General features: G+C 76.1%; 51 protein-coding genes, 1 tRNA gene and 1 pseudogene (2 of these 53 cut by a window edge). 12 read left to right on the top strand and 41 right to left on the bottom strand.

The annotated features are described in order from the left end of the window. Both radA and disA read left to right on the top strand, forming a co-directional pair. On the top strand, window positions 1-892 hold the 3' portion of the coding sequence (gene radA / locus ACI8AB_RS02850) for a DNA repair protein RadA (protein ID WP_387987149.1). Its footprint begins 479 nt before the window's first position; 892 of the gene's 1,371 nt are visible here — the last part of the coding sequence; the start codon falls outside the window, past its left edge; its stop codon occupies window positions 890-892. A gap of 87 nt (window positions 893-979) precedes the next feature. Beyond that, window positions 980-2,068: a DNA integrity scanning diadenylate cyclase DisA gene (disA, locus tag ACI8AB_RS02855; RefSeq protein WP_387987151.1), complete on the top strand. Its 1,089-nt coding sequence runs from the start codon at window positions 980-982 to the stop codon at window positions 2,066-2,068. An 87-nt stretch (window positions 2,069-2,155) separates the two neighbouring features. On the opposite strand, the gene ACI8AB_RS02860 is transcribed toward disA, so the two are convergent. Beyond that, window positions 2,156-2,851 carry a MucR family transcriptional regulator gene (locus tag ACI8AB_RS02860; protein ID WP_456948868.1) on the bottom strand — a complete coding sequence of 232 codons (696 nt, stop codon included), beginning with the start codon at window positions 2,849-2,851 and terminating at the stop codon, window positions 2,156-2,158. Between the two features lie 77 nt (window positions 2,852-2,928). Here ACI8AB_RS02860 and ACI8AB_RS02865 point away from each other — a divergent pair, with 77 nt between their 5' ends. Next, window positions 2,929-3,804 (top strand): A/G-specific adenine glycosylase, encoded by an 876-nt coding sequence (locus tag ACI8AB_RS02865; RefSeq protein WP_456948869.1) that lies wholly within the window; start codon window positions 2,929-2,931, stop codon window positions 3,802-3,804. Window positions 3,805-3,933: 129 nt separating this feature from the next. Continuing rightward, on the top strand, window positions 3,934-4,794 hold the full coding sequence (locus ACI8AB_RS02870) for a GNAT family N-acetyltransferase (protein WP_456948870.1): 861 nt from the start codon (window positions 3,934-3,936) through the stop codon (window positions 4,792-4,794). A 167-nt stretch (window positions 4,795-4,961) separates the two neighbouring features. On the opposite strand, the gene ACI8AB_RS02875 is transcribed toward ACI8AB_RS02870, so the two are convergent. The 3 genes from ACI8AB_RS02875 to lysS form a co-directional block, all read right to left on the bottom strand. Then, window positions 4,962-7,502 (bottom strand): ATP-dependent Clp protease ATP-binding subunit, encoded by a 2,541-nt coding sequence (locus ACI8AB_RS02875; protein ID WP_387987164.1) that lies wholly within the window; start codon window positions 7,500-7,502, stop codon window positions 4,962-4,964. Window positions 7,503-7,844: 342 nt separating this feature from the next. Beyond that, on the bottom strand, window positions 7,845-8,198 hold the full coding sequence (locus ACI8AB_RS02880; RefSeq protein ID WP_387987167.1) for a histone-like nucleoid-structuring protein Lsr2: 354 nt from the start codon (window positions 8,196-8,198) through the stop codon (window positions 7,845-7,847). A gap of 160 nt (window positions 8,199-8,358) precedes the next feature. Beyond that, window positions 8,359-9,861, bottom strand: coding sequence for a lysine--tRNA ligase (gene lysS, locus ACI8AB_RS02885; protein ID WP_456948871.1), 1,503 nt, complete (start codon window positions 9,859-9,861; stop codon window positions 8,359-8,361). A gap of 123 nt (window positions 9,862-9,984) precedes the next feature. On the opposite strand from lysS, the gene ACI8AB_RS02890 reads away from it, so the two are divergent. Continuing rightward, entirely contained in the window at window positions 9,985-10,779 is a 795-nt protein-coding gene (locus ACI8AB_RS02890; RefSeq protein ID WP_387987173.1) for a hypothetical protein, read from the top strand. Here ACI8AB_RS02890 and ACI8AB_RS02895 read toward each other — a convergent pair. From ACI8AB_RS02895 to ACI8AB_RS02920, 6 genes are read right to left on the bottom strand one after another with little or no spacing between them, the layout of a single operon-like run. Beyond that, window positions 10,776-11,570, bottom strand: a complete 795-nt coding sequence (locus ACI8AB_RS02895) for a type III pantothenate kinase (RefSeq protein WP_387987176.1) — start codon at window positions 11,568-11,570, stop codon at window positions 10,776-10,778. The two genes, ACI8AB_RS02890 and ACI8AB_RS02895, sit on opposite strands and share 4 nt — an antisense overlap. Before the next feature lie 5 nt (window positions 11,571-11,575). Next, a complete protein-coding gene (nadC, locus tag ACI8AB_RS02900; protein ID WP_456901720.1) occupies window positions 11,576-12,481 on the bottom strand; it encodes a carboxylating nicotinate-nucleotide diphosphorylase in 906 nt (301 codons plus the stop codon). After that, on the bottom strand, window positions 12,478-14,157 hold the full coding sequence (locus ACI8AB_RS02905; protein WP_456948872.1) for an L-aspartate oxidase: 1,680 nt from the start codon (window positions 14,155-14,157) through the stop codon (window positions 12,478-12,480). Before ACI8AB_RS02905 ends, nadC begins: the two co-directional genes overlap by 4 nt. Next, on the bottom strand, window positions 14,154-14,579 hold the full coding sequence (gene panD, locus ACI8AB_RS02910; RefSeq protein ID WP_456948873.1) for an aspartate 1-decarboxylase: 426 nt from the start codon (window positions 14,577-14,579) through the stop codon (window positions 14,154-14,156). Before panD ends, ACI8AB_RS02905 begins: the two co-directional genes overlap by 4 nt. Beyond that, window positions 14,576-15,436 (bottom strand): pantoate--beta-alanine ligase, encoded by an 861-nt coding sequence (gene panC / locus ACI8AB_RS02915; RefSeq protein ID WP_456948874.1) that lies wholly within the window; start codon window positions 15,434-15,436, stop codon window positions 14,576-14,578. The genes panD and panC overlap by 4 nt, the downstream gene beginning before the upstream one ends. A gap of 17 nt (window positions 15,437-15,453) precedes the next feature. After that, the gene (locus ACI8AB_RS02920; RefSeq protein ID WP_456948875.1) at window positions 15,454-16,398 is read right to left on the bottom strand and encodes a Rossmann-like and DUF2520 domain-containing protein; all 945 of its coding nucleotides are present in this window, start codon (window positions 16,396-16,398) and stop codon (window positions 15,454-15,456) included. Between the two features lie 308 nt (window positions 16,399-16,706). Between ACI8AB_RS02920 and ACI8AB_RS02925 the strand changes: the two genes are divergently transcribed. Then, window positions 16,707-17,453, top strand: coding sequence for an SDR family oxidoreductase (locus ACI8AB_RS02925; protein WP_387987193.1), 747 nt, complete (start codon window positions 16,707-16,709; stop codon window positions 17,451-17,453). A 126-nt stretch (window positions 17,454-17,579) separates the two neighbouring features. Here ACI8AB_RS02925 and ACI8AB_RS02930 read toward each other — a convergent pair whose 3' ends face one another. From ACI8AB_RS02930 to ACI8AB_RS02945, 4 genes are all read right to left on the bottom strand, one after another. Continuing rightward, window positions 17,580-18,572, bottom strand: coding sequence for a DUF6779 domain-containing protein (locus ACI8AB_RS02930; RefSeq protein ID WP_456948876.1), 993 nt, complete (start codon window positions 18,570-18,572; stop codon window positions 17,580-17,582). A gap of 84 nt (window positions 18,573-18,656) precedes the next feature. Then, a complete protein-coding gene (locus tag ACI8AB_RS02935) occupies window positions 18,657-19,667 on the bottom strand; it encodes a glycine betaine ABC transporter substrate-binding protein (RefSeq protein WP_456948877.1) in 1,011 nt (336 codons plus the stop codon). A 160-nt stretch (window positions 19,668-19,827) separates the two neighbouring features. Then, window positions 19,828-20,568 (bottom strand): ABC transporter permease, encoded by a 741-nt coding sequence (locus tag ACI8AB_RS02940; protein ID WP_387987201.1) that lies wholly within the window; start codon window positions 20,566-20,568, stop codon window positions 19,828-19,830. A gap of 73 nt (window positions 20,569-20,641) precedes the next feature. Next, window positions 20,642-21,373, bottom strand: a complete 732-nt coding sequence (locus ACI8AB_RS02945; RefSeq protein WP_456948878.1) for an ABC transporter permease — start codon at window positions 21,371-21,373, stop codon at window positions 20,642-20,644. Window positions 21,374-21,376: 3 nt separating this feature from the next. On the opposite strand from ACI8AB_RS02945, the gene ACI8AB_RS02950 reads away from it, so the two are divergent. Then, a complete protein-coding gene (locus tag ACI8AB_RS02950) occupies window positions 21,377-22,561 on the top strand; it encodes an ABC transporter ATP-binding protein (RefSeq protein WP_456948879.1) in 1,185 nt (394 codons plus the stop codon). 17 nt (window positions 22,562-22,578) lie between these two features. Here ACI8AB_RS02950 and ACI8AB_RS02955 read toward each other — a convergent pair whose 3' ends face one another. The 10 genes from ACI8AB_RS02955 to dacB form a co-directional block, all read right to left on the bottom strand. Further along, window positions 22,579-23,106: a DUF3180 domain-containing protein gene (locus tag ACI8AB_RS02955; protein WP_456948880.1), complete on the bottom strand. Its 528-nt coding sequence runs from the start codon at window positions 23,104-23,106 to the stop codon at window positions 22,579-22,581. Window positions 23,107-23,111: 5 nt separating this feature from the next. Continuing rightward, window positions 23,112-23,615, bottom strand: coding sequence for a 2-amino-4-hydroxy-6-hydroxymethyldihydropteridine diphosphokinase (gene folK / locus ACI8AB_RS02960; protein WP_456948881.1), 504 nt, complete (start codon window positions 23,613-23,615; stop codon window positions 23,112-23,114). Beyond that, window positions 23,612-23,992, bottom strand: a complete 381-nt coding sequence (gene folB, locus ACI8AB_RS02965) for a dihydroneopterin aldolase (protein ID WP_456948882.1) — start codon at window positions 23,990-23,992, stop codon at window positions 23,612-23,614. The genes folK and folB overlap by 4 nt, the downstream gene beginning before the upstream one ends. Next, on the bottom strand, window positions 23,985-24,848 hold the full coding sequence (folP, locus tag ACI8AB_RS02970; protein WP_456948883.1) for a dihydropteroate synthase: 864 nt from the start codon (window positions 24,846-24,848) through the stop codon (window positions 23,985-23,987). The genes folB and folP overlap by 8 nt, the downstream gene beginning before the upstream one ends. Then, window positions 24,845-25,462, bottom strand: a complete 618-nt coding sequence (folE, locus tag ACI8AB_RS02975) for a GTP cyclohydrolase I FolE (protein ID WP_456930044.1) — start codon at window positions 25,460-25,462, stop codon at window positions 24,845-24,847. Before folE ends, folP begins: the two co-directional genes overlap by 4 nt. Further along, window positions 25,459-27,486 (bottom strand): ATP-dependent zinc metalloprotease FtsH, encoded by a 2,028-nt coding sequence (ftsH, locus tag ACI8AB_RS02980; protein WP_456948884.1) that lies wholly within the window; start codon window positions 27,484-27,486, stop codon window positions 25,459-25,461. Before ftsH ends, folE begins: the two co-directional genes overlap by 4 nt. Before the next feature lie 322 nt (window positions 27,487-27,808). After that, complete coding sequence (hpt, locus tag ACI8AB_RS02985) at window positions 27,809-28,396, bottom strand: hypoxanthine phosphoribosyltransferase (protein WP_456948885.1); 588 nt, start codon at window positions 28,394-28,396, stop codon at window positions 27,809-27,811. Then, window positions 28,393-29,403 carry a tRNA lysidine(34) synthetase TilS gene (gene tilS / locus ACI8AB_RS02990; protein ID WP_387987230.1) on the bottom strand — a complete coding sequence of 337 codons (1,011 nt, stop codon included), beginning with the start codon at window positions 29,401-29,403 and terminating at the stop codon, window positions 28,393-28,395. Before tilS ends, hpt begins: the two co-directional genes overlap by 4 nt. A 13-nt stretch (window positions 29,404-29,416) precedes the next feature. Next, on the bottom strand, window positions 29,417-30,502 hold the full coding sequence (locus ACI8AB_RS02995) for a zinc-dependent metalloprotease (protein WP_387987233.1): 1,086 nt from the start codon (window positions 30,500-30,502) through the stop codon (window positions 29,417-29,419). A 39-nt stretch (window positions 30,503-30,541) separates the two neighbouring features. Then, complete coding sequence (dacB, locus tag ACI8AB_RS03000; RefSeq protein ID WP_456948886.1) at window positions 30,542-31,960, bottom strand: D-alanyl-D-alanine carboxypeptidase/D-alanyl-D-alanine endopeptidase; 1,419 nt, start codon at window positions 31,958-31,960, stop codon at window positions 30,542-30,544. Window positions 31,961-32,028: 68 nt separating this feature from the next. On the opposite strand from dacB, the gene ACI8AB_RS03005 reads away from it, so the two are divergent. Next, the gene (locus tag ACI8AB_RS03005) at window positions 32,029-32,520 is read left to right on the top strand and encodes an inorganic diphosphatase (RefSeq protein ID WP_387987239.1); all 492 of its coding nucleotides are present in this window, start codon (window positions 32,029-32,031) and stop codon (window positions 32,518-32,520) included. Between the two features lie 121 nt (window positions 32,521-32,641). Here ACI8AB_RS03005 and ACI8AB_RS03010 read toward each other — a convergent pair whose 3' ends face one another. The 9 genes from ACI8AB_RS03010 to tmk all read right to left on the bottom strand — a co-directional run bounded on the left by ACI8AB_RS03010 (window position 32,642) and on the right by tmk (window position 42,860). Next, a complete protein-coding gene (locus ACI8AB_RS03010) occupies window positions 32,642-33,388 on the bottom strand; it encodes an SAM-dependent methyltransferase (RefSeq protein WP_456948887.1) in 747 nt (248 codons plus the stop codon). A gap of 28 nt (window positions 33,389-33,416) precedes the next feature. Then, on the bottom strand, window positions 33,417-34,064 hold the full coding sequence (locus tag ACI8AB_RS03015; protein ID WP_456948888.1) for a flagellar brake protein: 648 nt from the start codon (window positions 34,062-34,064) through the stop codon (window positions 33,417-33,419). Between the two features lie 185 nt (window positions 34,065-34,249). Beyond that, on the bottom strand, window positions 34,250-37,129 hold the full coding sequence (locus tag ACI8AB_RS03020) for a putative bifunctional diguanylate cyclase/phosphodiesterase (RefSeq protein ID WP_456948889.1): 2,880 nt from the start codon (window positions 37,127-37,129) through the stop codon (window positions 34,250-34,252). 125 nt (window positions 37,130-37,254) lie between these two features. Next, entirely contained in the window at window positions 37,255-39,642 is a 2,388-nt protein-coding gene (locus ACI8AB_RS03025) for an ATP-binding cassette domain-containing protein (protein ID WP_456948890.1), read from the bottom strand. 133 nt (window positions 39,643-39,775) lie between these two features. Next, window positions 39,776-40,186 (bottom strand): VOC family protein, encoded by a 411-nt coding sequence (locus ACI8AB_RS03030; RefSeq protein WP_456948891.1) that lies wholly within the window; start codon window positions 40,184-40,186, stop codon window positions 39,776-39,778. 5 nt (window positions 40,187-40,191) lie between these two features. After that, a complete protein-coding gene (locus ACI8AB_RS03035; protein ID WP_456948892.1) occupies window positions 40,192-40,638 on the bottom strand; it encodes a helix-turn-helix transcriptional regulator in 447 nt (148 codons plus the stop codon). 83 nt (window positions 40,639-40,721) lie between these two features. Next, window positions 40,722-40,794, bottom strand: a tRNA-Thr gene (locus ACI8AB_RS03040). Window positions 40,795-40,851: 57 nt separating this feature from the next. Beyond that, complete coding sequence (locus ACI8AB_RS03045) at window positions 40,852-42,024, bottom strand: DNA polymerase III subunit delta' (protein ID WP_456948893.1); 1,173 nt, start codon at window positions 42,022-42,024, stop codon at window positions 40,852-40,854. Further along, window positions 42,021-42,860, bottom strand: a complete 840-nt coding sequence (tmk, locus tag ACI8AB_RS03050; protein ID WP_456948894.1) for a dTMP kinase — start codon at window positions 42,858-42,860, stop codon at window positions 42,021-42,023. The genes ACI8AB_RS03045 and tmk overlap by 4 nt, the downstream gene beginning before the upstream one ends. Between tmk and ACI8AB_RS03055 the strand changes: the two genes are divergently transcribed. Beyond that, entirely contained in the window at window positions 42,768-43,562 is a 795-nt protein-coding gene (locus ACI8AB_RS03055; protein ID WP_456948895.1) for a trans-aconitate 2-methyltransferase, read from the top strand. The genes tmk and ACI8AB_RS03055 overlap by 93 nt on opposite strands. Here ACI8AB_RS03055 and ACI8AB_RS03060 read toward each other — a convergent pair. The 5 genes from ACI8AB_RS03060 to ACI8AB_RS03080 form a co-directional block, all read right to left on the bottom strand. Further along, window positions 43,549-44,316 (bottom strand): class I SAM-dependent methyltransferase, encoded by a 768-nt coding sequence (locus ACI8AB_RS03060; protein WP_456948896.1) that lies wholly within the window; start codon window positions 44,314-44,316, stop codon window positions 43,549-43,551. The genes ACI8AB_RS03055 and ACI8AB_RS03060 overlap by 14 nt on opposite strands. A gap of 2 nt (window positions 44,317-44,318) precedes the next feature. Then, the gene (gene topA / locus ACI8AB_RS03065) at window positions 44,319-47,216 is read right to left on the bottom strand and encodes a type I DNA topoisomerase (protein WP_456948897.1); all 2,898 of its coding nucleotides are present in this window, start codon (window positions 47,214-47,216) and stop codon (window positions 44,319-44,321) included. Window positions 47,217-47,416: 200 nt separating this feature from the next. Then, window positions 47,417-48,985, bottom strand: a complete 1,569-nt coding sequence (locus tag ACI8AB_RS03070; RefSeq protein ID WP_456948898.1) for an alpha/beta hydrolase — start codon at window positions 48,983-48,985, stop codon at window positions 47,417-47,419. Further along, window positions 48,982-49,305 (bottom strand): hypothetical protein, encoded by a 324-nt coding sequence (locus ACI8AB_RS03075; protein ID WP_456948899.1) that lies wholly within the window; start codon window positions 49,303-49,305, stop codon window positions 48,982-48,984. The genes ACI8AB_RS03070 and ACI8AB_RS03075 overlap by 4 nt, the downstream gene beginning before the upstream one ends. Before the next feature lie 166 nt (window positions 49,306-49,471). After that, entirely contained in the window at window positions 49,472-51,727 is a 2,256-nt protein-coding gene (locus ACI8AB_RS03080; protein ID WP_456948900.1) for a sodium-translocating pyrophosphatase, read from the bottom strand. Window positions 51,728-51,961: 234 nt separating this feature from the next. Between ACI8AB_RS03080 and ACI8AB_RS03085 the strand changes: the two genes are divergently transcribed. After that, window positions 51,962-54,643 carry a DEAD/DEAH box helicase gene (locus ACI8AB_RS03085; protein ID WP_456948901.1) on the top strand — a complete coding sequence of 894 codons (2,682 nt, stop codon included), beginning with the start codon at window positions 51,962-51,964 and terminating at the stop codon, window positions 54,641-54,643. 27 nt (window positions 54,644-54,670) lie between these two features. On the opposite strand, the pseudogene ACI8AB_RS03090 reads toward ACI8AB_RS03085, so the two are convergent. From ACI8AB_RS03090 to ACI8AB_RS03100, 3 genes and pseudogenes are all read right to left on the bottom strand, one after another. Further along, window positions 54,671-55,000 (bottom strand): annotated as a pseudogene (locus tag ACI8AB_RS03090) (Rv3654c family TadE-like protein); the annotation flags it as partial. Continuing rightward, window positions 54,997-55,329: a TadE family type IV pilus minor pilin gene (locus tag ACI8AB_RS03095; protein WP_456948902.1), complete on the bottom strand. Its 333-nt coding sequence runs from the start codon at window positions 55,327-55,329 to the stop codon at window positions 54,997-54,999. The gene ACI8AB_RS03095 and the pseudogene ACI8AB_RS03090, both read right to left, overlap by 4 nt. Window positions 55,330-55,373: 44 nt before the next feature. After that, window positions 55,374-55,625, bottom strand: coding sequence for a DUF4244 domain-containing protein (locus ACI8AB_RS03100; RefSeq protein ID WP_456948903.1), 252 nt, complete (start codon window positions 55,623-55,625; stop codon window positions 55,374-55,376). Window positions 55,626-55,844: 219 nt separating this feature from the next. Between ACI8AB_RS03100 and ACI8AB_RS03105 the strand changes: the two genes are divergently transcribed. Both ACI8AB_RS03105 and ACI8AB_RS03110 read left to right on the top strand, forming a co-directional pair. Beyond that, entirely contained in the window at window positions 55,845-57,275 is a 1,431-nt protein-coding gene (locus ACI8AB_RS03105; RefSeq protein WP_456948904.1) for a glycosyltransferase, read from the top strand. Next, window positions 57,272-57,671: the 5' portion of a hypothetical protein gene (locus ACI8AB_RS03110; protein WP_456948905.1), read on the top strand. The gene runs 782 nt beyond the window's last position; 400 of the gene's 1,182 nt are visible here — the first part of the coding sequence; the start codon lies at window positions 57,272-57,274; its stop codon lies beyond the right edge, outside the window. The genes ACI8AB_RS03105 and ACI8AB_RS03110 overlap by 4 nt, the downstream gene beginning before the upstream one ends.

Consider the following 57,671-nt stretch of genomic DNA (forward strand, 5'->3'; position numbering starts at 1 on the left):
CGCCCACGTCGAGCAGGTGGCGCCCTCGCTGCTGGTGCTCGACAGCGTGCAGACGGTCCGCTCCTCCGCCGTCGAGGGCACCGACGGCGGCGCCACCCAGGTCCGCTCGGTGGCCACCGCGCTCACCGCCGTCGCCAAGTCCCGCGGGATGACGACGATCCTCGTCGGCCACGTCACCAAGGACGGCGCGATCGCCGGGCCCCGGGCGCTGGAGCACCTGGTCGACGTCGTCGTGTCCTTCGACGGCGAGCGGCACTCCACGCTGCGCCTGGTGCGCGCCACCAAGAACCGGTTCGGCCCGGCCGACGAGATCGGCTGCTTCGAGATCGGCGACGGCGGGGTGGTCGGGGTGCCCGACCCGTCGCACCTGTTCGTCTCGCGGCGCACCGCATCGGTGCCCGGCAGTTGCGTCACGGTGACCATGGAGGGCAGCCGGCCGCTGCTGGCCGAGGTGCAGGCCCTCGTCGCCACCAACACCGGCGGCGGCTCGCCGCGGCGGGCGGTCAGCGGGCTGGACTCCCAGCGCGTGGCGATGGTCAACGCCGTCGTCGAGCGGCGCGGCGGCGTCCGGCTGGCCGACGCCGACGTGTTCGCCGCCTCCGTCGGCGGCGTGAAGATCGCCGAGCCGGCGGCCGACCTCGCGCTCGCGCTGGCCATCGCCTCGGCGTCGCGGGACACCCCGCTGCCGGAGGGGATGATCGCGCTGGGCGAGGTGGGTCTGTCCGGTGAGATCCGGCGGGTCGGCGGCACCGGACGGCGGCTGGCCGAGGCCGCCCGCCAGGGTTACCGGCTCGCGCTGGTCCCGCCGGACGCCGGCCAGGCCCCCAAGGGCATCCGGCTCATGGAGGTGCCCGACCTGGGAGCGGCGCTCGCCGGGCTCTTCCCCGGGTGAGCCTGCTCACCACCCCCCGCTCACGACCGGCAGGTCGGCGTGCCACGTAGACTCAGGCGCCGTACCACGACGACGTCAGGAGCGCCCGTGCCCCCCGCTGTGGACTCCGAGGTCGCCCTGCGCGAACTGCTCGGCCGCATCGCCCCGGGGACCGCGTTGCGCGACGGCCTGGAGCGCATCCTGGCCGGCCGCACCGGCGCCCTGATCGTGCTCGGCTACGACCGGGTGGTGGAGTCCATCTGCACCGGCGGGTTCGCCCTGGACGTCGCGCTGTCGGCCACCCGGCTGCGCGAGCTGGCCAAGATGGACGGCGCGGTGATCCTGTCCTCCGACGGGCTGCGCATCGTCCGGGCCGGCGTGCACCTGATGCCCGACCCGACCGTGCCCACCGAGGAGTCGGGCACCCGGCACCGCACCGCCGAGCGGGTGGCCGTGCAGACCGGGTTCCCGGTGATCTCGGTCAGCCAGTCGATGCACATCATCAGCGTCTACGTGGCCGGCCGGCGCTACACGCTCGAGCACCCGACGACGATCCTCGCCCGCGCCAACCAGGCCCTCGCGGCGCTGGAGCGGTACAAGCTGCGCCTCGACGAGGTCGCGAGCACCCTCTCGGCGCTGGAGATCGAGGACCTGGTCACCGTCCGCGACGCGATGAGCGTCAGCCAGCGGCTGGAGATGGTCCGGCGGATCGCCGACGAGATCGAGGGCTTCGTCGTCGAGCTGGGCACCGACGGCCGGCTGCTGGCCCTGCAGCTCGACGAGATGCTCGCCGGCGTCGAGGAGGACCGCGCGCTGCTGGTGCGCGACTACCTGCCCGCCGCGGGCACCCGCCGGCCGCGCACCATCGAGGACGTGCTCGCCGAGCTGCGGGCGCTGTCGGCCACCGAGCTGCTGGACCTGTCCGCCGTCTCGCGCTGCTACGGGCTGCCCACCTCGGCCGACGCGCTGGACTCCCCCGTCAGCCCGCGCGGCTACCGGCTGCTGGCCCGGGTGCCGCGGCTGCCCGCGGCGATCATCGACCGGCTGGTCGACCACTTCGGCGGCCTGCAGAAGCTGCTGGCCGCCACCATCGAGGACCTGCTCGCCGTCGAGGGCGTCGGCGAGGCCCGTGCCCGGGGCATCCGCGAGGGCCTGTCCCGGCTGGCCGAGACCTCGATCCTCGACCGCTACAGCTGAGCGGGGCCCACCGGCGACCTGCTGGAACGGCCTCCCCGCGGGGGCCCGCCGCGAGCCTGCGAGCGGTGGGGGCAGGGAGGTCCCTCGTCAGGTGATGGTGAGGACGGCGTCCGGGCTGGTCCCGGTGTCCAGCCGGGCGCGCAGCACGTACTGACCCGGGGCCACCGGCACGCGCTCGGCGGTGCAGGTCGGCTCGCTGGTCAGGCCGGTCCAGACCAGCGGGAACACCACCTGCTCACCGGGCTGCAGCGTGCGGGTGTCGCTGCTGGTCTCGGGCCGGCAGTCGTTGCTGCCCCACAGCCGGGTGCCGGCCGCGTCGAGCAGCACCATCTCCTGCAGCTGCTTGTCCAGCACGCGGGTGCACGGCACCGCGGCGGTGTTGGTGACGACCAGCTCCAGCGTCGGCGAGGACCCGGAGGCGACCGTGCCCGGCGTGCGCACCTCCAGCGCGACCACGTCGTCGCCGCACGGGGCGCCGGCCTCCTGCACCGGGGCGGCAGGCGCCGGGGGCGGGGCGGGCGTCGGGGTGGGCGGCGGGGTGGGGGTCTGCACGCTGGCCAGCGACGGGAGGACCCGGTCGAGGGCGGGCGGCTCCGCGGCGGCCGGCGCCGTCGACGCCGCCTCCGAGGTGCCGGCGGCCGACGCCGAGCCCTCCGGGCCGCCGCCCAGCAGCGCCACCCCGAGCCAGCTCCCGCCGCCGAGGACGGCGACGAGCAGGAGGACCACGAGCAGCCGCCGTCGCCAGTAGACGGCGGCCGGCAGGGGCCCGACCGGGTGCAGCACGAAGGCGACCGTAGTCGGCGGCCGCCGACCGTCCCGACAGGGCACGCCGCGGTCCGGGCGGGGCACACTGGACCCCCGTGAGCAGCACCGCCGGACTCGGGGACGCCCTCGTCGACTGGTACGACACGGCGGCCCGCGACCTGCCGTGGCGCCGGCCAGGCGTGGACCCGTGGGCGGTGCTGGTCAGCGAGGTGATGCTGCAGCAGACGCCGGTGGCGCGGGTCGAGCCGGTGTGGCGCGCCTGGACGGAGCGCTGGCCCACCCCGGCCGCGCTGGCCACCGCGTCGCCGGCCGAGGTGATCCGCGCCTGGGGCAAGCTCGGCTACCCGCGGCGGGCGCTGCGGCTGCGGGAGACCGCCGTCGCCCTCACCGAGCGGCACGGAGGCGCCGTCCCGGCCGACGTGGCGGCCCTGGAGGCGCTGCCGGGCATCGGGACGTACACGGCCCGGGCGGTGGCCTGCTTCGGCCACGGGAGGCCACAGCCGGTCGTGGACACCAACGTGCGGCGGGTGGTGGCCCGGCTGGTCCACGGCCGCGCCGAGGCCGGGACCGCCCGCGCCTCCGACCTGGCCGACGTCGCGGCGCTGGCGCCGGCGGACCGGGAGCGGGCGTGCCGGTTCTCGGTGGCGGCCATGGAGCTCGGCGCGCTGGTCTGCGTGGCCCGCACACCGCGGTGCGGCGTGTGCCCGGTGCGGGACCGGTGCGCCTGGCGGCTGGCCGGCTGCCCGGCCGCCGAGGGGCCGCCGAGGCGGGTGCAGCGGTTCGCGGGGACCGACCGGCAGGTCCGCGGGCGGCTGCTCGACGTCCTGCGCGCCGCCGACGGTCCGGTGCCCGCCCCGGCCCTGGACGCAGCCTGGGACGACGCGGTGCAGCGGTCCCGGTGCCTGGACTCCCTGCTGGCCGACGGGCTGGTCGAGCAGACCGACGACGGCCTCTTCCGACTCCCCCACTGACCGGACCCGCGACGCCTCGCGCCGCCCGGACCCGCTCGCGCGACGACCCCGCGGCACGGTTCACCGTGGCCCGTGCAGCTGCCCGGGGACCTCACCGCCCGACCCCTGACCAGGGATGACGCCCGTGCCGTGTACGAGGTGACGGCCGCGCAGGAGCTGCACGACGTCGGCGTCGTCCTGATCGAGGAGGCCGACGTCGTCGGGGACTGGCAGCGCCCCGGCTCCGACGTACCGGCCGGCACGCTCGGCGTCTTCGAGGGCGGCCGGCTGGTCGCCCACGCCGAGGTCTCGGGTGGGGGACGCGGGGGTGCCGCCGTGCACCCGCGGTACCGCGGACGAGGCATCGGGACGGCGCCGGCCGCCGGGACCCGGCGACTGGCAGGCGAGCGCGGCGCCCCGGTCCTCGGCATGACCGTGCCGCAGGGCTCCCCCGCGGACGTCCTGCTGGAGCGCCTCGGCCACCACGTCCGGTGGACCTCGTGGCTGCTGGAGCTCCCCGGGGACAGGCGGATCGAGACCCAGCCCCTGCCGGACGGGTACTCCCTCCGGACGGCGGACGGCGAGGCGGACCACCGGGCCGCCTGGACGGTGGTCGAGGACGCCTTCCTCGAGTGGTCGCAGCGGGACCGGCGGTCGTTCGACGACTTCGCCGCGACGACCGTGCGCCGGCCCGGGTTCGAGCCGTGGCACCTCCGGGTCGTCGTGGACCCGCGTGGCGACGTGGCCGGCGCCTGCTTCCTGGTCGCCGGTGGCGCGGACGGCTGCGTCGACGAGCTCGCGGTGCGCCGGGACCGGCGCGGACTCGGGCTGGCCCGGGTCCTCCTCGCGGACGCCTTCGCCGACGCCCGCCGGCACGGCGCCACGCGCTGCGAACTGTCCACCGACTCCCGCACCGGCGCCCTCGGCCTGTACGAGCGGGTCGGGATGGTCGTCACCGGCACCTGGGTGCACCGCGCCGTGGACCTCGGCCCGGTCGCCGTCCCCCGCTGACGGGAACACGTCCCCCGGCGACGGCACCCGCCGACGACACCGGCGGTCACCTCGCCGTCCACCGGCGTCCGCACCGGGTGGCCGCCCGGGAGCCACCCTCGGCCCCTGGGATGCGGCAGGGGCCGCCTCCCTCGCGGGAGACGGCCCCTGTCGGTGGAGCTACCTGCTCACTCCTTGCGGAGCGACGGGCCCTGGGTGCCGTCCTCGTCGTCGCCGACGGTCAGCGCCACCGGCGGCGTGTCGGGCAGGTCGATCGGCTTGGTCTCGCCGCGGAAGGTGAACTTCGCGGCGGTGCCCTCGCCCTCGACGTCCACCACGACGATCTGACCGGCGGTCAGCTCCCCGTAGAGGATCTTCTCCGACAGCGCGTCCTCGATCTCGCGCTGGATGGTCCGGCGCAGCGGCCGGGCGCCCAGCACGGGGTCGAACCCGCGGGCCGCCAGGAGCTTCTTGGCCTCCTGGGTGACCTCGAGCGACATGTCCTTGTTGCTCAGCTGGCTCTCCACGCGGGCGAGCATCAGGTCGACGATCTGGATGATCTCGGCCTCGGTCAGCTGGTGGAACACGACGATGTCGTCGATGCGGTTGAGGAACTCAGGCCGGAAGTGCTGCTTGAGCTCGTCGTGGACCTTCGTCTTCATGCGCTCGTAGTTCGACTGGTCGTCGTTCCCGGCCTGGAAGCCGAGGCCGACCGCCTTGGAGATGTCCCGCGTCCCGAGGTTGGTCGTGAGGATCAGGATCGTGTTCTTGAAGTCCACGATCCGGCCCTGACCGTCGGTGAGGCGGCCGTCCTCCAGCACCTGCAGCAGCGTGTTGAAGACGTCGGCGTGGGCCTTCTCGATCTCGTCGAAGAGGACCACCGAGAACGGCTTGCGCCGCACCTTCTCGGTCAGCTGGCCACCCTCGTCGTAACCGACGTAGCCGGGAGGGGCACCGACGAGCCGCGACACGGTGAACCGGTCGTGGAACTCGCCCATGTCGATCTGGATGAGCGCGTCGTCCTCGCCGAACAGGAAGTTGGCGAGCGCCTTGGCGAGCTCGGTCTTACCGACACCCGAGGGGCCGGCGAAGATGAACGAGCCACCGGGGCGACGCGGGTCCTTGAGGCCCGCGCGGGTGCGCCGGATCGCCTGGCTGACGCTCTTGATGGCCTCTTCCTGGCCGATGATCCGCTTGTGGAGCTCGTCCTCCATGCGGAGCAGACGGGTCGTCTCCTCCTCGGTGAGCTTGAAGACGGGGATGCCGGTCCAGTTGGCCAGCACCTCGGCGATCTGCTCGTCGTCGACCTCGGCGACGACGTCCATGTCGCCGGCCTTCCACGCCTTCTCCCGCTCGGCCTTCTCGGCCAGGAGGGTCTTCTCCTTGTCGCGCAGCGACGCGGCCTTCTCGAAGTCCTGCGCGTCGATCGCGGACTCCTTCTCGCGGCGGATGCCGGCGATCCGGTCGTCGAACTCGCGCAGGTCCGGCGGGGCGGTCATCCGCTTGATCCGCATCCGGGCGCCGGCCTCGTCGATCAGGTCGATCGCCTTGTCCGGCAGGAAGCGGTCGGAGATGTACCGGTCGGCCAGCGTGGCGGCGGCGACGAGGGCGCCGTCGGTGATGCTGATCCGGTGGTGCGCCTCGTAGCGGTCGCGCAGGCCCTTGAGGATCTCGATCGTGTGGGTGAGCGTCGGCTCGCCCACCTGGATCGGCTGGAAGCGGCGCTCGAGCGCGGCGTCCTTCTCCAGGTGCTTGCGGTACTCGTCGAGCGTGGTGGCGCCGATGGTCTGCAGCTCACCGCGGGCCAGCATCGGCTTGAGGATGCTGGCGGCGTCGATCGCGCCCTCGGCGGCACCGGCACCGACGAGGGTGTGGATCTCGTCGATGAACAGGATGATGTCGCCGCGGGTGCGGATCTCCTTGAGCACCTTCTTGAGGCGCTCCTCGAAGTCACCGCGGTAGCGCGACCCGGCGACCAGGGCGCCGAGGTCGAGGGTGTAGAGCTGCTTGTCCTTCAGCGTCTCGGGGACCTCGCCCTTGACGATCGCCTGGGCCAGGCCCTCGACGACGGCGGTCTTGCCGACGCCGGGCTCGCCGATGAGGACGGGGTTGTTCTTGGTCCGCCGCGAGAGGACCTGCATGACCCGCTCGATCTCCTTGGCCCGCCCGATGACCGGGTCGAGCTTGGAGTCGCGCGCGGCCTGCGTCAGGTTGCGGCCGAACTGGTCGAGCACCAGCGACGTCGACGGCGTGCCCTCCGAGGGACCGCCGGCCGAGGCCGGCTCCTTGCCCTGGTAGCCGGAGAGCAGCTGGATGACCTGCTGGCGGACGCGGTTGAGGTCGGCGCCCAGCTTCACGAGGACCTGGGCGGCCACGCCCTCGCCCTCGCGGATCAGGCCGAGCAGGATGTGCTCGGTGCCGATGTAGTTGTGGCCGAGCTGCAGCGCCTCGCGCAGGGACAGCTCGAGCACCTTCTTCGCCCGCGGGGTGAAGGGGATGTGCCCGGACGGGGCCTGCTGGCCCTGGCCGATGATCTCCTCGACCTGCTGGCGGACACCCTCGAGCGAGATGCCGAGCGACTCGAGGGCCTTGGCAGCGACGCCCTCACCCTCGTGGATCAGGCCCAGGAGGATGTGCTCGGTGCCGATGTAGTTGTGGTTGAGCATCCTGGCCTCTTCCTGCGCCAGGACGACCACCCGTCGGGCTCGGTCGGTGAACCGTTCGAACATCTGCTGCTTCTCCTCTGACCGGCTGGTCCGGCACGTCCCTCCCCACGAGCGGGGAGGAGCACCCGACGTCCGTCGGCGCGCTGGGGCACCGGTCGTTCCACTGTAGTCACGGACCACGCCGTCCCGTCGGCGGCGACCGGCGGTGCGGTGGGTGGCTCGCCCGGTCCAACCGATGGTGGCGGGCCGGTGTTCCGGCGGGGTTACGCCGACAGCGGACGGCGCGCCACCCGGGGACGCCGACGGCCCGGCCCCCGTGCGGGGACCGGGCCGTCGGTGACGTGCTGGAACGGCCCCTCGCAGGGGCCCACCCCGAGCGGCGCGAGGGGTGGGAGGGGCCCTCCGTCAGTGGGCGGCCTCGTAGGCCTCGACGACGCTGGCCGGGATGCGGCCGCGGTCGCTGACGTTGTGGCCGTTCTTCCGGGCCCAGTCGCGGATCGCGCCGGCCTGCTCGCGGTCCATCCGGCCGCCGCCACCGGTGGCCCGGGACCGGCCGGCACCGGAGGCCCGGCCGCCGCCACGGCCGACCTTGCGGGCGGCCTGCACGTACCGGGAGAAGGCGTTGCGCAGTTCCTCCGCGTTCTTCTCGGACAGGTCGATCTCGTAGTTCGTGCCGTCGAGCGAGAAACTCACCGTCTCGTCCGCGGGGAGGTCCTCGTCGAGGTCGTCACTCAGGATCACCTGGACCTTGCGCGCCATTCCGCTTTCCTCACTCCCTCTCGGCCCCCGTGGCCGGACAATTGCACCACCCGGATCCGGGCGACGCGCACATTCCACCACAGAAGTGAGGGGAGGGAGCAATCCCCGACGGTGGGTCGCCCTTTTCGGGGAGGAATTCGGGCGAGCGGAACGGGACCCGTCAGGAAATGGGGCGGACCAAGGGGAACAGGATCGTCTCGCGGATACCGAGGCCGGTGAGCGTCATCATCAGCCGGTCGATGCCCATGCCGACCCCGCCGCTGGGCGGCATCCCGTACTCGAGGGCCTCGAGGAAGTCCTCGTCGAGCACCATGGCCTCGGGGTCGCCGGCCGCTGCCAGCAGCGCCTGCTGGGTGAACCGCTCGCGCTGGACCACGGGGTCGACCAGCTCGGAGTAGCCGGTGCCGCGCTCGACCCCGCCGATGTAGAGGTCCCACTTCTCCGCCAGCCCCGGCGTCGTGCGGTGCGCGCGGGTCAGCGGCGAGGTGTCCACCGGGTAGTCGACGACGAACGTGGGCGCCTGCAGGGAGTCCTGCACCAGCGCCTCGAAGAGCTCCTCGACGACCTTGCCGGGCAGCCAGGCCGGGTCGACGCCGACGTCGTGCCGCTCGGCGAGGGCCCGCAGGTGCTCCACCGGCGTCTCCGGCGTGACCTCCTCGCCCACGGCGTCGCTGACGAGCGAGTACAGCCGCACCTGCGGCCACTCCCCCGACAGGTCGACCTCGGTGCCGTCGTGGTGGCGGGCGGTGTGGTCGCCGAACAGCGCCGCGCAGCACTCCTGGATCAGCTCGCGGGTGGTGCGGGCGACGTCGGAGTAGTCGGCCCAGGCCTCGTAGAACTCGAGCATCGCGAACTCCGGCGAGTGCGAGCTGTCGGCGCCCTCGTTGCGGAAGTTGCGGTTGATCTCGAAGACCTTCTCGAGCCCGCCCACGATGCAGCGCTTGAGGAACAGCTCCGGCGCGATCCGCAGGTACAGGTCGAGGTCGAAGGCGTTCATGTGCGTGCGGAACGGCCGGGCGGCGGCACCGCCGTGCACGGTCTGCAGCATCGGCGTCTCGACCTCGAGGAAACCGCGGCCGGTGAGACCGGAGCGCAGCGCGGCCATCACCTGCGCGCGCTGCCGGACGGTGCGGCGCGCCTCGTCGCGGACGATGAGGTCCACGTAGCGGCGGCGGACCCGCAGCTCCTCGCTCATCGGCTTGTGCGCCACCGGCAGGGGGCGCAGCGCCTTGGCCGCCATCCGCCAGGAGTCGGCGAACACCGACAGCTCGCCGCGCCGGGACGTCCCGACCTCGCCCTCGACGAAGACGTGGTCGCCGAGGTCGACGTCGGCCTTCCAGGCGTCCAGCGCCTCCTGGCCCACCCGGTCGCGGGAGAGCATGACCTGCAGCTCGGCGTCGCCCTCGCGCAGCGTCGCGAAGCAGAGCTTGCCGGTGTTGCGGCTGAAGATGACCCGGCCGGTGACGCCGACCCGCTCGCCGGTCGTGGTGTCGGGCTCGAGGTCGGGGTGCTTGGCCCGGACGTCGGCCAGCGAGGTGGTGCGCGCCACCGTGACCGGGTACGGGTCGACGCCGGACTCGCGCAGCCGGTCGAGCTTGGCGCGGCGGACCCGGAGCTGTTCGGGGAGCTCGTCGTCCGGGAGGCCCGGGGGTTCGTCGGTCACGTCGTCCGAGCCTACGGCCGTGCGCCGCGACACCCCGCCGGACTCCCTCCACAGGGCCCCGTCGGTCGCTACCGTTCCGAGACCGCGACGGTCCGGCGGCGCGGCGGGACCCCGGAGGCATGGGTGGGCAGCATCGTCGGCTGGATCGTCACCGGCATCGCCACGTGGACCGCGGCGGTGTGGCGCAGGACCGCGGACTTCCACCGCCGCGTGTTCACCCCGGCCGACCGCTTCGCCGTCCGCGACCACCAGCTCGAGCGGCTGGCCGCGCTGCGCGGCGCCTGGGGCATCGCGATCCTCACCGTCGCCCAGCTGCAGTGGGGCGGGTTGGGCAGCGTGACCGACCAGGTCTCGCGCATCGTGCTGTCGGTGATGCGCTCCGCGGCGATCGGCGGCGTCGCGATGCTCGTCCCGATGGCGGTGATCCTGTTCCTCACCCCGCCGCCCCTGCGCCGGCAGCAGGCCGCCAACCTGCGGGTGCCGCTGGGCCGGCTGGGTGGATCGGTGGCCGGCCTCGTGCTGGCCGGCGGGCTCGTCTGGCTGGTCCTCACCCAGGTGCAGCCGAGCGGGCTGATGGCGCTCGTGACCCTCGCCCTCGGCTGGACCGCCCTCGTCGCCGTGTGGGCGACGATCTGGGTGGCCGGCCGGCTGGTCGTCGTCCACTGGTTCTGCGCCGTCGACGGGCACCCGACGCTGCGCGGGCTGACCGAGATCGCGGTGGCGGTCGTCGTCCTCGTCCTGGGCGTCGTCGGCCTCTGGGACCCCGAGGACGCCGGCATGCCGGTCCCGGTGGCCGTCGCGTTCGCCGTCGTCGGGCCGCTGATCAGCGCCGCGCTGGCCACGGTGGAGCTGCGGCGGCTGCGCGCCCGCGGCATCGGCCTGGGCACCGTGCTGCCGGCGAGCCCGGCTCCCGCCTAGCGGCGGCCGCCGGCCTGGGCCCGCTCGAAGGCCAGCCGCAGGCCGTGCACGGTGAGGTCGGGCTCGCGCTCGCCGACGGTGCGGCAGCTGTCGGCCACCAGCGGCGCCAGGCCCCCGGTGGCGACGACGACCGGCGGGTCGCCGAACTGCGCGACCAGCTCGCCGGCGATCCGGCCGACCAGCCCGTCGACCAGGCCGGCGAAGCCGAGGACCAGCCCCGACTGCAGCGCGGCGACGGTGTTCTTGCCGATCGCCTGCGCCGGGACGGTGAGCTCCACCGACCGCAGCTGCGCCGCGCGGGTGGCCAGCGCCTCGAGGCTGACCTCGACACCCGGGGCCAGCGCGCCGCCGAGGAACTGACCCTCCGGGCCGACGGCGTCGACGTTGGTGGAGGTGCCGAAGTCGACCACCACGACGGGGCGGCCGCTGCCGTCGGGCGCCCGGCCGAACAGCTCGTGCGCGGCCAGCGCGGTGACCACGCGGTCGGCGCCGACCTCGCGCGGGTTGTCGACGTGCAGCGGGACGCCGGTGCGCACGCCGGGGCCGATGAGCACCACCGGCACCTCGAGCGAGTCCAGCAGCTGCCGCAGCGCGGGCAGCAGCGCCGGCACGGTGGAGCAGGCGGCGACGCCGGTGACCTCGGTGTCGCGCAGCAGCCCGCGCCACAGCATGCGGATCTCGTCGGAGGTGGCCCGCGCGTGCGTCGTCACGCGCCAGCACCCGACCCGCCGGGCCCCGTCGAAGGTGGCCAGCACGGTCTGGCTGTTGCCGACGTCGACGGTGAGCAGCACGCCGGTCAGCTCCGCAGGTCGAGCGCGAGGTCGAGGATCGGCGAGGAGTGGGTGAGCGCGCCGACCGACAGGAAGTCCACGCCGGTCGCGGCGACCTCGCGGGCGACGGCGAGGGTCAGCCCGCCGGTGGCCTCGAGCTCCGCGCGCCCGCCGACCAGCGCCACCACCTCGCGCAGCTGCGCGGGCGGCATGTTGTCCAGCAGCAGGAAGTCCGCGCCGGCCTCGACCGCCTCGACCGCCTGCGCGGGGGTGTCCGCCTCGACCTGCACCGGCACCCGCGGCGCCCGCTCGCGCACGGCGGCGACGGCGGCCGCGACCGAGCCCGCGGCGGCGACGTGGTTGTCCTTCACCATCGCGACGTCGTAGAGGCCCATGCGCTTGTTCGACCCGCCGCCGCAGCGCACCGCGTACTTCTCCAGCGGGCGCAGCCCCGGGGTGGTCTTGCGGGTGTCGAGGACGACCGCGCCGGTGCCCTCGACGGCGTCCACCCAGGCGCGGGTGGCGGTGGCGATGCCGCTGGCCCGGCTGGCGATGTTCAGCGCGCTGCGCTCGGCGGCCAGCAGCGCCCGCACCGGCCCGCGCACGGTCAGCAGCACGTCCCCGCGGGTCACCCGGTCGCCGTCGGCCGCGCCGGCGGTGAGCGTGGCGCCGGGCGCGAGGCGGGTGAACACGCGGGCGGCGACGGGCAGGCCGGCGACGACGCCGTCGGCGCGGGCGACGAGGTCGGCGGTGCCGTACTGCGCCGGGGGCACGGTGGCGGCGCTGGTGACGTCGAGTGCGACGGCCAGGTCCGGCGCGCCGGGCAGGACCGCCCCGCCGGCGAGGTCCTCGGCCAGCGTGCGCTCGACCAGGTCGTCGACCCAGGCCTCGGCCAGCCCGGTGCCCGCCAGCGACCGCGGGTCGGCGGTCACCACGGTGGCACCACGGGGGTCCCCACGGGCCGGCGGGTCAGGCGCAGCCGGCCGTCGTCGTCGAGGCGGACGTCGAGGTGCACCCGCCAGTCCTCCTCGGTGGCGGGGTGGTCCTCGCGCCAGTGGCAGCCGCGGGTCTCCTCCCGGGCGCCGGCGGCGGCGGTGAGGGCGCTCGCGACGGTGAGCAGGTCGGTGGCCTCCCAGCTCGCCACGCCGGGCGCGGCGCCCGGGCCGCTCGCCAGCCCGGCCGCCAGCCCGGCGAGCACGCCGGTGGCCTCGGCCAGCCCGGCGCCCGAGCGCAGCGCGGCGACCCGGGCGGACATCGTCTCGGTGACCGTGCGCCGCCCGGCCGGGTCCAGCAGGCCCGAGGTGCCGGCGGCGGCCGCGCGGGCCGGCGCGGCCGGGGGCAGCGAGCGGGCCAGCTCCGCGCCGATGCGGGCGGCGAACACCAGCCCCTCGAGGAGCGAGTTCGACGCCAGCCGGTTGGCGCCGTGCACGCCGGTGCAGGCCGCCTCGCCGCAGGCGTAGAGCCCGGGGACGGTGGTCCGGCCGGCCAGGTCGGTGACCAGGCCGCCGGAGGCGTAGTGCGCGGCGGGCGTGACCGGCACCAGGTCGGTGACCGGGTCGACGCCGATGGCGCGGCAGCTGGCCACGATGGTCGGGAACCGCTCGGCGAGGCCGGGGACGTGCCGGGCGTCGAGCCACACGTGGTCGACGCCGTCGCGCAGCTGCACCCGGGTGATGGCCTTGGCGACGACGTCGCGCGGCGCGAGCTCGGCCTGCGGGTGGACGCCGGCCATGAACCGCTCCCCCGCCCCGTCGCGCAGCACCGCGCCCTCGCCGCGCAGCGCCTCGCTGACCAGCGGCTGCTGCCCGCGGGCGCCCGGGCCGCGGTACAGCGACGTCGGGTGGAACTGCACGAACTCCAGGTCGGTGGCCACCGCGCCGGCGCGCAGGCCCAGGGCCACGCCGTCGCCGGTGGACACCGCGGGGTTCGTCGTCGCGGCGTAGACCTGGCCCATCCCGCCGGTGGCGAGGACGACGGCCCGCGCGCGGACCGCGCCCACGCCGTCCTCGGTGCCCTCGCCGAGGACGTGCAGGGTGACGCCCGCGGCCCGGCCGCCGGCGTCGGTGAGCAGGTCGAGCACCATCGCGTGCTCGACCAGGGTGATGCCGGGGTCGGCGTGCACGGCCTCGCACAGGGCGCGCATGACCTCGGCGCCGGTGGCGTCGCCGCCGGCGTGCACGATCCGGTCGGCGGTGTGCCCGCCCTCGCGGGTGAGCAGCAGGCGGCCCGACGGGTCGCGGTCGAAGCCGGCGCCCCAGCCGATGAGCTGGTGCAGCCGGGCCGGGCCCTCGGTCACCAGGGTGCGCACGGCCTCGGGCTCGCACAGCCCGACGCCGGCGACCTCGGTGTCGCGGGCGTGCGCCTCGGGGCTGTCGGCCGGGTCGAGCACCGCGGCGATGCCGCCCTGCGCCCAGCGGGTCGACCCGTCGTCGACGCGGACCTTGGTGACGACGGCGACCGACAGCCCGGCGGCCCGGGCGTGCAGCGCGACGCACAGGCCCGCGACGCCGGAGCCGACGACGCAGACGTCGGCCGACAGCTCCCAGCCGGGCGCGGGGGCGGCCAGCCGGGTGGGCAGGCCGCTGACGGTCGGGGCCGCCAGGGTCACCGGACGGGGACGCCGAGGTCGCTGCGCCGCTGGTCGGCCGCGCCCGGCACCGGGGCCGAGGGGTCCCCGCCCAGCTCGACGACGCGGTTGTCGCCGTCGACGTGCACGACCTTCGGGATGTAGCTCTTGGCCTCGGTCTCGTCCATGAGGCCGTAGCTGATCAGGATCACCAGGTCGCCGGGGTGCACCAGGTGCGCGGCGGCGCCGTTGATGCCGACGACGCCGCTGCCCCGCTCGCCGGGGATGACGTAGGTCTCCAGCCGGGCGCCGTTGGTGACGTCCACGATCGCCACCTGCTCGCCCGGGATGAGGTCGGCGGCGTCGAGCAGGTCCTCGTCGATCGTCACCGAGCCGACGTAGTGCAGGTCGGCCTGCGTCACCGTCGCCCGGTGGATCTTGGACTTGAGCATGGTGCGCATCATCGGGGCTCTCCCAAGGTGACGGGGACGTTGTCGAGGAGTCGGGTGCTGCCGGCGCGGGCGGCCAGCAGGAGGCGGGCGGGGCCGGCCGCGGGGGCCGGGCCCAGGTCGGGGTCGGTGAGCTCGAGGTAGTCGGGCACCAGCTCGGGCGCGCCGGCCAGCACCGCGCGGGCGGCGGCGAGGACGGCCTCGGCACCGCGCGGGCCGGCGTCCGCCCCGGCACGCAGCGCCCGGTTCAACGTCGCGGCCCGGGCGCGCTCTCCCGGCGCCAGGTAGCGGTTGCGGCTGGACAGCGCCGTGCCGTCGGCCTCGCGGACGGTCGGGACGCCGACCACCTCCAGCGGCAGCGCCAGCTCGCGGACCATCGCCCGGACCAGCGTCAGCTGCTGGTAGTCCTTCTCGCCGAAGAGGGCGAGGTCGGGCCGGGTGAGGCCGAACAGCTTGGCGACGACGGTCAGCACGCCGGCGAAGTGGCCGGGCCGGACCGCGCCCTCGAGGACCGACCCGAGCGGGCCGGGGTCGACGGTGACGCCGAGCGAGCCGGGCGGGTAGACCTCGCCGACCGGCGGGTGGAAGACGACGTCGGCGCCCTCGTCGGTGAGCGCCGCGAGGTCGGCGTCCCAGGTGCGCGGGTAGCGGTCGAGGTCCTCGCCGGGGCCGAACTGGGTCGGGTTGACGAACACCGACACGACGACGCTGCCGGCCCGCTCGCGGGCGGCGCGGACGAGCGTGCGGTGCCCCTCGTGCAGGGCGCCCATGGTCGGGACCAGCGCCACCGGGCCGGGCAGGGAGGCGCGCAGGCGGGCGAGGTCGGCGGCCGTCTCGGCGATGGACGGGGCGGTGGGGCGGGGGGACGACACAGCCGTGGTGCTCGTGGTCATCGCGACCCGGCCGGGTCGGCGGCCTCGTAGAGCAGGTCCAGCAGCGGCGCGCCCTCGTGCCGCTTGAGCCGGCCGGCGGACAGCGCCCGCTCGGTGGTCCGCTGCGCCATGGCGACGTAGGCGGCCACCGACTCGGGGGCCCGGTCGGTGAGCGTCGCGAGGTGGTCGGCCACCGTGCCGACGTCGCCGCGGCTGACCGGGCCGGTGAGCCCGCGGTCGCCGCGGCGCAGGCCGTTGTCCAGCGCGGCGGTGAGCAGCGGGGTGAGCACCCGGGCCGGGGCGTCGACGCCGGCCTGGCGCAGCAGGTCGGCGGCCTCGGCGACGAGGGTGACCAGGTGGTTCGCGCCGGTGACCAGCGCCGCGTGGTAGAGCCGCCGGTCGTCCTCGGCGACGAAGAACGGCTCGCCGCCCATCTCCAGCACCAGGGTCTCGGCGACCGGCCGGTGCTCGGGGCGGCTGGTGACGCCGAACGGGGCGCCGGCGAGCCGGTCGGCGTCCTCGGGGGCGCCGGTGAAGGTCATGGCCGGGTGCAGGGCGAGCGGGAGGACGCCGGCCCGCTCCGCGGGGGCGAGGGCGGCCAGGCCGTGCGCGCCGGAGGTGTGGAAGGCCAGCTGGCCGGCCCGCCAGGTCCCGGTCCCGGCGAGGCCCGCGACCAGGCCGGGCAGCGTGTCGTCGGGGACGGCGAGCACCACGAGGTCGGCGGCGGCGACCACCTCGTCGGCGGGCAGCAGCGGGGTGCCGGGCAGCAGCCGGGCGGCGCGCTCGGCGGAGGCGGCGGAGACGCCGGAGGCGGCGACCACGTCGTGGCCGGCGGCGGCGAGCGCGGCCCCGAGGACGGCGCCGACGCGGCCGGCGCCGATGACGCCGACGCGGAGCCGGGCGGGGGCGCTGTCGGCGGGCTCGAGCCCGGCAGCGCGGGGGGTCCTGCGGGCAGCAGGCATCGGGTCACCTCTCGTTCCAGTCCCTGGCGGGTACCGGACTCGGTGGACGGACCGTCGTCGTTGGCGGGCCGGGTGGTGCGGGTGCGGTGCGGGTCGTGCCGGCGGGCCGTCCGCTGCGACCGGGTGTGTCACGCGGGCGACGCGCCGAAGGCGAGTGTGAGTCGGCCCCGGGGCCCCTGCAACGGAACGGCGGTGTGGGGTGGCTCACGCTCTCCCCGCCGGGGCGGGCGGGAGCCCGTCCGGGGGCGGTCCTACGGTTGCGGCGGCACCGGCGCCGACGCGGTCGCCGGCGGACACGAGGGAGTGACGTGGGCACGTTCGAGGGACGCACCGCACTGGTCACCGGCGGCAGCCGCGGCATCGGGCTGGCCATCGCCCGCAGCCTGGTCGACCGGGGGGCGCGCGTGGTGCTCACCGCCCGCAAGGCCGAGGCGCTGGAGGAGGCCGTCGCGTCGCTCGGCGGACCCGACGTCGCCGTCGGCGTGGCCGGCAACGCCGGGGACGCCGCGCACCGCGCCGAGGCCGTGCGCACCGCGGTCGAGCGGTTCGGCAGCCTCGACCACCTGGTCGGCAACGTCGGGATCAACCCGGTCTACGGCCCGATGGTGGACCTCGACCTCGACGCGTTCCGCAAGATCCTCGACACCAACGTCGTCGGCACGCTCGGCCTGGTGCAGGAGGCCTGGCGGGCGTGGATGTCCGAGCACGGCGGCTCGGTCCTCGTCGTCGCCTCGGTGGCCGGGCTCAAGGCCTCGCCGATGATCGGCGGCTACGGCGTCAGCAAGGCTGGGCTGGTCAACCTGGTCACCCAGCTGGCCGTGGAGCTCGGCCCGAAGGTGACGGTCAACGCGGTCGCCCCGGCGGTGGTGAAGACCCGGTTCGCCGGCGCGCTCTACGAGGGGCGCGAGGAGGAGGCCGCCCGCGCCTACCCGGCCGGCCGGCTGGGCGAGCCCGAGGACGTCGGGGAGGCCGCGGCCTACCTGCTCGGCGCCGGCTGGGTCACCGGGCAGACGCTCGTGCTCGACGGCGGCGCGCTCTCCCGCGGCCCGGCGTAGCCGACGGCCCCTCGGCCCCCTCGCAGGCAGGAGGACCCCGTCCTCCTCACCGCTCGCGAGCTCGCGGCGAGCCTCTGGACGGGGCCTGGCGCGAGCCTGCGAGCGGTGGGGGCGAGGGGTCCTTCGTCAGGCGTCGCGGTAGCGGCGGCGCCGGCCGCCGGGGGTGACCCCGCTCTCGGCGAGGATCTGCGCCAGCCGCGCCACGCCGGCCTCGTCGTCGGCCGGCGGGACCGCGTGGCCTCCGTGCCCCGCGGCGGCGGCGTGCACGGCGGGGCGCTCGAGGGTCAGCTGCTCCTGCGGCGCCGGGGGCAGCAGGTCGGCGGGCAGATCGGTGTGGCGCCGGCGCGGCACCGGCGGAGGCGTTCCCACGCGCGCGACCGGCTCGGGCTCGGGCTCCGGCGCGGGGAGCGGGGCGGCGACCGTGGCCGGCACCGCGGTACCGGGGCCGTCGGACGGCCCGGGCCAGCCGCCCAGCTCACGGGGGACGGCGGCGTGCCAGGCGGCGGTCGCCGGCTCCAGGGGCTCGCGGCCGGTCCGCACCGACTGGGTGCGCATGACCACCCGCTCGATGTGCATCTCGCCGGCGTGGTGCAACTCGCCCGTGGGGGACAGCTCGCCCGCGGACCGCTCGGTCAGCTCGGCGCGCAGCCGGCCGACGTCGGCGCGCAGGCCGGCCAGCTCGGCCAGGTCGGCCCGCAGGGCGCCGATCGCGGCGACCTCGGCGTGCAGCGCGTCGAGGCCGGCGAGGTCCCCGCGCAGCCCGGCCACCTCGGACCGCAGCCCGTCGAGCTCGCGGCGCATCGACGCCTCGGACTCGCCGCGGACCCGCGCCTCCAGCTGCCGCTCCGACTCGCGGTGCGCGGCCGCCTCGCGGTCGCGCTCGGTCTCGTGGGCCCGGCGCAGCCGCGCCTCGAGGGCGGCGACGTCGGGACCACCCCCGGTCGGCTCCGGACGGCGTCCGGTCGCGAAGGCGGCGCCCAGGCAGGCCCAGGCGACGGCGACCACGGCCACCCGCAGGACCTGGGGGTCGTCGCTGAGGAAGACGACGGCGGTCGCGGCGGTGGCGAGCGCGCACCCGAGCACCTGCCCGGCGACGCGCAGCCGTCCCCCCGTCCGCATGGCCTCAGGGTAACGCTGAGCGAGCCCCCGACTGCGGCACGGAATCGTCCCGTGTGGCGCAGCCGGAGGGCCCGCTGGCTGCCGCTAGCCCTGAGCGAGGGCGGCGTCGGAGCTGAAGACCAGGCCCATCGAGACCTCGCCCTGCTGGATGGCGGCCTTGGTGGCCGGGCCGCCGGCGTCGAACTCTCGGAACTCGGCGAACTGCAGGCCGTAGGTCTCCTCGAGGCCCGGCTGGCAGAACGGCCGGGTCGGGCACTCGGCCGGCCCGCCCAGGACCAGCGACCCGTCACCGCAGGCGTCGGCGAGCTCCGACAGCGTGGTGACGCCGAGTCGGTCGGCGAACTCCTGGGTCACGGCGAAGGCGTTCTGGTTGGCGGCCTCCGACGGCGTGCCGAAGGTCAGACCGACCCGGTCGGCCAGCGGCTGCAGCGCGTCGCGGGTGGCCTGGGCGTCGCCGCTGGCGATCGGCGTCGGGTCGGGGCCGTTGACCTGGGTGTTGAGCGCCTCGGTGACGGTGGCCAGGTACTCGGGGAAGACCTGCAGGTCGGTGCCCGAGATCAGCGCCGGCAGGTAGAGGTCGCGGTTGCCCACCTCGCGCACGGTGGCGTCGAAGCCCGCGGCCCGCAGGACCCCGGCGTAGACGTTGGCCAGGACCGTCGACTCGGTGAAGTTGCCGGCGCCCACGATGACCGGCCCGCTGCCCTGCTCGAGGCCCTCGGTCACGCCGCTGTCCTCGACCCACTGCGCCGCGACGTCCTCGGCGCTGCGCCGCTCCAGGTCGACCGCGGCGTTCATGTCGATGAGCTGGTCGGTGGTCAGCGCGGCCGAGACCGCGTCGAGGGCCGGCACCAGCGCCGGGTTGGCCGCGGCGGTGGCCGAGGTCACCACCGGCACGATGTTGTCCGCGTTCTGCAGCTCCTGGTCGTCCTCGAGGACGACGAGCTGGTCGCCGGCCACCGGGGCGCAGGCGTCGCCGCTGGCGGCCGAGCCGCTCGCGGTCGAGCCGCCGGTGCCCGAGGAGCCCGACTCGCCGCAGGCGGCGGTCAGGAGCAGGCCGGTGAGCAGGAGAGGAGCGAGTGCGCGCTGCCTGCGCATGGTGTTCCGCCTTCTGTGTCCCGTGCGGCGTGCGGCCGCGACGCGTGTCTGGCGGGGGTCGCCCGCGCGCCCATGCAACCCGCGGGTCCCGCACACCGACACCGCCCCCGCCGATGTGTTGCGCTCTCGTTACCCTCCCGCGATCAGCCGGAGACGCAGGTCACAGCGGCACCCCGCTGGCGGTGGGTTCCGGTACGGCGCCGTCCCGCGAGGCGGGGGTGCGGGCGTGCAGGAACGGCAGCCGGCGCGGGCCCGGGGTGACCGCCCAGGACAGCACCGCGAGGACGAGCTCGGTGAGCAGCGCCAGGCCCGCCACGAGGATCGCGCCGGCGATCATCACGCCGTAGTCCTGCTGGCCGAACCCGAGGTTGATCAGCCGGCCCAGCCCTCCCCCGCCGACGAGCGCGGCCAGGCCCGCCGTCGCCACCACCTGGACCGCCGCCGTGCGGATGCCGGTGGTCACCAGCGGCAGGGCCAGCGGCAGCTCGACCCGGCCGAGCACCTGCGCCCGGCTCATCCCCATCCCGCGGGCGGCCTCCTCCACCTCGGGGTCGACGCCGCGGAAGCCGACGAAGGTGTTGGTGAGGATCGGCGGGACGGCAAACACCGCCAGCGCGATCGTCGTCGCGCGGTTGCCGAAGCCGATGGGGCTGACGGCGAACAGGGTGAGCAGCGCGAGGGTGGGGACCGCCCGGCTGACGTTGGACAGGACGACGACCAGGCCCGCGCCGCGGCGTGCCGTCCCCAGGGCGGCGCCGACCGGCAGCGCCACGACCATCGCCGCCAGGACCGCGACGGCGGAGATGCCCAGGTGCTCCAGCGTCAGGTCGACGATGCCGTCGGGGCGGGTCCAGTTGAACGGGTCGTTGAGGTAGACCAGCGCGCGGGAGAAGTCGTTCACTCGTCCTCCTCGCCGGCGCTCCTCGGCCTCGTGCCCGGCGTTGCTCCGCCCCCGCGTGAGCTCGCGAGCTCGCTCACGTCCGCACCGCCCGCGTCCACGGGGTGAGCGCCCGCTCCGCGCCGGCCAGCAGGACGTCGGCCAGCAGGGCGAGCAGCACGCACCCGACCGCGCCGGTGACGATCTCCGCGCGGTAGAAGTTCGCCGCGAACCCGCCGGTGATCAGCTGCCCGAGCCCGCCGTGGCCGACCAGGACGCCGACCGTCGTCAGCGCGACCGTGGACACCGTGGCGATCCGCAGCCCCGCCATGAACGCCGGCAGGGCCAGCGGCAGGTCCACCCGCCAGAACGTCTGCGCGGCCGACAGCCCCATCCCCCGCGCCGCCTCGCGGACGTCGGCGGGGACGCCCTGCAGGCCGGCGAGGAAGTTCCGCACCAGGATGACCAGCGAGTAGGCGACCAGGCCGATGAGCACCGTGTTCGACGACAGCCCGGTGAAGGGCACCAGCAGCGCGAACATGGCCAGCGACGGGATCGTGTAGACGACCGTGGACAGGCCGAGCACCGGCGCCGACAGGAACCGGCTGCGCCGGGCGAGCACCGCCAGCGGCAGCGCGACGGCCGCGCCGATCACCACCGCCAGCACGGTCAGCCGGACGTGCTCGCCGGTGTAGGACAGGATGGAGTCCCAGTTCTCCGTCACGTAGGACGGGTCGAACCACGGGTTCGGCGCCTCGTCCACCGCGAGCGGCCCCACCGCGGGGTCGTTCACCGCGTCCAGCAGGGGGCGCGCACCCAGGGAGGTCACCCCGTGGACGCTACTGCCGCTGCGGGCCGGGAGAGCACCGCAGAGGAGATCCGGCTCGAGGGGGTCAGCAAGACCTACCCCGACGGCACCGTCGGCGTGGAGCGGCTAGACCTCACCTTCGCCGCGGGCGAGCTGTCGGTCCTGGTCGGCCCGTCCGGCTGCGGCAAGACCACGACGATGAAGATGATCAACCGGGTCATCGAGCCGACGACGGGGCGGATCCTGCTCGGCGGTGAGGACGTCACCCGCGTCGACGCCGACCGGCTGCGCCGCCGGATGGGCTACGTGATCCAGAACGTCGGGCTCTTCCCGCACCGGACCGTGCGGGACAACGTCGCCACCGTGCCGCGGCTGCTGGGCTGGGACAAGCGGCGCACCCGCGCCCGCGTCGACGAGCTGCTGGCCACCGTGGGCCTCGAGCCCGCCGTCCACGGCGGGCGCTACCCGGCCCAGCTCTCCGGCGGCCAGCGGCAGCGGGCCGGCGTGGCCCGGGCGCTGGCGGCCGACCCCGCCGTCCTGCTGATGGACGAGCCGTTCTCCGCGGTGGACCCGGTGGTCCGCGAGCGGCTGCAGACGGAGTTCCTGCGGCTGCAGGAGACGGTGCGCAAGACGATCGTGTTCGTCACCCACGACATCGAGGAGGCCGTCCGCCTCGGCGACCGCATCGCGGTGATGAGCACCCGCGGCCACGTCGAGCAGTTCGCCCCGCCCGCGGAGCTGCTCGGCCGGCCGGCCAACGCCTTCGTCGCCGACTTCGTGGGCGCCGATCGCGGCCTCAAGCGGCTGGCGGTCACCGGCATCGGCCCCGACGACCTGGAGCGGCCGCCGGTCGTGCACGTGGCCGACGGGCTGGCCGACGCCCGCGCGTCGCTGGAGGCCGGGGGCGCCCGCTGGGCGGTCGTCCTGGACGACGACGGCCGGCTGCACGGCTGGCTGTCCGCGGAGCGGGCCACGGGCGCCGGCACGGTGGGGACGGCGGCGCGCCGGATGGAGGCCTGGGTGCCCGCCGACGCGACGCTCAAGACCGCGTTCTCGACGATGCTCCAGCACGAGGCCGGCTGGGTCGCGGTGCTCGACGGCGACGTCTTCCTCGGCGTGCTCACCCCCGACTCGCTGCACGCGGCGCTGCGCCGCTCGGTGGAGGGGACGGCCCCGGAGACCGCCGGCCCGGTGCCCGCCCGGGGCTGAGCGGCCGGGCCGGCTCGCTAGGCCCGGACGCCGTCCCCCGGCCGCCGGTCGTCGCGCTCCTCCGGCGGGATGCGGCAGACCGACTCCAGCCACAGCGCGGCGACGGTCAGCGCCACGGCGCACAGGACGCCGACGACCGCGGTGACCGTGTCGCCGCCGGCCGCCTGCAGCCGGGCCACCGCCGGGGCCACGTGCAGCAGCACCCCGGCCCAGACGCCGACGAACGCCGCGCCGACGAAGGCGCTGGCCTGCGCGAGCACCGCCAGCCGCGCGACCAGCAGCGGCTCGACCCGGCGCACCAGCGGCGCGCCGCGGTCGGCGGGCGGCGCCGCCTCTCCCCCGCGGGCGCTGCGCCGGGCGGCGCGCTCGGCCTCCAGCCGGACGCGCAGCGTGCGGGCGCCGAGCGCCTCGGCGACGGCGAGCAGCGCCAGCGGCACCGGCAGCCACCAGCGCAGCGGCGGCAGGCTGCCGTAGGTCGCGCGGACCAGCAGCCAGGCGGCCAGCGCCAGCCCGACGGCGACGACGACCAGGTCGCGACGGTTCACCGGCCTCAATGCAGGTGCTCCCACCGCACGACCGCGGCCACGTCCTCCGGCGGGAGCGCCGCGACGAGGTCGGCCACCCTCCCGTGCCCCGGCAGCACCGCGGTCGGGTCCAGCGACAGCCACGGGACCAGCACGAACGCCCGCTCGTGCGCCCTCGGGTGCGGCAGCGTGAGGGCCGGGTCGTCGGAGAGGACCGGGGTGCCGTCGTCGGCGGTCACCGTGACGACGTCGACGTCGAGGGTGCGCGCGCCCCACCGCACGTCGCGGGTGCGCCCGGCGGCCTGCTCCAGCTCGTGCGCGCGGGCCAGCCAGCCGGCGGCGTCGCGGTCGCCGCGGACGAACACCACCGCGTTGAGGTAGGGCGGCTGCTCGACCGGCCCCCACGGCGGCGTCTCGTACAGCGTCGAGCGGGCGACCAGGCCGTCGACCCGGAGCGCCTCGACGGCGGTGCGCAGCGCCTTCGCGCGGTCGCCGAGGTTGGCGCCGAGCGAGAGCACGGCGCGGCTCACGGCGCACGCTCGCGGCGGATGGTGACGGTGACGTCGTCGAAGGGGACGCCCAGGTCGGCCTGCGGCTTGTGCACGGTGATCTCGGCGGCCTCGACCAGCGGGTCGGCGAGGCAGACGTCGGCCAGCCGCTGGCAGAGGGTCTCGAGCAGGTCCACCGGGTCCCCGGTGAGGACGGCGTGCAGCCGCTGGGCGAGCTCGGCGTAGTTGACCGTCCTGGTCAGGTCGTCGCCGGCCGCGGCGGGTGCGGTGTCGAGCTCCAGGACGGCGTCGACGGAGAAGGTCTGCCCGTTCTCGCGCTCGAAGCCGTAGACGCCGTGGTGGGCGTGCGCGGTCAGGCCCCGGACGGCGATCCGGTCGGGGACGCGGGCGTCAGTCACGGCGGGCCTCCTCGCGGGCGCGCTGGACGGCGGCCACGGTGCGGACGGCGTCGGCCGAGCCCGCGGCGTCGTGCACCCGCACGCCCCAGGCGCCGGCCTCCGCGGCGAGGACGGTCGTGGCCAGGGTGGCGGCGTCGCGTCCCGGCGCCGGGCGCAGTGCGCCGTCGGCACCGGCGAGCAGGCGGCCGAGGAAGGACTTGCGCGAGGCGCCGACCAGCACCGGCAGGCCGAGGGACACCACCTGGGGCAGCGCGGCCAGCAGCGCCCAGTTGTGCGCGGCCTGCTTGGCGAAGCCCAGGCCGGGGTCGAGCACGAGCTGGGCGGCGTCCACGCCCGCCGACAGCGCGGCGTCGACCCGGGTGGTGAGCTCCGCGCAGACCTCGGCGACGACGTCGCCGTAGGTGGCCTGCGCGTACATCTCCCGGCTGTGGCCGCGCCAGTGCATGAGCACCCACGGGACGCCGGCGTCGGCGACGAGCACGGCCATGCCGTCGTCGGCCAGCCCGCCGCTGATGTCGTTGACCAGCACCGCCCCGGCCTCCAGCGCCGCCTCGGCGACCTCGGTGCGGGTGGTGTCGACGCTGACCCGCACGCCGCCGTCGGTGAGCTCGCGGACCACCGGGACGACGCGGCGGCGCTCCTCGGCGGCGTCCACGCGGTCGGCGCCCGGGCGGGTGGACTCGCCGCCGACGTCGACGTAGTCGGCGCCCGCCGCGGCCATCGCCAGGCCGTGCGCGACCGCGGACGCCGTGTCGGCGAAGCAGCCGCCGTCGGAGAAGGAGTCGGGCGTGACGTTGAGGACGCCCATCACCACGCACCGCCCCGGGTGCAGGAGCTCGGCGCGGCGGCCGGTCACCGGCCCAGGACGAGGCTCATCGCCTCGGCACGGGTGGCCGCGTTCTCCCGGAACATGCCGCGGACGGCCGAGGTGACCGTCGTCGACCCGGGCTTGCGGATGCCGCGCATCCCCATGCACAGGTGCTCGGCCTCGACGACGACGATCACGCCGCGCGGCTTGAGGTGCTCGGCCAGCGCGTCGGCGATCTGCCGGGTCATCCGCTCCTGCACCTGCGGGCGGCGGGCGTAGACGTCCACCAGGCGGGCCAGCTTGGACAGCCCGGTCACCCGGCCGTCGTCGCCGGGGATGTAGCCGACGTGCGCGGCGCCGTGGAACGGCACCAGGTGGTGCTCGCAGGTCGAGTACATCGGGATGTCCCGGACCAGGACCATCTCGTCGTGGTCCTCGTCGAAGACGGTGGCGAGCACCTCGCCGGGGTCCTGCCAGAGGCCGGCGAAGGTCTCGGCGTAGGCCCGGGCGACCCGGGCGGGGGTGTCCCGCAGCCCGGGCCGGTCCGGGTCCTCGCCCACCGCGAGCAGCAGCTCGCGGACGGCGGCCTCCGCCCGCGCCGAGTCGACCCGCGAGAAGTCCGGACGGACCTCGTCCTCGGCCTCTTCCGGGATCTCACTCATCTCTGGACGGGCGCGCCGACGTCACCGACCGGGTTGTTGCCGCCCTTGACCAGCCCGTTGCCGGCCGCGGTGGCCCCGTGGCCGTTCGCCTGGGCCGCCCGCTCGGCGGGGGTCAGCACCGGCGGCTGGTCCGACGGCGTGCGCTTGCCGAAGCCGTTGTAGGGAGCCAGCGACGGGCGCTTGGTGACCGGCGCGCAGATGCGGGCCATGTCGTCCTTGGAGAGGGTCTCCTTCTCGATCAGCTCGAGGACGAGCTGGTCGAGCACGGCCCGGTACTCCACGAGGATCTCCCACGCCTCGTCGTGGGCGGCCTCGATGAGGGCGCGGACCTCGGCGTCGATGTCGGCGGCGACGGCCTCGGAGTAGTCCGGCCGCGAGCCCATGTCCCGGCCGAGGAACGGCTCGGAGTCGGTGCTGCCGTACTTGACCGCGCCGAGCTTGGCGCTCATGCCGTACTGGGTGACCATCGCGCGGGCCATCGAGGTGGCCTTCTCGATGTCGTTGCCGGCACCGGTGGTCGGCTCGTGGAAGACCAGCTCCTCGGCCGCGCGCCCGCCGAGGGCGTAGGCCAGGGTGTCGATCATCTCCGACCGGGTCTGGGTGTACTTGTCCTCGGTCGGCAGGACGAGCGTGTGCCCGAGCGAGCGGCCGCGCGGCAGGATCGTCACCTTGTGCACGGGGTCCAGGTTGGGCAGCGCGTGCGCCACGAGGGCGTGCCCGCCCTCGTGGTAGGCGGTGACCTTCTTCTCCTTCTCGCTCATCGCCCGCGTCTTGCGCTCGGGGCCGGCGATGACGCGGTCGATGGCCTCCTCGACGGTGGCGTCGGTGACGACCGAGTTGCCCTGGCGGGCGGTGAGCAGCGCGGCCTCGTTGAGCACGTTGGCCAGGTCCGCGCCGGTGAAGCCGGGGGTGCGGCGGGCGACGGTCTCGAGGTCGACGTCGGGGGCGAGCGGCTTGCCCTTGGCGTGCACCTCGAGGATCCGCTTGCGGCCCTCGAGGTCGGGCCGGTCGACGGCGATCTGCCGGTCGAAGCGGCCCGGGCGCAGCAGCGCGGGGTCGAGGATGTCCGGCCGGTTGGTGGCGGCGATCATGATGACGCCGCCCTTGACGTCGAAGCCGTCCATCTCGACGAGCATCTGGTTGAGCGTCTGCTCGCGCTCGTCGTGGCCGCCGCCCATGCCGGCGCCGCGGTGCCGGCCGACGGCGTCGATCTCGTCGACGAAGATGATCGCCGGCGCGTTCTGCTTGGCCTGCTCGAACAGGTCGCGGACCCGGCTGGCGCCGACGCCGACGAACATCTCGACGAAGTCCGACCCGGAGATCGAGAAGAACGGCACGCCGGCCTCGCCGGCCACCGCGCGGGCGAGCAGCGTCTTGCCGGTGCCGGGCGGGCCGAACAGCAGCACGCCCTTGGGGATCTTGGCGCCGACGGCCTGGAACTTGACCGGGTTGGCCAGGAAGTCCTTGATCTCCTGCAGTTCCTCGATGGCCTCGTCGGCGCCGGCGACGTCGGCGAACGTCGTCTTCGGCATGTCCTTGCTGACGGTCTTGGCCTTGGACTTGCCGAAGGCCATGACGCCGCGGCCGCCGCCCTGCATGGAGTTGAACAGCCAGAACAGCAGCAGCAGGAGGATGAGGAAGGGCAGGAAGCTGATCAGGACGCTGACGAAGACGTTGTCCTGCGTGACGTTCGTGGTGAAGTCGACGCCGTCACCGGTGCGCTGGCCGTTCGCGTCGATCCCGGAGACCAGGGCGAAGACGTCGTCGGAGGCCCCGATCGGGTACGACGCGCTGATCTGGTCGTTGCCCTCGTAGGGACGGCTCAGGTCGAGGTCGAGGGTCTGTTCCTTGTCGTTGATCGTGACCGACTCGACGTTGCCGTCCTCGATCTGCTGCAGCGCGACCGAGGTGTTGACCTGCTCGTAGCTGGAGCCGCCGCCGAGGAAGGTGGACAGCCCGAGGGCCACCAGGACGACGAGGACGACCCAGAACCACACGGAGCGGAAGATCTTCTTGCGTTCCATACACCGATGCCGGGCGGCCGGGGGGCTCCGGCCTGGCCCGTCGACCCTCCTGATCGCGTCCGGTGACGCTCCGCGCGACCCGGGCGGGCACCCTGGCGCTCGGTCCAGCGTCGTTGCGGTCGACGGTACACCGGGGAGGCTGCACGTCCCCTGTGTGCGAGCTGCCCGGGTGCTGGGCTCTCCCCCGTCCTGGGGACCCCGCCCGACAGGGCGGTGTCGTGCCCGAGGGGGGCCCGGAGGGCTCCGCGACGGGTGTGGCGGTCGGGCTCGACGCGGGCCGGGGACGGCACCTGGTCGCGGTGTCGGCCGGTAGGCCGACCGATTACGTCGCGTAGACCTCGGGCTTGAGCGTCCCGATGTAGGGCAGGTCGCGGTAGCGCTCCGCGTAGTCGAGGCCGTAGCCGACGACGAACTCGTTGGGGATGTCGAACCCGACGTAGCGCACCGGCACCTCGACCTTGATCGCGTCGGGCTTGCGCAGCAGCGCGCACACCTCCAGGGAGGCGGGCCGGCGGCTGCCGAGGTTCTTGAGCAGCCAGGACAGGGTCAGCCCGGAGTCGATGATGTCCTCGAGGACGAGCACGTCCATGCCGGAGATGTCCCGGTCGAGGTCCTTGAGGATGCGCACCACCCCCGAGGAGCTGGTGGAGCTGCCGTAGGAGGAGACGGCCATGAACTCCATCTGGGTGGGCAGCCGCAGCGCCCGGGCGAAGTCGCTCATGAACAGCACCGCGCCCTTGAGGACGCCGACGAGCAGGACCTCCCGGCCCTCGTAGTCCCGCGCGATCCGGTCGGCCAGCTCGGTGATCTTGTCCTGGATCTGCTGCTCGGACAGCAGCACGTGGTCGATGTCGGGGCCGTAGCCGTGGTCGGGCCCCAGCACGACAGGGGTCGACGCGGTCTCGCTCACGGGGCCTGCTCCTCGGGGTCGGGGGCGGTTCCGGCCCTCCCGCCCCGGGAGCCGGCGGGCCGCAGCACCAGCCTGCCAGACGTCCGGAGCGCCTCCGCACCGCCCGGGAGGGCCACCGGTCCCTGCCCGCGCCACCCGGTCAGCAGCGCGTCGACGGCGGCCAGGTGCACCGCCTGCAGGTCGCCGACCCCCGCCCCGCGCAGCCAGCCGCGCAGCACCCGGCGGCGCAGCGCGGCCGGCAGCGGCGCCAGGTCCGCGACCGGCAGGCCGTCCGGGCCGGCGAGCCGGGCGAGGTGGCCGTCGGCCAGCGCGTCGAGGGCGTCGAGGTCCTCCCGCAGCAGGTCCGCCGTCCGGGCCAGGGCCGGCGCGACGCCGCCGCCGAGCACGTCCTCGAGCAGCGGCAGCACCTCGGCGCGCAGCCGCGCGCGGCGGTAGGCGGGGTCGGTGTTCCACGGGTCGTCCCACACCGGCAGGCCCAGGGCCGCGCAGGCGGCCCGGGTGGTGGCCCGGCGGACGCCGAGCAGGGGCCGCCAGAACGGCGGGCGCTCGGCCACCATCCCGGCCACCGAGCGCGGGCCCGAGCCGCGGCCCAGCCCGAGCAGCACGGTCTCGGCCTGGTCGTCGAGGGTGTGGCCGAGGGCGATCCGCGCGCCGCGCTCCCGCGCGCACCCGGTCAGGGCCGCGTACCGGGCGGCGCGGGCCGCGGCCTCGGGGCCGCCCGCGGCGCCCACCTCGACCGGGACGACCAGCACCGGGTCCAGCCCCGTCCCCCGCAGCAGGTCGGCGGTGTCCCGCGCGCGCTGCGCCGACCCCGGCTGCAGACCGTGGTCGACGGTCACCGCGCCCGCGGGCACCCCGGCGCGCGGGGCCTCGAAGGCGACCGCGGCGGCCAGCGCGAGGGAGTCCGCTCCCCCGCTGACGGCGACCAGCACCGGCTGCCCGGACGCCCGCAGGCCCGGCCGGACGGCGCTGCGGACCTGCGCGACCGGGACCGGCGGGCCGCTCACCGCGTCCCGGGGGTCAGGCGGTCACGGCCGGGCGGCCGTGCACCCGCTCGACCCACCGGGCGGGGTCGGTGAGCTCCTCGACCAGCGGCAGGGTCTCCGGCCCGGTCCACACCCGGTTGAAGCCCTCCATGCCGACGAGGTCCACGACGCCGCCGACGAAGGTCCGCCCGTCGGCGTACTGCTTCATCTTCTGCTCCAGGCCCAGCAGCCGGCGCAGCACGCGGTCGAACGGGCCGCGGCCCTTGCGGCGCTGCGCGAAGCGCTTGCGCAGCGTCCGGACCGAGGGGACGACGTCGGGGCCGACGCCGTCCATGACGAACTCGGCGTGCCCCTCGACCAGGCTCATCACCGCGGTGACCCGGTCGAGGACGGCGCGCTGCTCGGGGTCGCGCACCAGCGCCATCAGCCCCTGGGAGCCCTCGTCGCCGTCCCCGCCGCGGACGGCGTCGGCGATCCCGCGGACGAGGTCGGACATCCGGTCGCGCAGCGCGTCGGGGCTGAGGTCGGTGGCCTCGACGAACTCGGCGATCTGTGCCTCGAGGTGGTCGCGCAGCCACGGGAAGGCGGTGAACTGCAGCTGGTGGGTGACCTCGTGCAGGCACACCCACATGCGGAAGTCGGTCGGGTCCACGCCCAGCTTGCGCTCGGCGTCGACGACGTTCGGCGCCACCAGCAGCAGCCGCCCCCCGGTGCCGAACACCTCGTACTGGCCGAGGACGCGGGAGGACAGGAACGCCAGCAGCCCCCCGGCCTGGACGCCGGTGGCGCGCGAGCCGATCGCGGTGGCCAGCGGCCCGGGCCGGCTCTCCGAGCGCTCGGTGAGCGCGGTGACCAGCGGGTCCAGCAGGGCCGCCATGCCGGTGGTGTTGGCGTCGATCCAGCCGGGCCGGTCGACGACGGCGACCTCCGGCACGGGGCCGCCCGCGACCGGGTGCAGCCCGGTCAGGCCCTCGACGTGGGCCACGGCGGCCGCGGCGGCCTCGTGCAACTCGCGGACGACGGCGCCGGCCTCCTCCCGCGTGGTCGCGGGCCCGGGCCCGGCCAGCCGGCGGGCGGTGCGCCCGGCGAGCTCCCAGTCGACCAGTGCGCTGCTCGTCATCACCTCACCGTACGCGGGGAGGCCGGGCGTCGGCCCCGTTCAGCGGCACCCGCAGGAGGCGAGCGCCGCGGCCACCGCGTCCAGCGCCGCCTCCTCGGGCCCGCCGCCGCCGGTGGTGCCGTTGGCCACCAGCGCGTAGGCCAGCAGCCGGCCGTCGGCGGTGACCACCGTGCCGGCCAGGGCGTGCACGCCGAGCAGCGTGCCGGTCTTGCCGCGCACCGCGCCGGGGGCGGTGGCCGGGTCGGCGTCACCGCGGTCGGCGAGCGTGCCGTCGTAGCCGGCCACGGCCAGCCCGGAGACGACCGCCGAGGCGCCGGGCAGCGAGCCGTCGGCGGCGCCGGCGACCACGTCGGCGAGCAGGTCGGGGGTGACCAGGTCCAGCCGGGACAGCCCGCTGCCGTCGTACAGCTCGACGTCGGTGGTGTCGAGGCCGGCGTCGGCCAGCGCCCCGGTGACCGCCTCCGCCGAGCCCTCGAAGGTGGGCGGCAGGCCGCGGGCCAGGGCGACGTGGCGGGCCAGGGAGTCGGCCAGCAGGTTGTCCGACTGCGACAGCGCCTGCTCGACCAGCCGGGCGACCGGCGCCGAGCGGACGCTGCCCAGCGTCGTGGCGCCGTCGGGGGCCTCGCCGAGCTCGACGGCCGCGTCGGGCACGCCCAGCGCCTCGGCCAGCGCCCGCCCGGCGTCGGTGCCCGGCTGGCCGCTGCGGGCGTTCTCCCCCGGGACCACCCGCGCGCCGTCCACCGCGGCCGCGGTGACCGGGGCGGCGTAGCCGGAGGGCGCGTCCTCCGGTCCCCAGCCCTCCGCGGTCAGCGGCCCCTCGAACAGCGAGGTGTCGACGACGACCCGGCTCACCGTCGTGCCCGGCGGGAGCGCGGCCAGCACCTGGGCCGCGAGGTCGGCGACGGTGGCCGCCCCGGGGTAGGTGAGCGAGGGGCTGGTCGTGGACAGGGTCGGGTCGCCGCCGCCGACGAGGACGACCTCGTCCGGGGCCGACCCGGCCACGACCGTCGTCTCGAGCGTGTCGTCGGGGTCCAGGGCGGTCAGCGCCGCGACGGCGGTGAGCAGCTTGGCGGTCGAGGCCGGGGTGACCGGGTCGCCCGCGCCCTGGTCGACCAGCGTCTCCCCCGAGGCGACGTCGACCACCTCGGCGTTCACCCCGCGGGCCAGCGCCGGGACCGCCAGCAGCGGGCCCAGCTCGGCGGCGAGCACGGTGGGGTCGGGGGTCGGCGCGTCGGAGGGGAGCGCGGCGAGCACGGGCGCGGGGTCGCCGGCGTCGGGCAGCACCGCGGCGGGACCGGCGGTGGCGTCCGGGGCGTCGTCCCTGGTCAGGAACAGCACCCCGCCGGCGACCAGCGCGGCCACCAGCAGCACCGCCAGGGCGCTGACCAGCAGGCGCCGGCGCAGCCGCCGGTAGCTCGGCGTGACCGTCGTCGGACCGCTCGGCGCGATGGTGCCCACCCCCCGTACGAGACCCCGGGGCGGACCTGCGCCGGTGGGCCTGATACCGGTGGGCCACACTACGTGCCGTGCAGTTCGACGTGACGATCGAGATCCCCAAGGGCCAGCGCAACAAGTACGAGCTGGACCACGCCACCGGACGCATCCGGCTCGACCGGATGCTGTTCACCTCCACGCGGTACCCGGCCGACTACGGGTACATCGAGAACACCCTGGGTCAGGACGGCGACCCGCTCGACGCCCTCGTGCTGCTCGAGGAGCCGACCTTCCCCGGGTGCCTCATCACCTGCCGGGCCATCGGCATGTTCCGGATGACCGACGAGAAGGGCGGGGACGACAAGGTCCTCACCGTCCCGGCCACCGACCCGCGCATGGCCCACCTGCAGGACATCACCGACGTCTCGGAGTTCGACCGGCTGGAGATCCAGCACTTCTTCGAGACCTACAAGGACCTCGAGCCGGGCAAGTCGGTCGAGGGCGCCGAGTGGGTCGGCCGGGCCGAGGCCCAGGCCGAGATCGACGCCTCCATCAAGCGGGCCCAGGAGGCCGGCGGCCACTGACCGCCGCCCCCCGGGCCGTCCACCGGCCCTCCGAGCGCACGACGGACGACGCACGGCGGTGCACCCCTCCGCGGGGTGCACCGCCGTCGTCGTGCCGGCGCCGGGTGCCGCGCAGGACGACTCAGCGCCTCGTGTCGTGCAGGACGACGGTCAGGAACCCCAGCTCGCCGCGGTAGCCCTCCAGCCACTGCCGCCGGTGCGTGCGGGCGGCCTCCAGGGCCGCGGCGCGGTCCTCCCCGGTCGCCTCGGCCAGCGCCCACTCGGTGACCGCGCCGGTCCAGCACCACTCGTACTCGTCCCACTCGGCGAGCGTGGACAGGTGGCCGTAGCCGGGCTCGAAGCCGGCCCGGGTCACCTCGGCCAGCAGCCCGGGCAGGTCCGGCAGCTCGCCGGGCTCGGCGCCGAGGCCGGCCAGCGCCGCCTCACCGGGCCCGGCCTCCCAGAAGCCGTCGCCGAACAGCACCCGGCCGCCGGGGCGCAGGTGGCCGCGCACCGCGTCGAGGGTCCCGGCCGGCCCGCCGAAGACGTGCGTGGCGCCGATGCAGACGACGACGTCGAACCGCCCACCGCGCCAGGCCGCCGCGTCGGCCTCCACGAGGTCGACCCGGCCGACCAGGCCGCCGAGCGCGGCGCGGTCCCGGGCGGCGTCCAGGGCGGGGGCGGAGGTGTCCACGCCGACGCCGACGACGCCGGGGTGGGCGGCCACCAGCGGCAGCAGCCAGGCGCCGGAGCCACAGCCGAGGTCGAGCACCCGGCCGCCCTCGGGCGGGGCCAGCCGCGCGACCAGCCGGGCGAGGGCGTCGTCGGAGACGGGGGCCGCGACCGGGTGCCAGCGGTGGGCGACGGCGCTGAGGAGGGCTCTGTCCACGCCGGCAGTCTGGCGCAGCGCGCCGGGGTCAGATGAGGCCGCGGGAGCGCAGGTCGCGCAGCTCGGCGAACACCCGCCGGCGGATGAGGTCCTCGCGCTTCTCCCCCAGGCCCACGAAGCGCAGCGACAGCTCCGTGCGCTCGTCCTCGCGCGGGTGACGCCGGACGACCTCGGCCTTGGCCGACACCCGGGTGCCGTCCAGGTCCACGGTCACCGGGAGGACCGCGCCGACCTCCAGCGCCGCGCCCACCTCCCGCCTGCCGCCGAGGATGCAGCGCATGCCGCCCTCGCTGAGGTCGACGCTGGTCCCCGACAGGAGCGCGTCACCGCTGCCCAGCTCGACGGGGACCGACAGCGGGCTGCGGACCGCGGCCCGCCGCTGACCGCGCGAGGCGGGGCCGACGACCCGCAGCCGCCAGGTCGGCGCGTCGCCGGTGCGGACCTCGACCAGCTCCACCGGCAGGGAGCGCAGCTCCTCGGGCCCCCGCCAGATGAGCTCCATGCGCTCGCCCACGTCGAGGCGGACGCGGCGCCGCGAGGCGTCCTCACCGACGCTGACGACGAGCTCGCCGCCCGTCGCCTCCTCGACGAAGCTGGTCAGCACGTCGTCCCGGCTGACCGCCTTCACGTCGAGCACGGCCCTGTCCTCGGGGTAGTCGACTCCCGGCGTCCCCATCGTCGCTCTCCTCGCTCACCTGGTCACCCACGTGACGCCGTCGGACCACCCGGCACGCGGCGGCTCCTCGCGGTCACGTTCCCCACTCCCATCGGCAGCGAGGACACGGGACTCCAGTCGGGCGCGCCTCCGGCGGGTCCCCCCACCCCCGCCGGGTGAGGTGCCGGCGGGGCACGCCGACGGCCTCAGCCGGAGACGGGCACCCGCGGCCGCGGCACGTCGGCCGGCAGGACGGGGGCCCCGTGCAGCCGCTCCGCGAGCTCCCCGGCCGGGGCGGGCCGGCCGACCAGGTACCCCTGCACCCGGTCGCACCCGAGGGCGGTGAGCCGGCGGACCTGCTCGGCGGTCTCGACCCCCTCGGCGACCACGCGCAGCCCGAGACCACGGCCCAGGCCGACGACCCCGGCCACGACCGGGCCGTCGCCGTCGGTCATCCCCGCCGTGAAGGAGCGGTCGATCTTGACCTCGGTCACCGGGAGCCGGCGCAGCTGCGTCAGGGAGGACCACCCGGTGCCGAAGTCGTCGACGGACACGCCGACGCCGAGCCCGCGCAGGCGCGCGAGGTGCCCGTTGCGCACCGCGGCCTCCGACAGCACCTGGCTCTCGGTGACCTCCACCGTCAGCGCCCGGCACGGCAGCCCGGTCTCCAGCAGGACCGCCTCGACCAGGTCGGCGAAGTCGGGGGCGGCGAGCTGGAGCGGGGACACGTTGACGGCCACGTCCAGGTCGAGCCCCTCGCGCCGCCACCGCGCGACCGTGGCGCAGGCCTCGCGGAGGACGTGCGCGCCGAGGTCCCCGATCAGGCCGCCGGCCTCGGCGAGGGGGACGAACACGTCCGGGGGGACGGAGCCGAGCTCGGGGTGACGCCACCGGACCAGCGCCTCCACGGCCGCCACCCGCCCGCTGACCAGGTCGACCTGCGGCTGGTAGTGGACCTCGATCTCCCCGCGCGCCAGGGCGCCGTGCAGGTCGGTCTCCAGCCGCAGCTCGTGCGCCGAGGCGGTCCGCGTGCTGCGGCCGCCGTGCAGCCGGGCCTTGGCCCGCTGCAGGTCCTCGGCGGCCCGGGCGACGAGGTCCCGGGCCGACACCGCGGGCGCGTCCGGGGTGTCCGTCGCCGCCGCGCCGGTCACGAGGTCGACGAAGACGTCCTCCCCGGCCACGGTCACCGGGGTCGTGCAGGCGGCGGCGACCCGGTCCCCGAGTGCCGCGAGCCCCGTGGCCGCGACCCCCGGGAGGGCGACGACGAACTGGTCACCGCTGTACCGGGCCAGCACGTCCCCCTCGCGCAACACCGACCGGAGCCGGTCGGCGACCTGCCGCAGGACCTCGTCGCCGGCCTCGTGACCGAGGCTCTGGTTGACCCTGCTCAGCCGGCTGACGTCGCAGAACAGCACCGCACAGTCGGCGGACCCGTCGTCGCGCGCCACGAGCTGCCGCAGGTGCGCCTCGAACGTCTCGCGGTTCGGCAGCCCGGTGAGGGCGTCGTGCGCGGCCCGCCACTCGACCTCCCCCGCCAGCCGGCTGTTCTCCAACGCCACGCCGGCGATGCCGGCCAGGCCCCACAGGCGCTCGACGAGCGGCTCGCCGAGCACGGCGGGCGGCTCGCGGTGCACCCAGTGCGCCAGCACGACGCCGACGAACCGCTTCCCGACGGCGATCGGCACACCGGCCATGGCGCGCACACCGAACTCCTCCAGGACGCCGCGCGCCCAGGATGAGCCCGAGGCGTCGACGAGCATCGGCCGGCCGTGCCGGACGATCTCGCACAGCTCCGGGCTCTGCGAGGTGTCGGTCGCGTAGCGGGCGATGCGGTCGGCCAGCTCGCCGCTCCAGCCGCTGGCCCCCGCGACCCGGACCGACTCCCCGCCGGACTCCCACAGGGCGACCGCCGAGCGGTCGGCCGAGGAGAGCACCGGCACCGCCTCGGCGACCGCCTGGGCGATCCGCTGCACCGACGGCTGGCCGGCGAGGGACCTCGCCACGGTGAGCAGCAGGCGGGCGGTCTCCTCGTGCTCCCGGGCCTCGGCGAGCAGTGCCGACGTCCGCAGACCCACGGCGGCGTGCCGGGCGAAGGCGGCCAGCACCGCCTCGTCCTCGGGGAAGAACGCCTGCCCCGGCCACAGGACGGCGGCGAGGACGCCGTGGGTCCGGTCGGCCGTGGCCACCGGCACGGCCAGCACCTCCGCGTCCCCCACCCGCTGGAGACCGGGCTGCAGGACGGTGTCGCCGAGGTGGTCCGCGACCTGCGAGCCGAGACCCCGGGCCCGGACGTGCCGGGTCCCGTCCGGCAGGCGGACGTCGAGCAGGTGGCCGGGGGCGTGCAGCGCCCGGTCCGCGCGGGACGTGATGCGGTCTAGGGTCTGCTCGAGGTCGGCACCGCAGACCAGGTCACCGACCGCGTCCTGCAGGATCGCCAGCCGCTCGTCGGACAGCAGCGCCGCGTCCAGGTCGGTCCGGGCCGCGGGCCGCCGGCGCCACGGTCTCCGCGAGGTCCTGCGCCGCGGCACCCAGCTCACCTCGTAGACGCACTCCGGGGCGCCGTCGACCTGGCAGGTCTCGTGCCGCACCTCCGCCGCGGGGAGCCCGAAGACGACGGTCACCTGCCGGAGCATCCCGGCGTTGTAGTCGCAGTCGACCCGGTTCGGGACGTTCGGCGGCAGGACCCGCCACCCCACGCGGGCGGCGCCCGGGTCCGTGCCGAGGCAGCGGAAGACCGTGGCGGTGTCCAGCCGGGTCGACACCCGCGACACCGAGCGCAGCACGGCCTCCGGCGAGCCCAGGGCCCGGACCACCGCCCGGAACGGCGCGAGCGCCTCGTCCTGCAGTGCGGCCTCCCCGAGGCGCAGCCCGATCCGCGGGTCGCCGAGCTCGGTGGCCACCGCGTCCAGGAGCGCCGACTTGACCGCGTAGGGCACCCGGCCGTGCAGGCCCTCGAGCTCCGCCCGGCGGTCGCCCAGCCCGGACCGTGCCAGGACCCGGTCGGCCGAGCCGTCACCGCCGAGGTCGGCGGCCAGCCGCAGGACCAGTCGTGTGGTGAGTGTGGACGTGCCGGCGTCGTGGTGCATGGATCCCCCCTCCGGCGCCCTGCGGTCCCGGGCACCGACGGGAGAGGTATCGACCGCTCCTGTTCCCCTTGTGAGTCCGCGGCTCCCGGTCCCCCCTCGAAGGAGAGGGACCGGGGAGCTCCCCGTCAGGCGCCGACGTAGGCCGCGAGGTGCTCGCCGGTGAGGGTGGAGCGGGCGGCGACGAGGTCGGCGGGCGTGCCCTCGAAGACGACCCGGCCGCCGTCGTGGCCGGCCCCGGGCCCCAGGTCGACGATCCAGTCGGCGTGCGCCATGACCGCCTGGTGGTGCTCGATCACGACCACCGACCGGCCGGAGTCGACGAGCCGGTCGAGGAGGGCGAGCAGGTTCTCGACGTCGGCGAGGTGCAGGCCGGTGGTCGGCTCGTCGAGCACGTAGACGGCCCCCTCGTCGGCCATCTGGGCGGCCAGCTTGAGCCGCTGCCGCTCGCCGCCGGACAGCGTGGTGAGCGGCTGGCCGAGGGTGAGGTAGCCGAGCCCGACGTCGGCGAGCCGGTCGAGGACCCTCGCCGCGGCGGGCGTGCGGGCCTCGCCGGACCCGAAGAACTCCCGGGCCTCGGCGACCGGCATCGCCAGCACCTCGCTGATGTCCTTGCCGCCGAGGTGGTACTCGAGCACCGAGGCGTCGAACCGCCGGCCCTCGCACTGCTCGCAGGGGGTGGCGACGCCGGCCATCATCCCGAGGTCGGTGTAGACGACGCCCGCACCGTTGCAGGTGGGGCAGGCGCCCTCGGAGTTGGCGCTGAACAGCGCGGGTTTGACGCCGTTGGCCTTGGCGAACGCCTTGCGGATCGGCTCCAGCAGCCCGGTGTAGGTGGCCGGGTTGCTCCGCCGCGAGCCGCGGATCGCGGTCTGGTCGACGGTCACCACGCCCTCCCGGCCCGCCACCGACCCGTGGACCAGCGAACTCTTGCCCGACCCGGCCACCCCGGTGACGACGACGAGCACGCCGAGCGGGATGTCGACGTCGACGCCCTGCAGGTTGTGCGTGCGGGCGCCGCGGACCTCGAGCGCACCGGTCGGCGTGCGCACCGACGTCTTGAGCGCCGCCCGGTCGTCCAGGTGCCGCCCGGTCAGCGTGCCGCTGGCCCGCAGTCCCTCGACGGTGCCCTCGAACACCACCTCGCCGCCGGCGGTGCCGGCCCCGGGGCCGAGGTCGACGACGTGGTCGGCGATCGCGATCGCCTCCGGCTTGTGCTCGACGACGAGCACGGTGTTGCCCTTGTCCCGCAGCTGCCGCAGCAGGTCGTTCATCCGCTGGATGTCGTGCGGGTGCAGGCCGACGGTCGGCTCGTCGAAGACGTAGGTGACGTCGGTGAGGGCGGAGCCGAGGTGCCGGATCATCTTGGTGCGCTGGGCCTCGCCCCCGGACAGCGTGCCCGAGGGGCGGTCGAGGGAGAGGTAGCCCAGCCCGATCTCGACGAAGGAGTCCAGCGTCTCCCGCAGCGCCGTGAGCAGCGGGGCCACCGAGGCCTCGTCGAGGTCGCGGACCCACTCGGCGAGGTCGCTGATCTGCATCGCGCAGAGGTCGGCGATGCTGGCCCCGCAGATCCTCGAGGACCGGGCGGCCTCGCTGAGCCGGGAGCCGCCGCACCCGGGGCAGGTCGTGAAGGTGATCGCCCGCTCGACGAAGGCGCGGACGTGCGGCTGCAGCGCGTCGACGTCCTTGGACAGCATCGACTTCTGGATCCTGGGGACGAGGCCCTCGTAGGTGAGGTTGATCCCCTCGACCTTGATCTTGGTCGGCGCGCTGTACAGGAGCGTGTCCAGCTCCCACTCCGTGAACTGTGCGATCGGCTTGTCCATGGGCAGCCCGGCGCCGGCGAAGACGCGGCCGTACCAGCCGTCCATGCTGTAGCCGGGGACGGTCAGCGCGCCCTCGTCGAGCGACTTGCGCTCGTCGTAGAGGGCGGACAGGTCGATGTCGTTGACCCGGCCCATGCCCTCGCAGCGCGGGCACATGCCGCCGGTGATGCTGAACTCCCGGCGCTCCTTGACCTCGCGGCCGCCCCGCTCGACCTTCACCGCGCCGGCGCCGCTGATCGAGGCGACGTTGAAGGAGAACGCCTGGGGCCCGCCGACGTGCGGCTGCCCGAGCCGGCTGAACAGGATGCGCAGCATCGCGTTGGCGTCGGTGGCGGTGCCGACCGTGGAGCGCGGGTTGGCGCCCATGCGCTCCTGGTCGACGATGATCGCCGTCGTCAGGCCGTCGAGGACGTCGACGTCGGGGCGGGCCAGCGTGGGCATGAAGCCCTGCACGAAGGCGCTGTAGGTCTCGTTGATCAGCCGCTGGGACTCCGCGGCGATCGTGCCGAACACCAGCGAGCTCTTGCCCGAGCCGGAGACGCCGGTGAACACCGTGAGCCGGCGCTTGGGGAGCTCGACGCTGACGTCCTTGAGGTTGTTCTCCCGCGCGCCGTGCACGCGGATGCGGTCGTGGGAGTCGGCCGCGTGCGACCCGGACGCCTGCCGGCCGGTGCTGGTGGCGGTGCTCATCGTCTCTCCATCCGGTGGGCGCCGCCGTCGTCGGCGCGTTCGCTGTCTACCTGGTGGGGGTGACGGCCGGCACGGGGCGACGCCCGTCCGGCCGGCCCCGGGCGGGCGTCGTGCGCTCGGGACGGCGGGCGGCTCAGCCGGCCTCCTGGACGCGGACGAGGTTGCCCGCGGGGTCCCGGACGGCGAAGTCGCGGACGCCGTAGGGCTGCTCGGCCGGCTCCTGGACGACCTCGGCGTCGCCGGCCTGCAGCCGCTCGAAGGCGCCGTCGAGGTCCTTCGTGGCCAGGACGATGGAGGCGTAGGTGCCCTTGGCCATCATCTCGGTGATGGTGCGGCGCTCGTCGTCGGTGACGCCGGGGTCGGCCGCCGGCGGGTGCAGGACGATCGAGGTCGCGGGCTGGCCGGGCGGGCCCACGGTCAGCCAGCGCATCCCCCCGTACCCGACGTCGTTGCGGAGCTCGAAGCCCAGGGTGTCGCGGTAGAAGGCCAGCGAGGCCTCCGGGTCGTCGTGCGGGAGGAAGGCGTAGTGGATGGTGAGGTCCATGGCGGTCACGCTAGGGACGGCGTCCCCACCGGGGCTTCTCGATTCCTGACCGGTCGGGTGACCTGCTTGGCGACGCACGCCGGGATGCCGGCGGTGGACCCGGCCGCGAGGCGCCGGTAGGTGCTCGGCGGCATGCCGACCAGCTCGGTGAAGCGGGTGCTGAACGTGCCCAGCGACGAGCAGCCGACGGCGAAGCAGACCTCGGTGACGCTCAGGTCGCCCCGGCGCAGCAGCGCCATCGCCCGCTCGATGCGCCGGGTCATCAGGTACGAGTACGGCGACTCCCCGTAGGCGCGGCGGAACTCGCGGCTGAGGTGCCCGGCCGACACGTGCACGCCCCGGGCGAGCGCCTCGACGTCGAGCGGCTGGGCGTACTCGCGGTCGATCCGGTCGCGGACGCGGCGCAGCCGCGCGAGGTCGCGCAGGCGCTGCCCGTCGGGTCCGGTGGCCACGGGCGGATCGTGCCAGAGCGGGACCACGGTCCCCAGGGACGACGCAGCGGCCCTCCCCGGGAGGGGAGGGCCGCTGGGTGGTGAGCCGCCTGTCGGAATCGAACCGACGACCTTCTCATTACGAGTGAGATGCTCTACCGACTGAGCTAAGGCGGCGGGCGTGCGGCGTCCAGAGTACGACACCGATCCGCCGCGCCCGCGCAGGCCCGGCGGTCACGGGGTGGGCAGGCGCAGCGCCACGGTGAGCGCCTCGACGGCGACCTGCGGCTTCACGTTCTGCTCCAGCGCGGTGCGGCAGGCCAGGACGGCGTCGATCCGGCGCAGCGCGCCCTCGGCGCCGATCCGCCGGGCCAGCTCCTCGGCGTCGGCCCGCCGGTCGGGGTGCGACAGCACCGGCGAGTGCTCCCCCGCGGCGGCGAGCACCAGCGCGTCGCGGTAGAGCGCGGCGAGGTCGACCAGCGCGCGGTCCAGCGAGTCGCGGCCGAGCCGGGTGGCGCGGCTCTTCTGCCGCTTCTCGAGGTCCTTGAGCACCCCGGCACCGCCCCGGGCGGCGGCCACCCCGGGCCCCCGCGCGCCGACGCCGAGGCTCGTCTTCACGGCCTCGGTCTCCGCGTCGTCGAGGGCCGCGGTGGTCCGGTCGGACTCCTCCTTCGCCGCGCTGACCAGGTCGTCGGCGGCGGTGAGGCAGGCGGCCAGCGACACCAGCGACAGCGGGACGTCGAGCACGGCCTTGCGGGCCAGCCGCGCGTCCTCGTCGCGGGCCAGGTGCCGGGCCCGCCCGACGTGCCCGCCGGCCGCGGCCGCCGCCCAGGCCGCCAGCGCCGGGTCGATCCCGTCGCGGCGCACCAGCACGTCGGCGACCGCGTCGACCGGCGGCGTCCGCAGGCTCACGACGCGGCAGCGCGAGCGGATGGTGACCGGCACGTCCTCGGGGTGCAGGCTCGGCGCGCAGAGCAGGAAGACCGTCCGCGGGGGCGGCTCCTCGATCATCTTGAGCACGGCGTTGGAGGCCTGCTCGGTCATGCGGTCGGCGTCCTCGACGACGACGACCTGCCAGCGGCCCTGCGACGGCGCCCGCCCGGCCAGCCGGACCAGCTCGCGCGCCTCGACGACGCCGATCGACAGGCCCTCGGGGGCGACGGTCTGCACGTCGGCGTGGGTGCCGGCGAGCACCGTCCGGCAGGCGTGGCAGGTGCCGTCACCGCCGGCGGGGCACTGCAGCGCCGCGGCGAAGGCGCGCGCGGCCACCGAGCGGCCGGACCCGGGCGGCCCGGTGAACAGCCAGGCGTGGGTCATCGCCGCGGGCTGCGCGACGGCGGCCCGGAGCTCCGCGACCACCGCCGGCTGGCCGACGACCTCCGCCCAGACGCCGTCGGCCGTGCTCACGCCACCCTCCCCGGCATGAGCGCGCCGACCCGCTCGCGGACGGCCGTGGCGAGCTCGTCGGCGGGGCGCCGCGCGTCGAGCACGAGGTAGCGCCCGGGCTCGGCGGCGGCGAGGTCGAGGAAGGTGGCGCGGACCCGCTCGTGGAACTCCACCGACTCCGACTCCAGCCGGTCGGCGGCGGCGCGGCCGCGGGCGCGCGCCAGGCCCGCCTCGGGCGGCAGGTCCAGCAGCACGGTGAGGTCGGGCACCAGGCCGCCGGTGGCCCAGGCCGACAGCCGCCGGACCTCGTCGAGGGCGAGCGCCCGGCCGGCGCCCTGGTAGGCCAGCGAGCTGTCGACGTAGCGGTCGGTGACCACCACCTCGCCGGCCTCGAGCGCCGGGCGGACCACCGTGTCGACGTGGTGCGCGCGGTCGGCGGCGTAGAGCAGCGCCTCGGCGCGCGGGGACAGCCCGGCGCTGGCCGGGTCGAGCAGCAGCGCGCGGATGCGGGCGCCGGGCGGCGTGCCGCCGGGCTCGTGGGTCACCCTGGCCGGCACCTCGACCAGGCCCAGCCAGTCGAACAGCCGCCGGACCTGGGTGGACTTCCCGGCGCCCTCCCCACCCTCGAAGGCGACGAACAGGCCGCGGCCGGGCAGGCGACCAGAGGCGTCGATCGGGGGCTCCCGGGGAGTCGTGGAGGGTGGGCGTCGGCCGGTCCACGGTACCGGCCGGGGACGACGCTCCCGGGGTCCTACGGTCGGCGGGTGAGCGCCGCCTGGGACCCCGCCGTCTACCTGCGCCACGCCGGTGAGCGGGCGCGGCCGTTCGCCGACCTCGTGGCCCGGGTGGCCGCGCACGGGCCGCGTGAGGTCGTCGACCTCGGCTGCGGCACCGGGGAGCTGACCGCCTCGCTCGCGCGGCGCTGGCCCGGCGCGCGGGTGACCGGCGTCGACTCCTCCCCGGAGATGCTGGCCGCCGCGGCCGCGCACGCCGTCCCTGGGCGGGTGCGCTTCGTGCCCGGCGACGTCCGCGACTGGCGGCCGGACGGCCCGGTCGACGTCGTCGTCACCAACGCCGTCCTGCACTGGGTGCCCGGGCACGCCGACCTGCTCGCGCGGTGGACCGCCGGCCTCGCCCCGGGCGGGTGGGTGGCGCTGCAGGTGCCCGGCAACCACCGCGCCCCGACCCACCGGCTGCTCGCGGCGCTGTGCGCCGCGCCGCGGTGGGCGCCCCGCCTGGCCGCGGCCGCTCCCCCGCCCGACCCGGTGCTCGACCCGGGGGGCTACCTCGACGTCCTCACGGCGGCGGGCCTGTCCGCCGACGTCTGGGAGACCACCTACCTGCACGTGCTGCGCGGCGCCGACCCGGTGCTGGGCTGGGTGCGCAGCACGGTGCTGCGGCCGGTGCTGGCGCTGCTCGACGACGCCGCCGCCGCCGCGTTCACCGCCGAGTACGCGGCGGCGCTGCGGGCGGCCTACCCGGCGCGGCCGGACGGGACGACGGTGCTGCCCTTCCGCCGGGTGTTCGCCGTGGGATCCCGGCCGGTCAGCGCGGGGTGAGCCGGTGGGCGTCGGTGCGGTAGGGCAGCTCGAGGACGTCGCGCCCGGCCGTGTCCGGGTGGGTGGCCAGCAGGTCGCGGATGCCGCCGAGGAAGGCGGCGCGGGCGTCGGGGGCCATCGTCGCCACGTAGCTGCGGGTGCCGATGCCCCCGACGACCTGCTCGGGCGGGACCCGCTGGACGATCCGCGACCGCGCAGTGGCGACGTCGGCGGGCAGCGCCGCGGCGAACGCGGCCACGACGCCCTGGTCGGCCTCGTGGCCGCGGGCCTCGGTGGCCAGCGCGGCGCCGAGGGCGGCGACCCAGGGGACGGTCTCGTCGCGGGTGTTCCACACGAACCCGACGACGCCGCCGGGCCGCAGCACCCGGCGCAGCTCCGCCGCGGCCGGCTCCGGGTCGAACCAGTGCGCGGCCTGGCCCGCGACCACGGCGTCCACGCTCGCGTCGGGCAGCGGGATCGCCTCCGCGCCGCCGACCTGCGCCGGGACGCCGGGGTGCCGGGCCCGCAGCTGGGCGAGCATCTCCGCCGACGGGTCCACGGCGAGCACCTCGTGCCCGGCGGCGGCGAGGAGGTCGGTGAGCAGGCCGGTGCCGGCGCCCAGGTCGAGCACCCGTCGCGGCCGGTCCCCGAGCAGGAACGCCACCGCGTCGGCCGGGTAGCCCGGGCGCAGCGCGGCGTAGTCGGCGGCGACCGACCCGAACGACGTCCGCCGCTGCTGCCAGTGGGCGGGGTCGAGCGAGCCGGTCGCCGTCACGCTCAGCTCGCGGGGACGGCGTCGGACGCGGTCGCCTTCTCCGCCGCCTTCTTGGCCGCCGTCGACTTGGCCGCCTTCTTGGCGGTGGCCTTGGTAGCCGCCGTTTTCTTGGCCGCCGTCGACTTGGTCGCCGTCGACTTGGTCGCCTTCCTGGCGGCCTTCTTCTTCGTGGCGGCGGGCCGGCTGCGGCGGTCGGCGAGCAGCTCGGCGGCGCGGTCGAGGGAGATGGTCTCGACGTCGTCGCCCTTGCGCAGGCTGGCGTTGGTCTCGCCGTCGGTGACGTAGGGACCGAAGCGGCCCTCGCGGACCGTGATCCGGCCCTGGGTGACCGGGTCGGGACCGAGCTCCTTGAGCGGCGCGGCCGCGGCCCGCCGGCCCCGCTGCTTGGGCTGGGCGAACACGGCCAGCGCCTCGTCGAGGGTGACGGTGAACAGCCGCTGCTCGTCCTCCAGCGACCTCGAGTCGCTGCCCTTCTTGAGGTAGGGCCCGTACCGGCCGTTGAGCGCCTGGATCTCCTCGCCGTCGGGCGCGGCGCCCACGGTGCGGGGCAGGGTGAGCAGCTGCAGCGCCTGCTCGAGGGTCACCGTCTCCGGGGACATGGAGGCGAACAGGCTCGCCGTCCGCGGGCTGTCCTTGCTGCCCTCGGGGACCACGGTGGTGACGTAGGGGCCGTAGCGGCCGGCCTTGACGACCACCGGGTGGCCGGACTCGGGGTCGGTGCCCAGCTGCCGGTCGCTGGAGGGCGCGGCGAGCAGCTCGGCGACCTTCTCGCTGGTCAGCTCGTCGGGCGGCAGGTCCTCGGGGAGGCTGACCCGCGGGCCGTCCTCGCCGCCGGCCTGCAGGTAGGGGCCGTAGCGGCCGACGCGGACCACGACCGGCTCGCCGGCCGGCCCGGTCGCCCGCAGCGGGATCGAGTTGACGCCGCGGGCGTCGATCTCCTCCAGTTGCTGGCCGATGACCTGCTTGAGCCCGCCGGAGGCCGCGATGCCGCCGGCGTGCCGGCCCTCGCCGCCGAAGTAGAACTCGGTCAGCCAGTCGACCCGGCCGAGCTCACCGGCGGCGATCTCGTCGAGCTCGTTCTCCAGCGACGCGGTGAAGTCGTAGTCGACCAGCGCGGCGAAGTGCTGCTCGAGCAGGTTGACCACCGCGAAGGCGGTGAAGGAGGGGACCAGCGCGGAGCCCTTCTTCCACACGTAGCCGCGGTCCTGGATCGTCTGCATGATCGACGCGTAGGTCGAGGGACGGCCGATGCCCAGCTCCTCGAGCCGGGCGACCAGGCTGGGCTCGGTGTAGCGCGACGGCGGGGTCGTCGTGTGGCCCTTGGGCTCCAGCGACTGCGTGTCGAGCGGCTGGCCGCGCTCGACCCGGGGCAGCCGCCGCTCGGCGTCGTCGCTGCCGTGCTCGTCGTCGCCGGTCGCGGCGCCCTCGTCGCGGGACTCGACGTAGGCGCGCAGGAACCCGGGGAAGGTGATCGTGCGGCCGCTGGCGGTGAACTCGACCCGCTCGTCGGTGGTGCTGCGGCCGGCCAGCCGGATGCTCACGGTCTGCCCGACGGCGTCGGCCATCTGCGAGGCGACGGTGCGCTGCCAGATGAGCTCGTAGAGGCGGAACTCGTCGCGGGCGAGCTGCCCGGCGAGCTGGCCGGGGGTGCGGAAGGAGTCGCCGGCGGGGCGGATCGCCTCGTGCGCCTCCTGCGCGCCCTTGGCCTTCTTGCTGTAGCGGCGGGCCTCGGCGGGGACGTAGGCGTCGCCGTAGAGCTCGCGGGCCTGGGTGCGGGCGGCGTTGATCGCCTCGTTGGAGAGGTTGGTCGAGTCGGTCCGCATGTAGGTGATGTGGCCGTTCTCGTACAGCCGCTGGGCCACCCGCATGACCTGCGCCGAGGACCAGCCGAGCTTGCGGCCGGCCTCCATCTGCAGCGTGGAGGTGGTGAACGGCGCGTAGGGGCGGCGCCGGTAGGGCTTCTCGTCGACCCGGCTGACCGTGACCTGCCGGCCCTCGAGCCGGGCGGCCAGGCCCCGGGCGCCGGCCTCGTCGAGGTGGACGACGTCGCCGGTCACCTGCCCGGTGGCGGGGTCGAAGTCGCGGCCGGTGGCCACGCGGCTGTCGTCGACGCTCACCAGGCGGGCGCGCAGCGTCGTCGGCTCGCCCGCGTCGGCGCCTGCCCGGCCGGGAACGGCGAAGACGCCGTCGAGGGACCAGTAGTCGGCGGCGGTGAACGCCATCCGCTCGCGCTCCCGCTCGACGACGATGCGGGTGGCCACCGACTGCACGCGGCCGGCCGACAGCCGGGGCAGGACCTTCTTCCAGAGGACCGGGCTGACCTCGTAGCCGTAGAGCCGGTCGAGGATGCGGCGGGTCTCCTGCGCGTCGACCAGCGCGGTGTCCAGCTCGCGGGGGTTGGCCACGGCGCGGGCGATCGCCTCGGGGGTGATCTCGTGGAAGACCATCCGGCGGACCGGGACCCGCGGCTTGAGGGTGTCGACCAGGTGCCAGGCGATGGCCTCGCCCTCGCGGTCCTCGTCCGTCGCGAGGTAGACCTCGCTGGCGTCCTTGACCAGCTGCTTGAGCCGGCTGACCTGCTGCCTGCGGTCGGGGCTGATGACGTAGAGCGGCTCGAAGGCGTTGTCGACGTCGACGCCCAGGCGGGCCCACGGGGCGCCCTTGTGCTCGGCCGGGACGTCGGCGGCGTTGCGCGGGAGGTCGCGGATGTGCCCGACGCTGGCCTCGACGACGTAGCCGTTGCCGAGGTAGCCGGCGATCTTCCCGGCCTTGGTCGGCGACTCCACGATGACCAGCGGCCGGCCGCCCCCCGCAGCAGCGGCCCGGCGGCGGGCGGGCGTGCTGGTGCCGCCGGCGGTCGTGGCGGCGGTCTGGCCGTTCTTCGCGGTCTTCGTGGGCACGGTGCTCCTGTCGGGTGGTGCTGGTCGCGGCAGCGCGGTGTGCGGTCTCGTCGTCACGCGGTGCGCCCCCTCGGCGGGCCACGGTAGGCCACGACGCCGGAACGCGACCGGCCGGCGACTGCGCGCGGGCGCGCCGTCACCGCCTCCAACGGTGCAGCGGCGCCGCTGTTCCCGGCCTCCCCCGGGTGGGTCCCGGCCGCTCAGTCGCCCTCCTGGACCCCGGCGACCACCTCCGCGATCCCCGCGAGGGTCGGCCGGCCGGGGTCGAGGTACCAGGTGTGCCAGGTGTCCCAGTCGGCCGGCAGCGGCGTCGCCCCGAAGTCGTCGTCGCCGGTGTTCGCGCCGTGGACGTCGAGCGGCCAGGTGACGAGGTCCAGGGACGGCGAGGCCTCGTGGACCTCTGCCACCTCCAGGTCCGACGCCGGGCCGTCCATCCCGGGACTGCCGAGGAGGACCACCGCGTCGGCCGCCAACCGCCCGGGCTCCTCCGCGGCGCGGTCGACCACGACGGTCCCGTAGCTGTGCGCGACGACGGTGACCCGGGGCGGCTCGCCGCCCCGGACGGGGTCGGCCGCCCGCGCCGCCGCCAGCCCGGCCAGGTCGCCGGCCAGGGCCCGCCCGCCGGTCGCCGCCCGGCCCTCACCCCACGCCGTCGGGAACGCGACGTTCCCCGGCGGGCGGTAGCCCAGCCAGGCGACCGTGGCCACCGAGGCGGCGGGGGCGGCGGCCCGGGTCGCGTCGGCGACCGCCCGCGCGTCGGCGCCCAGGCCGCCGAGGTCGTCGACGTCGTTGCCGACGCCGGGCACGTACACCCCGACGTCGTCGGCGGTGTCGAGGTCGCCGTGGACCACGGCCGCCAGGTGGTCGTCGAGGTCGAGACCCCACAGCTGCACCGGGCGGCCGGCCGCCTCCGCGCGCGCCAGTTCGGCCGCCACCGCCCGCGCGGTCTCCTCCGTGTCCCCGGACGGGTCGGCCAGCGCCCGCTCGAGCACCATCCGGTTCGCCCGGTCCCGCGCCCAGGCCGGCAGGCCGTCCAGGTTCCCGACGAGCCGGGGGTCCACCGAGGTCACCAGCTCGCGCGCCCGGGTGGACAGCCCCGCCCACCAGGCCGCCACCGCCTCCGGCGACGTCCCCCGCACCGGCAGGCACGAGGGGGTCCAGACCCCGTCCGCGGCGACGGCCGCCGCGAGGCCGGCGTGGTCCGGGGGCACGACTCCCCCGGCCCCTCCGATCCCGCCCAGCGGCGCGGCCGAGTCGGCCGCGCAGGTGGCGGCGCGGGCCGCCGCACGGAGGGCGTCGGCCGCCAGCCCGGCGACCCGCTCGGCCGCGGCGGCCTGCTCGGCGATCGCGTCGTAGTGGCCGGCCAGCGCCTCCGGCGTCGCGCCGGACGGCGGTGCGGCCGGCGTCGGGAGGACGACCCCGCCGGCCTCGTCGAGGGTCACGCCGTGGGCGGCGGCCTCGGCCAGCGCCCGCTCGGCCAGGTCCTGCGCGGTGCGCGCCTCCCGGGCGGTGTCCTGCAGCCGGTCCAGCGACGCGCCGAGGGCGGTGGTCACCGCCGTGACGACCGCGGACACCTCCCCCAGCGCTCCCGCGGCGGCCCGTCCCGCGTCGCCGGACCAGCACTCGGCGGCCTCCAGGGCTCGGGCGACCGCCTCCGTCCGGGCGCGCCACCGCGGCAGCCGCTCGGTCACCGCCTCGAGCGTCCAGACGGCGCCGTCGAGGAGGGCGACGTCCCACCCGGCGACGGGCGCGAGGCCCGGGGCGCTCACCGGGCGCCCACGGGCAGCGCCGCCCGCGCCGCCAGCAGCCGGTCGGAGACCGCGGCGTCGGCCAGCCGGTAGGACCGCACCGCGTCGAGCAGGGCGGTGGCCGCGGCGTCGGCCCCGGAGACGAGGTCGGCGACGAGCGCGGCCCACATCCGCCCGGTCGTCCCGGCCCGGTCGGACACCTCGCCCGGCGCCGCCGTCGCCAGCGAGACCGCGGTCGAGGCGCACAGGTCGGCGTCGGAGGACAGCTCGGCGGCCAGGGCGGCGAGCTCCTCACCGAGCGCCTGGACGGCGTCGAGCTGGATGGCGATGGGTACGGACAACGGCCCTCCCGGCGTCGGCGCCGGACCCGTGTGGATCCGGCGCCGCGGACGCTAGGACGGCCCTGCGGCGGGACCGGCCGCGTCGTCCCCAGCCGGCTCCCCGTCCACAGACCGCCGCCGCGGCCTCCCGCCCGGCCGGGCCGGTCGGGAGGCTCGCGGGGTGGTCTCAGGGAGCGGACGTGGTCAGCGTGCCGGCCGGCTCCCCGGCGGTGCCGCCGACGACGACCGAGCGGCGCTTGGACACCACCACGGCGGCGACGACCACCAGCGTCGCGGCGCCCGCGATGAGCAGCCGCACCGTGGTGTTGGCGTCCTCCCCGACCTGCAGGCCGACGACCGCCGGCGCGATGAGCAGCGCCACCAGGTTCATCACCTTGATCAGCGGGTTGATCGCCGGGCCCGCGGTGTCCTTGAACGGGTCGCCCACGGTGTCGCCGATGACGGTGGCCGCGTGCGCCTCGCTGCCCTTCCCGCCGTAGGCGCCGTCCTCGACCATCTTCTTGGCGTTGTCCCAGGCCCCGCCGGAGTTGGCGAGGAAGACCGCCATGAGCGTGCCGGCCGCGATCGCGCCGACCAGGTAGGCCGCCAGCGGGCCGAAGCCGAGGCCGAACCCGACCGCCACCGGGGCCAGCACCGCCAGCAGCCCGGGGGTGGCCAGCTCGCGCAGCGAGTCCTTGGTGCAGATGTCCACGACGGCGGAGTAGTCCGGCCGCTCGGAGAAGTCCATGATCCCGGGGCGGGTGCGGAACTGCTCGCGGACCTCGAACACCACCCGCCCGGCGGCCCGGGACACGGCGTTGATCGCCAGCCCGGAGAAGAGGAACACCACCGCCGCGCCGATGACCGCGCCGACGACGTTGTCCGGCTCGACCAGGCTGAACGCCTGCCCGAGGTCGACGCCGTCGAGCGCGGCGCGGACCTGCTCGTTGTAGGAGCCGAACAGGGCGGTGGCGGCCAGCACGGCGGTCGCGATCGCGATGCCCTTGGTGATGGCCTTGGTGGTGTTGCCGACGGCGTCGAGGTCGGTGAGCACCCGGGCGCCGTCGTCGTCGATGTCGCCGGACATCTCGGCGATGCCCTGCGCGTTGTCGCTGACCGGGCCGAAGGTGTCCATCGACACGATCACGCCGGCGGTGGTGAGCAGCCCGCATCCGGCCAGGGCGACGGCGTACAGCGCCGCGCCGCCGCCGATGAGGAAGGCACCGTAGACGGCGGCGCCGATGAGCAGGGCGGCGTAGACGGCCGACTCCAGGCCCAGCGAGATGCCGGAGAGCACCACGGTCGCGGGGCCGGTGAGCGAGCTCTGGCCGACGTCGCGGACGGGCTTGCGGCTGGTCTCGGTGAAGTAGCCGGTGAGCTGCTGGATGGCGGCGGCGAGCACGATCCCGACCAGGACGGACACGAAGCCGAGCACCTGCGGGTTGACCACCGAGTCGGGGACGTCGGCGACGCTCGGCAGCACGGTGAAGGCCGCGGCGGCGACGAGGACGAGGGAGACGACCGCGGAGGTGAAGAAGCCGCGGTTGATCGGGGCCAGGCCGCTGGCGTCGCCCTTGCCCGGGTTGCTGGCGAGGATGCCGACCACGGAGGCGAGCACGCCGATCGCGGCGACGACGAGCGGGAACACCATGCCGACCGCGCCGAAGAAGACCTGCCCGAGGATCAGCGCGGCCACGAGGGTCACCGCGTAGGACTCGAAGAGGTCGGCGGCCATGCCGGCGCAGTCACCGACGTTGTCGCCCACGTTGTCGGCGATGGTGGCGGCGTTGCGCGGGTCGTCCTCGGGGATGCCGGCCTCGACCTTGCCGACGAGGTCGGCGCCGACGTCGGCGGCCTTGGTGAAGATGCCGCCGCCGACGCGCATGAACATGGCGAGGAGCGCGCCGCCGAACCCGAAGCCCTCGAGGACGACGGGGGCGGTCTCGTCGAACAGGAGCAGCGCCAGCGACGCGCCGAACAGGCCCAGGCCGACGGTGATCATCCCGCAGACCCCGCCGGTGCGGTACGCGATGCGGAAGGCCGGCCGGTAGCCGCCGGTGCGGGCGGCGGCCGCCACCCGGACGTTGCCGCGCGTGGCCAGCGTCATGCCGATGAAGCCGACCGTCGCGGAGAACAGGGCACCGACGAGGAAGAACACCGCCCGGCCGATGCGCGTGCCCCAGCCGCCGTCGTGGACCGGCAGGACGAGCAGGAGCAGGAAGACGATCACGGCGAAGACGCCGAGCGTGCGGAACTGCCGCCGCAGGTAGGCCCCTGCGCCCTCCTGCACGGCCCGGGCGATGTCCCGCATGCGGGCGGTGCCCTGATCGGCGCCCAGGACCGCGCGCACGAGGGACCACGCGAACACCAGTGCAACCAGCGAGACGACGAGGGCTGCCGTCACGAGGACGACGTCCCCGCCGGAGAGATCATTGTCCGGCATCGGTACCTCCCAGCGGTCGGCTGCCGACGGGCGGCTCGCATCCCCGGTCGGCGGAGAGCACGTCGGCGGGCGGGACCGCCCGGAGACGAGGCGCGAGTGTAAGCGGAATCACACTCCGCGGTCTGCCCCCTCCCCGGAACCGGTGTGGGCGCAGGGCGTGACCGCAGGTGGGCGGAGGGTCGCTCCTCTCCCCGGGACGAGGGGCGGGTTGCCCCCGGGTGTGACAGTGGAGGGGTGACCACGCTCCACCCGGTCCGGCCGGTTGCTCCCCCACCCGGCCGCGGAGGGTCCTCGGGGGGCGAGGCGCCGGGCACCGCCGGGGAGGGCACCGCGGTGGAGGGCACGCCGGTCCACGGCTCGGCCGCCGCGCACGGGTCCGCGACCCCCGCGAGCAGCGGGTCCCCGGACGTCGTGCCGCCCGGTGCCGAGCTGCTCGCGGACCTGCTGGCCGGCACCCCGGAGGAGGAGTCCCCGGTCACCCACGTGCACCGGCTGGCGGTGCGGGAGAGCCGGACCCTGCCCTGGCCGGAGTGGGTCGAGCCGGGCCTGCGGGAGCGGCTGGAGCAGCAGGGCGTCCGCGAGCCGTGGCGGCACCAGGTGGAGGCCGCCCAGCTCGCCCACGACGGCACCTCGGTGGTGGTGGCCACCGGCACCGCGTCGGGCAAGTCGCTGGCCTACCAGCTGCCCGCGCTGACCCGCCTGGTCGAGGACCCGCGCGCCTGCGTCCTCTACCTCGCGCCGACCAAGGCGCTGGCCCGCGACCAGCTGGCCTCGGTCGCCGCGCTCGCCGACCCGTCGGTGCGGCCGGCCGCCTACGACGGCGACACCCCCGCCGAGGAGCGGGACTGGGTGCGCCGGCACTCGCGGTGGATCGTCACCAACCCGGACATGCTGCACCGCGGCGTGCTGCCGGCCCACCAGCGCTGGTCCTCGACGCTGCGCCGGCTGGCCTACGTCGTCGTCGACGAGTGCCACGCCTACCGCGGGGTCTTCGGCTCGCACGTCGGGCACGTGCTGCGCCGGCTGCGCCGCATCTGCCGCCGCTACGGCGCCGACCCGGTGTTCGTGCTGGCCTCGGCGACCGTGGCCGAGCCGGCCGCGGCGGCCGGCCGGCTGGTCGGGGCGCCGGTCGTGGCCGTGACCGACGACGGCTCCCCGCGCCCGGGCGCGACCTTCGCGCTGTGGGAGCCCCCGCTCACCGAGCAGACCGGCGAGCACGGGGCGCCGCTGCGCCGGTCGGCCGCCGCGGACACCGCCGGGCTGCTGGCCGACCTGGTCGAGCGCGGCGCGCGGACGCTGGCGTTCGTCCGGTCCCGGCGCAGCGCCGAGTCGGTGGCCGAGCAGGCCCGCCGGCTGCTGGCCGACCGGGGCCGCAGCGACCTGGTGCGCCGCGTGGACTCCTACCGCGGCGGCTACCTGCCCGAGGAGCGGCGCGAGCTGGAGCGGGCGCTGTCCGCGGGCGAGCTCCTCGGCGTGGCCACCACCAACGCCCTCGAGCTCGGCATCGACATCGCCGGTCTCGACGCCGTGGTGCTCGCCGGCTACCCCGGCACGCTGGCCTCCCTCTGGCAGCAGGCCGGCCGCGCCGGGCGGGCGCAGCGCGAGTCGCTGGTCGTGTTCGTCGCCCGCGACGACCCGCTGGACCACTACCTGGCCCACCACCCCCGCGCGGTCTTCGGCCGGCCGGTCGAGGCGACCGTCACCGACCCCGCCAACCCCTACGTGCTGGGGCCGCAGCTGTGCTCCGCGGCGGCCGAGCTGCCGCTGACCCCCGAGGACCTGCCCGACTTCGGCGGCCCGGTGGCCGAGGCGCGGCTGGAGGAGCTCGTCGCCGTCGGCGATCTGCGGCGGCGCCCGGCCGGCTGGTACTGGGCCGGGCGCGGGCGCCCCGAGGTCGACATCCGGGGCAGCGGCGGCGAGCCGGTGGCGATCATCGAGGGCGACACCGGCCGGCTGCTGGGCACCGTGGACGGCGGGGCGGCGCACTCCACCGTGCACACCGGCGCGCTGTACGTGCACCGCGGGGAGACCTTCGTCGTCGACGAGTTCGACCCCGAGGACGCCTGCGCCGTCGTGCACGCCGAGAGCCCGGAGTGGACCACCGTCGCCCGCGACGTCACCGACCTGTCGGTCGTGGACGTCGAGCGCACCCGGCGGCTGGGCACGGTCACCGCGCACACCGGCGTCGTGGACGTGACCAACCAGGTCGTGGCCTACCAGCGCCGGCGGGCCGGCACCGGCGAGGTGCTCGCCGAGTTCCCGCTGGACCTGCCGCCGCGCCAGCTGCGCACCCGGGCGGTGTGGCTGACCCTCGACGCCGACGCGGTCACCCGCGCCGAGGTGGACGACCTGGCGTTGCCCGGGTCGCTGCACGCGGCCGAGCACGCGGCGATCGGCATCCTGCCGCTGCTGGCCACCTGCGACCGGTGGGACCTCGGCGGGCTGTCCACCGCGCTGCACCCGGACACCGGGACCGCGACGGTGTTCGTCTACGACGGGCACCCCGGTGGCGCGGGCTTCGCCGAGCGGGGCTTCGCGGCGCTGCGGCGCTGGCTGCGGGCCACCCGCGCCACCGTCGCCAGCTGTGAGTGCGAGAGCGGCTGTCCCTCCTGCGTGCAGTCGCCCAAGTGCGGCAACGGCAACGACCCGCTGGACAAGGCCGGCGCCGTGCGCGTGCTCGACGTCGTGCTCGACGAGCTGGCCGCGGCCGAGGACACCGCGGACGCCGACGACGTGGAGGAGTCCGACGTCGAGGGCACCGCGCACGTGGTGCCGACCGGCCCGGTCCGGGGGCTGCTGCGGCGGCCGGGCACCGGGCGGGCCGCTCCCCGGCCCGAGCCCGGCGCGGAGCCGGACGCTGACGGACCCGCCGCGGACGCCGGCGCCGGCCACGTCGAGGACGGTCTCGTCTTCTGAGCCCGCGGGCGGGGCCGGCCCGGCGCGGGCGACCGCCTCGGCGCGGCGGGCGCCCAGCGGGCCGAGCGGGACGGTGACCGCCACCCGGACGTCGACGACCGCGCCGTCCCCGACCGTGCAGGCGGCCAGGTCCGCGCCGTTGGCCCGTGCCACCTCGGCGGCGGCCGCGCACGCGGCCGGGTCCCCGCTGACCGCCCGCGCGGCGGCGGCGAGCGCGGCGAGGTCGGCCGCGGACCCGGCGCGGTGGCGGGCGACCGCCGCCGCGCCGACGAGGACCGCGGCCAGCCCGACGAGCGCGAGCACGCCGGCCAGGGCCACCGTCCACACCGTCGCCGAGCCCCGCTCGCGCCCGCTCACCCCGCGGCCACCCCGGGCTCCAGCCGGGCGACCGCGCTCGCCCCGACCCCGACGGCCGGGCCGATGCCCAGCGGAGCCACCGACGCGCCGACGGTAACCCGGACCTCCTCCCCCGCGACGACCACCGCGGCCACCGCCCCGTCCGGCGCTACCCGGGCGGCGAGCGCGCGGACCTGCGCCGCGTCCTCCCCGCGGGCGGCGGCCCGGGCGCCCTCCCGCGCGGCGTCCACGCAGCGCAGGTGCGCCCCGACCACGACGACGGCGGACACCACGGCCGCGAGCACGAGCACCAGCACGGGCAGCACGACGGCGGCCTCGGCGGTGACCATCCCGGCCTCCCGTCGGTCCGGGGACACCGTGCGGCGGCGCACGGTCAGGAGAGGGCGCCGAGCGCGGACTCGACCAGGTCGCCGAGCGCGCTGACGACCGAGCCCCCCGTCACCACGCGGTAGAGGACCGCGGCGAAGGCGCAGGCCGCGACCGTGCCGACGGCGTACTCGGCGGTGCTCATGCCCGCCTCGGCGGTCGCGCGGACCCGGGCCCAGCGGCGGGCGAGCCCTCGCCGGCCGCGTCCCGCGGGAGTCCACTCGGTCGGGTCCTCGGCGGGCGGGTGGTCGGTGGTCACGGCTCCTCCTCGGGTCGGGGGCCCCGGTCGCGGGGCGCGCCCCGACCCTCGCCGCGCCGGGCGCTCCCGCCGGCCTGCACCCGCAGGCTGTGGACGGCGGGCCGCCTGTGGACGGCGCTGCGGCGGGTGTCGGCGCTTCCGCTTCAGGTGGTGCCGGCAGATGCCGAATCAGCGAGGAGGTGGCGCGGACGCGTCACCGGCAGGCCGGGAGGAGGACCCGTGGCGCACGGCACCGACCGCCCCGAGGGCCGCCCCCTCGTCCTGGCCGGCTACGTCGTCGCCCTCGCCGCCGCCGTCGTCGCGTTCGGGCTCGACCCGACCCTCGGCGTGGTCGCCGGCGCGCTCAACGTCGTGTTCGGCGTCTACTTCTGCCGGCACCTCGCCTTCGCCGTCGCGGCCGCCCGCTGGGCCGAGCGCGACCTGCTCGCCGCCGACGTCGGCCTGGCCACCTACACCCCGCCGGTCGCGGTGCTCGTCGGCTGCAAGAACGAGGAGCTCGTCGTGGACGGGATGGTGTCGGCGCTGCTCGCGCTGGACTACCCGGCCGACCGGCTCACGCTCGTCGTCGTCGACGACGGGTCCGACGACGCGACCGGCGCGAAGCTCGACGCGTGGGCCGCGCGCGAGCCGCGGCTGCGCGTGCTGCACCGGCCGCCCGGCGCCGGCGGGGGCAAGTCCGGCGCGCTCAACGAGGCCCTCGACCTGGTCGACGCGGAGGTCGTGCTGGTCTTCGACGCCGACCACGAGCCCGAGCCCTCCTCGCTGCGCCGGCTGGTCCGGCACTTCCGCGACCCGGTGGTCGGGGCGGTCATGGGCCGGTGCGTGATCCGCAACGGCAAGGACTCCTCCATGGCCGCCGTCGTCTTCGTCGACTACCTCTCCGGCTACCTGGTCAACGAGTACGGCCGCCAGGCGCTGTTCGAGCTGCCCGCCTACGGCGGCGCCAACTGCGCGGTGCGGATGAGCACGCTGCGCGCGCTCGGCGGCTGGAACCCCGAGACGGTCACCGAGGACACCGACCTCACGCTGCGCGTCCTCATGGCCGGGCAGCGGGTGCGCTACGACGTCTCGGCCATCGACTTCGAGGAGGCGGTGGTCAGCGCCCAGCGGTTCTGGAAGCAGCGCTACCGCTGGGCCCGCGGCCACCAGAAGTGCCTGCGCGACTACTGGCGGCCGCTGGTGCGCTCGCCGCACCTGTCCCCGCTGGAGAAGGTCGAGACGACGCTGTTCCTCGGCGTCTACCACGTGCCGATGCTGTCCGGGCTGGGCCTGCTGCTCACCGTCCTGCGCGCGTTCGGCATCGGGGACCTGCCGGTCGTCGGGCTGCTGCCGCTGTCGATGCTGCTGTTCATCGGCCCGCTCGCCGAGCTGTGCGTCGGGTTGCTGGTCGGCCGGGTGGAGCGGCGGTCGGCCTGGCGGCTGCTGGGCTTCCTGCCCGCGTTCGCGCTGTCGATCTGGATCACGTCCCGTGCCTACGTCGACGGGATGCTCGGGCGGCCCTACAGCTGGGTGAAGACGAGCCGGTCCGGCGCCACCTCGACCGTGCTGCCGGCAGCACCTGCCGTCGCGGTGGCCGCCACCGGTCCCGCCGCGGCGGAGCTCGCCGGCCGGCCGCGGTCGTTCGCCGCCACTCCCGGGGGACAGCGGTGAGCGCCGCCGGCCTCGCGGCTCCGCCCGTCCGCCGGCGGGCATGGCGGGGGACGAACCGCCGGCTGGTACCGGTGCTGCTCGACCTCGCGCTCGCCGCCGTGATCTGCGTGCTCGGCTTCCGCCACCTGTCCGGCCCGCTCCAGGTGGTCGAGGCGGCCGGCGTGGCGACGGTGCTCGGCTGGATCGCACCGGGCCGGGTCTCGGGCGTGCTGCCGCAGCACGTGCTGCTCTTCCCCGGCGACGGCGGGATCATCGACGCGGTCGTGACGGCGTCGTGCTCGTCGGTGCTGTCGGTGCTGGGGCTGACCGCGCTGACCGCGGTCGTGCTGCGCAGCCGCAAGCTGCACGCCGCCGGGGGGCTGCTGGTCGCCGTCGCGGCGCTGCTGCTGCTCAACC

The organism is Geodermatophilus sp. SYSU D00698 (assembly GCF_054050335.1).

What these genes read in the sequence shown, in the direction of transcription:
- ACI8AB_RS02935 (WP_456948877.1), bottom strand. Translation starts at nt 19,667, where the DNA reads ATGCGCAGGCAGCGCGCACTCGCTCCTCTCCTGCTCACCGGCCTGCTC.
- ACI8AB_RS03020 (WP_456948889.1), bottom strand. Translation starts at nt 37,129, where the DNA reads ATGCACCACGACGCCGGCACGTCCACACTCACCACACGACTGGTCCTG.
- ftsH (WP_456948884.1), bottom strand. Translation starts at nt 27,486, where the DNA reads ATGGAACGCAAGAAGATCTTCCGCTCCGTGTGGTTCTGGGTCGTCCTC.
- ACI8AB_RS02930 (WP_456948876.1), bottom strand. Translation starts at nt 18,572, where the DNA reads ATGCGGACGGGGGGACGGCTGCGCGTCGCCGGGCAGGTGCTCGGGTGC.
- ACI8AB_RS02995 (WP_387987233.1), bottom strand. Translation starts at nt 30,502, where the DNA reads ATGACGAGCAGCGCACTGGTCGACTGGGAGCTCGCCGGGCGCACCGCC.
- panD (WP_456948873.1), bottom strand. Translation starts at nt 14,579, where the DNA reads ATGATGCGCACCATGCTCAAGTCCAAGATCCACCGGGCGACGGTGACG.
- ACI8AB_RS03015 (WP_456948888.1), bottom strand. Translation starts at nt 34,064, where the DNA reads ATGGGGACGCCGGGAGTCGACTACCCCGAGGACAGGGCCGTGCTCGAC.
- ACI8AB_RS03025 (WP_456948890.1), bottom strand. Translation starts at nt 39,642, where the DNA reads ATGAGCACCGCCACCAGCACCGGCCGGCAGGCGTCCGGGTCGCACGCG.
- ACI8AB_RS03080 (WP_456948900.1), bottom strand. Translation starts at nt 51,727, where the DNA reads ATGCCGGACAATGATCTCTCCGGCGGGGACGTCGTCCTCGTGACGGCA.
- ACI8AB_RS02880 (WP_387987167.1), bottom strand. Translation starts at nt 8,198, where the DNA reads ATGGCGCGCAAGGTCCAGGTGATCCTGAGTGACGACCTCGACGAGGAC.
- ACI8AB_RS02875 (WP_387987164.1), bottom strand. Translation starts at nt 7,502, where the DNA reads ATGTTCGAACGGTTCACCGACCGAGCCCGACGGGTGGTCGTCCTGGCG.
- folE (WP_456930044.1), bottom strand. Translation starts at nt 25,462, where the DNA reads ATGAGTGAGATCCCGGAAGAGGCCGAGGACGAGGTCCGTCCGGACTTC.
- ACI8AB_RS02920 (WP_456948875.1), bottom strand. Translation starts at nt 16,398, where the DNA reads ATGCCTGCTGCCCGCAGGACCCCCCGCGCTGCCGGGCTCGAGCCCGCC.
- ACI8AB_RS03030 (WP_456948891.1), bottom strand. Translation starts at nt 40,186, where the DNA reads ATGGACCTCACCATCCACTACGCCTTCCTCCCGCACGACGACCCGGAG.
- ACI8AB_RS03095 (WP_456948902.1), bottom strand. Translation starts at nt 55,329, where the DNA reads ATGGTCACCGCCGAGGCCGCCGTCGTGCTGCCCGTGCTGGTGCTCGTG.